Source organism: Mesorhizobium sp. P3_B5 (assembly GCF_056402815.1).
The window spans coordinates 230687-284971 of the sequence record NZ_JBFUGR010000008.1 but is presented as its reverse complement, the minus strand read 5'-3'; the positions used below and the strand labels follow the sequence as shown (position 1 = coordinate 284971).

Genomic DNA, 54285 nt, shown 5'->3' with positions numbered 1-54285 from the left:
TCTTCGGGGTTATGGACAAATTCAGCCAGATGTCGGCCATTTTCAGTCGCCTGCTCGCGGCCGAGCGCGTTGATGTCTGTATCGGCCTGCCCTTGTAGCCGGAAGTCAGCGTTCCACTGCGTCTGGCCGTGGCGCACGATGTAGACGAGCGGATACATCAGGTCTTTCGGAGATACGTCGTTCAGGCGGAGGCGGAGGGCTAGTCCTTGACGGTCGAAATATCCGGTGCGTCGACCGCCTTCATGCCGACGACATGATAGCCGGAATCGACATGATGGATCTCGCCGGTGACGCCGCGCGACAGGTCGGACAGGAAATAGACGCCGGAATCACCGACCTCCTCCTGCGTCACCGTCTGCTTCAGCGGCGAATTGTATTCGTTCCACTTCAGGATGTAACGGAAGTCGCCGATGCCGGACGCGGCAAGCGTCTTGATCGGACCGGCGGAGATGGCGTTGACGCGGATCTTCTTGCCGCCTAGGTCGACGGCGAGATAGCGCACGCTGGCCTCCAGTGCCGCCTTGGCGACGCCCATGACGTTGTAATGCGGCATCACTTTTTCGGCACCATAGTAGGTGAGCGTCAGCAGCGAGCCGCCATCGGTCATCAGCGCCTCGGCGCGCTTGGCGATGGTGGTGAAGGAATAGACGGAAATGTCCATGGTGCGCAGGAAGTTGTCGCGCGTCGTCTCGACATAGCGGCCGGTCAGCTCGTCCTTGTCGGAAAAGGCGATGGCGTGGACGAGGAAATCGAGCTTGCCCCAGTGCCTGGCGATGTCGGCGAACACCGCATCGAGGCTTGCCGGATCGGTGACGTCGCAATGGCCGGCGACATGGGCGTTAAGCTCCGCTGCCAGCGGCTCGACGCGCTTCTTGAACGCCTCGCCCTGATAGGTCAGCGCGATCTCAGCGCCATGGTCGACGCAGGCCTTGGCGATGCCATAGGCGATCGACCTGTTGTTCGCGACGCCAAGGATAAGCCCGCGTTTGCCGGCCATAATGCCCTGTCCACCCGCCATGTGAGCGCTCTCCGCAAGATTTTCTGCTTTGTGGAGAGAGCCTATCGCACAGGCACAGAGTCCCTTCAAGCGCACAAAACCGACAGTTCGGGGGAGAAAATGCCGGCTCTAGCCTTTTCGACCGCGCATCAGCGCCTCGAGTTCGCTGTCGCCGCCCTCCGGCAGCATCAGCCGCACATGGGCATAGAGATCGCCGTGACCACCGGCTTTTTCCGGCAGGCCACGGCCCTTCAGCCGCAAAACCTTGTCCGAGCTCGACCAGGCGGGAACGTTGACCGCCAGCTTGCCGGTCGGCGTCTCGACCGGCACCTTGGCGCCCAGCACGGCATCGGCCAGCGTCACCGGCAGGTCGGCATGCAGGTCGCGGCCCTCGACGCGGTAGCGCGGATGGCGGCGGATGTGGATCTTGACCAGCGCATCGCCCGGCTGCCCCGGTCCTTGCTCGCCCTGCCCCTTCAGCCGGATGGTCTGTCCTTCCTCGACATAGGTGGGCAACTTGACCGCGACCTTGCGGCCGTCCGGGAACATCGCCGTCACCTTCTCGGCGGTCGCCGCTTCCTCGATGGTGACGTCAAGCGTCACGTTGAGGTCGGCGCCGGTCGGCGCCTGGCGGCGGTCGCTCGCGCCGGCACCGCGCTGCCCGGAGAAGGCATCGCCGAAGATCTGGCTGAAGATGTCGCTGTTGCCGTCGAACGGATCGCCGCCCGGACGCCCCGAACGAAATTCGAATCGCGAGCCCCCCGCGCCACCCTGCTGGCGGCGAAAACCGGCGAAGGGATCGCCGCCGCCCGCCGCACCCTCAAAACCCTGGAAGCGCGGCTTGCCGTCGCCGTCGATCTCGCCGCGATCGAAAGCGGCGCGGTTCTTCTCGTCGCCGACGATCTCGTAAGCCTGGTTGGCAGCGGCAAACCGGTCCTTCGCCTTGGGATCATTCGGATTCTGGTCCGGATGATGCTTCTTGGCGAGTTTGCGGTACGCCGATTTTATGTCCTTGGCCGATGCGTTCTTGGCAACGCCCAGCACCTCATAGGGGTCGCGCATGATTCCTGCCTGCAAGAGGGGTGAATTTACAGTCGCCTTTTATATGCGTCTGTATAGGAAGAAATTCCAGTGCCGTGAACCTGATATCGACGTGAATATCAGAGCGCCTTGAAGTCCTGCACGCGCCAGGCACCGGCACCGGCCAGGCACACCTCGCCCTGGAACATGGTGACGCCGTCGAAGCTCTCTCGCGAGGCTTTGAAGCGGCGGCACGTCTGGCCCTTGTCCTTGAGTTCGACCAGCTCGGTGATCGAACCGCGCGACCCGGTGCCGGAATTCGCCCAGGGCACCGCCTGTCCGGCAAGTTCCTCGATGTCGGCGGAAGACACGGCGTTGCGGATGGTAGTCTGGTCGGAGGCGCGGTCCTGATCGAGCGGCGCGGTCGGGTCAGGCGCACTTGAGGTGAGGAGCGAACGGTCGACCTCGGCCTTTTCGAGGCTGAAGCCGCCTGCCCCGCAAGCGGCGAGCGGCAAAGCGGTCGCCACGATCGCAGCCCTCATGATCGCAGCTTTGGCGCTGGCCGAAGCGATAACGCTCCAGTGCCTGCTGTCAAAAGCTTGCGCGATACGCGACAACAGGCAATCTCCTCCGCCAACTGTAATTATTTGGGAAAACTATGAGCGACTCAGAGTTAACAAGCGGTGACTTTACCGAGGCCGGCGAGCCTTTCCGCCTCTTTGCCGCATGGCTGGACGATGCGACGAAAGGCGAAGTCAACGACCCCACCGGCGTGGCGCTGGCGACCGTCGATGCCGATGGCATGCCGAATGTGCGGATGGTGCTGCTCAAGGGGTTCGATGAGGAGGGGTTTGTGTTCTACACGAATTTCGAGAGCGCCAAGGGCCGCGAGATTCTTGGCAACATGAAGGCGGCGATGTGTTTCCACTGGAAATCGCTGCGCCGGCAGGTGCGCATCCGCGGGCCGGTGGAGATCGTCAGCGATTCCGATGCCGATGCCTACTATGCGACGCGACCGCGCGGCAGCCGCATCGGCGCTTGGGCCTCGAAACAGTCGCGGCCGCTGGAAAGCCGCTTCGCCCTGGAAAAGGCCGTTGCCGAATACACGGCGCGCTATCCGATCGGCGAGATTCCCAGGCCAAAGCACTGGTCCGGCTTCCGCATCGTGCCGCAGACGATCGAGTTCTGGCACGACCGGCCGTTCCGGCTCCACGACCGCGTCGTTTTTTCCCGTAACGCCAAGGGCGGTTGGGACAAGACGAGGCTTTATCCATAGGTGTTTCCTAAAAGCCATCTCGGCTGAAAGGGTGTCCCCATGAACCTGTTCCTTGCCTTTCTCGGTGTCTCGTTCTTCGTGATTGCCACGCCCGGCCCCGACACCGCCATCACCATTCGCAACACCTTGCTCGGCGGACGCATGGGCGGCGTGTTTACCGCGCTTGGCATTTCCAGTGGCCAGATAATCTGGGCTCTGGCCACCAGCGCGGGCATCGTCGCGCTGCTCGTCGCTTCAGAACCTCTGTTCCTTGCTGTCAAATATGTAGGTGCCGTCTATCTCGTCTATCTCGGCTTCAAGGCGTTGCAAGAAGCGGTTCGACCATCACATCGCCAGGGTGCCGGCGCTGTTGTCGGACCAGCACGACGGCTGACGGCGGCAAACGCCTATCGGCAGGGTTTGATCAGCGATCTCGGCAATCCCAAGATGGCTGTGTTCTTCGCCAGCCTGTTGCCACAATTCGTGCCGTCGGGCGGGGAGAGTTTTTCAGCGTTGCTCGGTCTCGGAGCGGTCTTCGCCGTCATGACGTTCACCTGGCTGGCACTCTACGCAACGCTGGTCGCCAAGGCGGGAGATTTCCTGCGCCGCCCATCGATCCACCGTTGCATCGAAGGCGTGACCGGCTTCGTGCTGATCGGGTTGGGCATCCGTATCGCGACCGAGCACCGGTAGGCTGGCCAGCTAGAGCAATTCCAGGAAAAATGTGAAACGGTTTTCCCGGGAAAAGCGCGCAGCGCTTTCCCTTGGGAATTGCGTCAAAACAAAGAGATAACGCGGTTCTGCGTTTCCGTGAAACGATGAACCGCTCTACTCGCGACTGAGCTTCAAGGTGCAAATCGGCGCTTCACCCACCCGGCCCTGCGGGCCGACCTTGATCTACCTCTTTCTGGTCATGAACGCGGTGAGCGCTGCGCGCGCCTCGTCCGACTTCAGCCGCTCGCGAAAATGCGCGCTTTCCTCACCAATGCGGGCGACGAGGTCGTCGCGCGAGCCGCGCATGAGGTCGCGGGCAATCTTCAGTGCCTGCGGCGGCTTGGCCGCGATCTGGCCGGCCGCGGCGAGAACCGAGGCTTCGAGCCCATTTTCCTCGACCACTTCGTAGATCAGTCCGGCGGCTTTCGCCCGTTCGGCCGAAAAACCCTCGCCGAGGCCAAGCAGTGCGAAGGCGCCCTGCCGTCCAAGTATTTGCGGCGCGAGCAGGCTCGACCCCGCCTCGGGCACCAGGCCAAGATCGACAAAGGGTGTGCGGAAGACCGTGCGCGGCGTGGCGAAGGTCAGGTCACAATGCAAGTTGAGGGTCGTGCCGATGCCGACAGCAATGCCGTCGACGCCGGAAACCATCGGCTTCTCCGCCTTGGCCAGCGCCAGCAGGAAGTCCCAGACCTCGGTGCCACCATCGCCGCCGGTGGCGACAACCAGGAAATCGGCGAGGTCGTTGCCTGAGGAGAAGGCGCCGGGAACACCGAGAAAAACATGCACTCGGACCGCCGGATCGGCATCGCCTTCGGTCAGCGCCGCCGACATCGTCGCGTACATGGCGCGCGTCAGCGCGTTCTTCTTGTCGGGACGGTTCATGCGGATGATCTGGATGGCGCCCTGGCGCTCGACGAGGATGTGGTCTGTCACGGTCTTTTCCTTGTAAACGTCAGGCGGAGATCAGTGTCTTGCCGGCAAGAGCAAGGCTTTCGGCGCCGTCGAGAATGCGTGCCTTCAACGCCTGTGCCTCGCCAAGCAGGTTTTCAGCGAAGAAGCGGCAAAGGGCGATGCGGCTCTGGTCGGCAAGCGCGCCGCGCGCCAGATAGGCGCCGCCAGCGGCAAGCGAGATCAGCCTGAGATAGGGCGTGGCGCCGGCCAGCGCCTCGTCGGAGCGACCGTCGGCCAGCAATTTCTGCAGGAAGCGCGTCGCTTGCGTGAGATCGTCGAGCGCCTGGTCGAGCGTATCGGCGGTGCGGCCAAAACCCTCAAGGTTGGAGGTGCGCACAGCATTGGCAACAGCGGCCAGTTCTGCAATGTAGCCATGCACGTGCTCGCCACCGCCGAGCGGCAGTTTGCGCGCCACCAGATCGATCGCCTGGATGCCGTTGGTGCCCTCATAGATCGGTGCGATGCGGGCGTCTCGATAGAGCGCTGCCGCACCCGTCTCCTCGATGAAACCCATGCCGCCATGGACCTGCAACCCAAGCGAAGCGACATCGACGCCGACATCGGTGGAAAAGGCCTTGGCCAGCGGCGTCAACAGGTTGGCGCGGTCGCGCCAATGCGTCGCCGCGTCGCCGATCGATACACGCGCGCTGTCGATGGCGTGGGCGCAGGAATAGCTGATGGCACGCGCGATCTGGGTCAGCGCCTTCATGGTCAGCAGCGTGCGCTGCACGTCCGGGTGGTGGACGATCGGCGCCATGCCGGCCCCACTGTAGCTTGCGGCCTTGCCTTGCCGGCGGTCATTGGCATAGGCGATCGCCTTTTGCGTCGCGGCTTCGGCGACGGCGACGCCCTGCATGCCGACGCAAAGCCGGGCATTGTTCATCATGGTGAACATGCAGGCGAGGCCCTTGTTCTCCTCGCCGATCAGCCAGCCGATCGCGCCGGGTACAGCACCCTCAAAGCCATCGCCATAGATCATGGTGCAGGTCGGCGAAGCATGGATGCCCAGCTTGTGCTCGAGCCCGGAGCAGAAGACATCGTTGCGGGCGCCGAGCGAACCATCGTCGCCGACCAGGAATTTCGGCACCAGGAACAGCGATATGCCGCGGGTGCCAGCGGGTGCATCGGGCAGCCGCGCCAGCACCAGATGGATAATGTTGTCGGTGAAATCGTGCTCGCCATAGGTGATGAAGATTTTCTGGCCGAAGATGCGATAGGTGCCGTCGCCGACTGGCTCGGCGCGGGCGCGCAAGGCAGCGAGGTCGGAACCCGCCTGCGGCTCGGTCAGGTTCATCGTGCCCATCCATTCGCCGGACACGAGTTTGGCCAGATACTTCGCCTTCAGCGCCTCGGAAGCATGCTTGTCCAGCGCTTCGACCGCACCCATGGTCAGCGTCGGGCCGATGCCGAAGGCCATGGCGGCGGAGTTCCACATTTCGAGCGCGGCGACGCCGAGCATGGTCGGCAGCGCCTGGCCGCCAAACTCTTCAGGCCCCGACAGCGCGTTCCAGCCGCCGTCGATCCAGTGGCGATAGAGCGCCTTCCAGCCGGGCGGCATGGTAACGGCGGCGCCCTTCAGCGCGGCACCTTGCTCGTCGCCGATCTTGTAGAGCGGCGCCACCTCTTCGCTGGCAAAGCGGCCGGCCTCGGCCAGGATGGCGTCGACAAGATCTTCGCCGAGATCGCCAAAAGTGCCGGCATCGAGCGCCGGCTTGAGCCCGGCGACGTGCTTCAGCGTGAAGGCAATATCCTCGACCGGTGCCTTGTACATGCCGCTTGCTCCTCCCTACCTTTGCGGGCCGACCCTAGGACCAGCGCGGCCGCAAAACCATCCGCCTTTGGGCGGTCTCCCATCTTCTTTTTACGTAAACGTCAAACTTTGTCACGCGGATTTTGCAAAAGAAGCCTCCCTTGAAATGTACGGTCAATCACCGTACATTCATGCCTAAGAGGTGAAATGATGCCAAACCAACAGACCCGTACTGCCCGTCTTGAAGCTCGTATTTCGCCAGATATGCTGAGTGTGGTGAAACGTGCAGCCGAAATCCAGGGCCGCAGCGTCAGCGACTTCGTGGTCTTCGCGGCACAAGAAGCTGCACAACGCACCATTGAGGAGACTGCTATCATCCGCCTGTCCATCGAGGATCAGCGCGCTCTGGTAGAGGCCATTCTCAATCCGCCCGAACCCAATGAAGCGTTGCGTAAGGCGGCCGCCGCCTACAAGCGACTTGTCGTCGAATCCCGGTGAGCCTCAAGCTGATCATCGAGCCGCTCAGCGGATCGCATGATCGCACGACTTTCAGTTGTGGTGTGTTGGCGCTCGACCGCTATCTCAGTGAACAAGCGAACCAAGACATCAAACGTCGGGTCAGCAATTGCTTCGTTGCCGTTGATGGCAACGGCAGTGCTGTTGCGGGCTACTACACCCTGGCGGCGTCAAGCGTGCCCATCGCATCGTTGCCGGAAGACTTGACGAAGCGCCTGCCCCGCTATCCCGTCCTGCCCGCGATATTGATCGGCAGACTGGCGGTCGACACCCGATACCAAGGACGGCAAGTCGGAACGGCGCTGATCGTGGACGCGTTTCGACGCAGCGTCCAGGCAGCGCCTGCGTCCTTTGCGTTGATCGTTGATGCCAAGGATGATCAGGCTGCCGCTTTCTATCGCAAGCATGGCTTCATGCCATTTGAGAGCCGCCCGCTGTCGCTGTTCCTGCCCATAGCCACAGCGTTGAAGCTCTTTGGCTAACGTCGCCGTGCTCTGAACGGCCCCCTCCTCTGCTGATCCGCCGATAAGCATTTCCTTAACCATAGCGGTTCACCATCGGTGTTTGGTCAGCGGGGACACCCTGTTTGAAAACGCCGGCGCATCTTTTTCGCCGCTCAGCGCTCGCTCTCGCGGCGATGGTGGCGCTGACATCGGCCGCACAGGCCTCGGATTTCGCCGAGCCGTGGAAGAACGCCGACCGCGCACTGGTCATCGACGCCTACGAATACAATTCCATCGACTGGGCGCAAATGGCCACCGACAAGCGCGTCGTCGGCTTCATCAACAAAGCCTCCGACGGACTGCCGCCGCCCTATTTCTGCTCCGGCGACGAGACCGAGGTGCGACTCTGCAAGACGCTGTGGAAACGCTATGCGGTGACCCGCGAACTGTTCCAGACGCGCAAGGTGGTGGCCAAGGCGCTCGGTCTGAAATGGGGCGCCTATCACCTCGCCCGCCCCGGCAATCCGGTCGATCAGGCCAACAGTTTCATCGATTTCGCCGAACCGGCGCCGGACGAGCTGATGGCCCTGGATGTCGAGGGCAACGACCCGACGCAATGGATGTCGCTCGAGGATGCCGAGGAGTTCGTGCGCCAGGTGCATCGACGCATCGGCCGCTTCCCGGTGCTCTACACCAATGGCAAGACAGCCCAGTACATCGCCGACAACCGCTACAAGTACCGGCTGCTGTCGCGGCTGCCGCTCTGGTACGCGCGCTACAAGTCCGACATCGACGTGCATTTTCCGATGGGCAACTGGCAAGGCTACGCGCTGTGGCAGTTTTCGGCGCAAGCCAATTGCGGCCGGTTGCGTTGCCCCTACCGGGTCGCCGGCACGCCCAACGATATCGATGTCAGTGTGGCGCCGATGGATGCAGCTGCACTGCGCCAACAATGGGCCTTTGGCGGCCTGATCGACGTGCCGGCGGACTACCTCGCTTCGATACCGGTGCCGGTTTCGCGCGAGGCGGGCCTGGCCGGCAATGTCACCATCACCTACGCATCGGTGGCGACACCACCGACGGTCGAGGAGATGGTCGCGGTCATCGGCGCACGCTGGTCGAGGTTCCGCGACGGCTTCCGCATGCCGGTGGTGAAGACGGTACCGCGGCGGCCGAATTTCGGTATTGTCCAATATGTCGCCTGGAAGCGGACCGAGCAGCGTTCGCCGGCACAGCTCGAGGCCGCCTTCACCGCGGCGGCCGACCCGGTCAGCACGGCTTCGACGGGACTCGACCGCACCAGTGGCAACGGCCCGTCTCGCCCATTTTAGAGCCGTGTTGAGGTTCAGCGAACCTTTTCACGCGCGATCGCCTGCCAGCCGATGTCGCGGCGGCAGAATCCATCCGGCCAGTCGATGCGGTCGAGCGCGGCATAGGCTTTTTTCTGCGCCTCGCCGACGGTCTTGCCGGTCGCGGTGATGTTGAGCACGCGGCCGCCATTGGCGACCAGCGCGCCGCTGTTGATGGCGGTGCCGGCGTGAAAGATCTCGACGCCATCGCTGGCGGCTCCGCCGAGCCCGCGGATGACCGAGCCCTTTTCCGGTGTGCCGGGATAGCCCCTGGCCGCCATCACCACGGTCAATGCCGCCTCGTCGCGCCAGCGCACCGAGGTATGGGCAAGCTGACCATCGGCGGAAGCATTGAGCAGAACCAGGAGATCGTCCTTCAACCGCATCATCAGCACCTGGCATTCCGGGTCGCCGAAGCGGGTGTTGTATTCAATCAGTTTCGGGCCCTGGTCCGATATCATCAGCCCGGCAAACAGCACGCCTGAAAACGGCGCGCCTGTTTCAGCCATGCCGCGCATGGTCGGCTCGATGATCTCGCGCATGGTGCGGTCGATCATCTCTGCGGTCATCACCGGCGCCGGCGAATAGGCGCCCATGCCGCCGGTGTTGGGGCCGGTGTCGCCGTCGCCGACGCGCTTGTGGTCCTGCGCAGTGCCGAAGGGCAAGGCCGTAACGCCGTCGCACAGGCAGAAGAAACTCGCCTCCTCGCCGGTGAGGAACTCCTCGACCACCACTTCGGCGCCGGCCTGGCCGAAGGAGCCGTCAAAACAGGCATCGAGCGCCGCCAGCGCCTCATCCAGCGTCATGGCAACGGTGACGCCCTTGCCGGCGGCGAGACCATCGGCCTTGATGACGATCGGCGCACCCATCTTTTCGACATAGGCTTTCGCCGCAGCCAGATCGCCGAAGCGGCCATAGGCAGCGGTCGGGATGTTGTATTTCGCACAAAGATCCTTGGTGAAGCCCTTCGAGCCTTCCAGCCGCGCCGCAGCCTTCGAAGGGCCGAAGACGCGGATATTTGCGGCGCGCAGGTCGTCGGCAATGCCGGCGACCAGCGGCCCTTCCGGCCCGACCACGACGAGGTCGATTTTCTTCTCCGCGCAGAAGGCTGTCACCGCCGCATGATCGTTGATGTCGAGCGTCACCAGCTCGGCTTCGCGGCCGATGCCCGGATTGCCGGGCGCGGCGTAGAGTTTGGTCAGCAGCGGCGACGCGGCAAGCTTCCAGGCCAGGGCATGTTCGCGGCCGCCGGAGCCGATCAGTAAAACGCGCATGCCAACATCCCTTGCCATTCCAAGACAAGGACTGCGCTATTGCCCGCCGGGCGATGGGTCAAGACTTTTGCGGCCCTCAAGACCAATTGCGCACGGGAACGTTGGGCATCGACGTCCCCGATGCATGGAACTCGCCAGCTTCCGTCAGCTCTGGAAGACGACTTAGCTGCTGAAGATGGTGGGGAACCAGTCCTCGCGCAGTTTCTGTCCCGGCTTCATGTCGTGGCCGGGATAGGGCGGAGAGGTGCGGCCGGGCCGCTCGACATAGCGCGCATCGTCGCCGACCCAGCGCAGCGACAGCGCCCGGCGCCGGGCCGCGGTCATGTTGCCGCGCGCGCCATGCGCGGTCCGGAAGTCGAACAAGATGGCGTCACCCGGTTCCATCTCCCATTCGAGAACCTTCAGGGAAGGATCGTTGTCGGGATCGGGCACCGGGAGATAGTCGCCCTCGCCGGCATAGAAATTGCTGTCGTCGAGCCAGCGCACCGGCAGGATCATCTTGTCCCATTTGTGCGAGCCGGCGATCACCCGCAATGTCGCCTCCTTCACCGGGTCGATGGGAATCCAGAAGCTCACGGTCTGCTTGCCATCGACAAAGTAGTAGGGAATGTCCTGATGCCAGGGCGTCGGCTTCTGCGTGCCGGGTTCCTTGACCAGCACGTGGTCGTGGAAGAATTGGGCGGAGCGCGATTGCATCACCGCCGCGGCCAGTTCGGCGGCCGGCGATTCCCGCACCACTTTTGCGAATTCGGGAATGCGCTCCCAGTTGCAATAATCGTCGAAGAAACTGCCGCGGCCATTGGCGATGTCCGACGCGGTGGCGCTTCGGTTCTGGATGTTGCGCTCGATGCCGGCGGCGATGGTGTCGACCCAGTCCTTGAAGGCGCCACGGATGCAGACCGCGCCATCGCGCTGGTAGTCGGCAATTGTCTCGGCATCGATGTGTTGGGCAGCCATCGGTTCGCTTCCTTCTCAAGGGATGGCCGACTATCGCAGCCGCTGCCCATCAGGTAAAATAATAACTTTCCATGCAACACATAGAAACAGACTATGAATTTGACCTTGATACAGCTGCGTTATCTCGTCGCCGTGGCGCGTCGCGGCAGCGTCACCGCGGCGGCGCGAACGCTCAACGTCTCGCAGCCGTCGATTTCGGTGGCCATCGACAATGTCGAAAAGAATTTCGGCCAGAAACTGTTTGTCCGCCAGCGCGGCAGCGGCATCTCGCTGACCTCGTTTGGCCGGACAGCGGTGGCGAAGGCGAAGCAGGTGCTGGCCGAGGCGGACGAGCTTGCCGGCTTGGGATCGCGCGAGGCGGCTGTCGCCGGCGAGCTGGTGCTGGGATGTTTCGAGGACCTGGCGCCCTATTTCGCGCCGGCTCTCATCCGCGCCTTCTCAGAACGCTGCCCGGGCGTCGAGATCGTCGTCCGCGACGAGACGTTCGAGACGCTGGGACGGCGGCTGAGCGACTCTGCCATCGATCTCGGCCTCAGCTATGATCTTGGCCTGCCCAGCCATTTCGCCCGCATCCTGCTGCACGAACTCAGGCCGCATGCGCTGCTGCCGGCCGGGCATGCGCTGGCCAGCCGTGCGACCGTCAGCCTGGCGAATCTCGCGGCCTATCCATTGATCACCACCGACCAGCCGCACAGCTGGCAGCATATGCTCGACCTGTTCAGCAGCCGTGGCCTGTCGCCGGTGGCTGACACCAGGACAAGCTCGTTCGAACTGCAGCGCAGCATGGTGGCCAATGGTTTTGGCGTGGCCGTCAGCTACACCAGGCCGCATGGTGACTTGAGTTATGACGGCCTGCCGCTGATCTGCAAACCGCTCTCTGACCCGCTGCCCATGCAGCGGATCATCCTGACCCACGACACGCGCCAGCGCCTGTCGAATGTCGCGCTGGCCTTCATCGATGTGGCGAAAGGCTGGTTCTCCGCCCACGATATTTTCACCTGATCAGATCGGTCTTGACGGCTTTCGCCGCTGCTGCCACTCCAGCGGGATGGAAACCGTGCAATCGAAAGCTGCGCAGGGCCGCGTCGCCGACGCCCCGAGCGGCCATTGGGTCTACCGCGTTCTGCCGCGCTGGCTATGGCCCTTTGCGCAGCTCGCCCGATGGGACCGGCCGATCGGCTGGCAGTTGCTGTTGTGGCCCTGCTGGTGGTCCGCCGCCCTTGCGGCAACCGCCTATCCCCGACCCGGCGATCCACTGCTCTCGCTGCTGCCGGCACCATGGTATCTCGTGCTGTTCCTGATCGGCGCCATTGCCATGCGCGGCGCCGGCTGCACCTACAACGACCTGGTCGACCAGGACATCGACAACCAGGTCGAGCGCACGCGCTCGCGGCCGCTGCCGTCGGGCAAGGCGACACGCCGGCAGGCCTGGATATTCCTCGTCATCCAGGCTTTGGTCGGCCTGACGGTGCTCTTGCAATTCAACGACTTCGCCATCCCGCTCGGCATTTCTTCGCTGGTCATCGTCGCCGTCTACCCGTTCATGAAGCGGTTCACCAACTGGCCGCAGCTGGTGCTTGGCCTCGCCTTTTCCTGGGGCGCGCTGATGGGATGGGCGGTGGAGTTCGGCGATCTCGATGGCCCTGCCGTCATGCTCTATATCGGCTCGATCCTGTGGGTGATCGGCTATGACACCATCTATGCGCATCAGGACAAGGAAGACGACGCCATCGTCGGCGTACGCTCGACCGCGCGTCTGTTCGGCGACAACACCAAGACCTGGCTCGTCGGGCTCTATGGCGGAGCGCTGGTCTGCTTTGCCATCGCCTTCGCCTCGGCGCAGGCGCCGGTGCCGGCGCTGGCCGGGCTGATTGCCGCCGGCGCCCATATGGCGCGGCAGATATCGAGGCTGGATATCAACAATCCGGACCAGTGCCTGCTTCTGTTCAAATCGAACAACCAGGTCGGCTGGCTGATCTTTCTCGGCCTGCTCGGCGGCGCGCTGTGGGTGACGCTGAAGCCGCTGGTGTAAGGGCCTATTCGCGCGAAATAATCTCCAGGCCGTCGACGACCAGCCTGAGGCCGAGGTCACCGGCCCTGCGGCGGGCAAGGAAGCGCGGGCGGCGCGTGGTCGAGACGCGGCCCTTGCGGCGGTCCTGCGGCGGCAGCGCCTTGATGGCGGCGCCGAGCGATTCCTCCAGCGTGCGGGCAATGCCGTCGGCTTCGATCAGCAGCATCTGCAGGCGATAGGCGTCGGCCCAGGCGCGCCAGTCGGCGGCGACATCGTCGAGATCGTCGGCGACCAGCAGCGGCACCGACAGCATCGGATCATTGTGCAGAAGTTCCAGCGTCACCGTGACATTGCCTTCCGGATCCTCCATCGCGCGGGCGGCGACGCCGCGAAACGCGTTGGCGGGCAGAGCGATGATCGCCGGCACGCCGCTCATCTCCAGCGTGCGACGGATGACGGCGCCACGCTGGTCGATGGTGAAGGTCACGTCGCCATAGTCGTCGCGGGTGGCATAGCTTACCACTTGCGGCAGGCGGAATGGGTCGAGACGCATGTTGCGCCCAGCCCAAACGGGCTTCAGTACACTGTTCATTTAACGCCTTCCTGTCTTCTCCTGAGAGCCGTTTTGCGGGTCTCTCCGGGCCGGTTTTCCCTGCCTCGTTGTGGAGAATATTAGGCCGGGCTTCTTACCGCCCGGCTTAAGAAAGTCGGTTAAATTTTGCTGATCTCAGGGGATGGTTATCGGAATGAGACCGAACACAAGATGTCGAAAGGATCAGATAACCTTACCGGGATTCATGATGCCGGCCGGGTCGAAGGCCGCCTTCACCCTGCGCATCAAATCGATCGCCATCGGCGGCGCGGTCGCGATCAATTCGTCGCGCTTCAACTGGCCGATACCGTGCTCGGCCGAGATCGAACCGTGAAAGGAGCGCACGACATCGTGCACCGCATGGTTCATGGCGTGGTAGAGGCCGAGAAAGGCCTCGTCGTCGCCGTCGATAGGCCGCGAGATGTTGTAGTGCAGATTGCCGTCGCCCATGTGGCCGAAGCAGACCACGCGCGCACCGGCGCTGACCGAAGCTACGGCGCCAGCCGCCTTTTCGATAAACCCAGGGATCGATGCCACAGGCACCGAGATGTCATGCTTGATCGAGGCCCCCTCGGGCTTCTGCGACTCGGGCAGCACCTCGCGGAAATTCCAAAAGGCGTCGCCCTGCGCCAGGCTTGCCGCAATCACCGCATCGCCGACGATGCCTTGCTCGAGGCCGGCTGACAGCATCTCCTCGATCAGCGCCTTGGCATCATCGGCCGAGCGGCCGGAGGAAACCTGCATCAGCACATACCATGGCCAATCCTCGGCCAGCGGCCTTGTAACGCCTTGCGCGTGAAGAAGTGTGAAGTCGTAGGGCCGCCTGCCGATCAACTCGAAGGCGGTGAGTGCGGCGCCGGCATGGCCCATCGCCAGGCTGAACAGGGCAAGGGCTGCTTCAGGCGACGACAGGCCGGCAAAGGCCACTTCGCGACCCTTGGGCTTGGGGAACAGCTTGAGCACGGCGGCGGTGATGACGCCAAGCGTGCCTTCGGCGCCGACAAACAGGTTCTTCAGATCGTAGCCGGTGTTGTCCTTCTTCAGCTTGCGCAGATCGTCGAACACCTCGCCGGTCGGCAGCACCACTTCGACGCCGAGGCAGAGTTCACGCGCATTGCCGTAGGCAAGCACGCCGGTGCCGCCGGCATTGGAGGAGAGATTGCCGCCGATCTGGCAGGAGCCTTGCGCGGCGAGCGACAGTGGAAACAGCCGGTCGGCGGCATCGGCCGCTTCCTGCAGCGTCTGCAGGATGACGCCGGCCTCGACGGTCACCGTGTTGGAGAGGACATCGATCTCGCGGATGCGGTTCAGCCGCGACAGCGACAGCACGATTTCGCGACCGGAGGTGTCCGGCACCTGGGCGCCGACCAGGCCGGTGTTGCCGCTCTGCGGCACGATGGGCGTTCCCGTCTCGCTCGCCAGGCGCATGATGCGGCTGACCTCGTCGACGCTGCCGGGCCTCAGCACAAGTGCTGTCCTGCCGTGCCACAGTCCGCGCCGCTCGGTGAGGTAAGGCGCGATATCCTGCTGGTCGCGCAGCGCATATTTGTCGCCGACGATGGACGCGAAGCGATCGATGAGGGCGGGGTCGAGATCTGCGAGAATTTTGGTCATGGCTGGAAGCTATGTCTCGGATGCGGAGATGTCACGCGGGGCGGCGGCGCGCGCAAGCCGGTCGTTGATCGCTTCGCCCAACCCGTCGAAAGGGATTGGCTCGACGGCAATGCTTGTCGCGCCGCTGCGGTCGAGCTCCTGAAGGTGTGCGAAGAGATTGCTGGCGGCTTCGCGCAAATCGCCTGATACAGAGAGGTTGCGCACAGCCGCCGCGCCTTGCCAGCCTTCGGCACGGCGGCCGCCAAAGGCCAACAGTGCTTCGTCCCTGGTGATTTTTTCGGCATTGAGCCGCACCGCCGCACCCGGCGCATAATGCGAGGCCAGCATGCCGGGCGCCTCAATGCCCGCTGTCGCGCCGCGCAGCAGTTTTGTCCCCGCGATCGCTTCGATCTCCTCGGCGGCGATGCCGCCCGGTCGCAGCAACCGCACTGTTGCGCCTTCGACCTTGACGATGGTCGATTCCAGCCCGACCGGCGTCGCGCCGCCATCGACCACCAGCCTGATCCTGGCACCGAGATCGGCGACCACGGCCTCAGCCGTGGTGGCGCTGATTTTTCCAGAGGAATTGGCGCTGGGCGCCGCCAGTGGGTGGCCAAGCCTGGCGATCAATTCGCCGCCAAAGCCTTTCGGCATGCGCAGTGCGATCGTGTCCAGCCCGGCGGTGACCAGCGGATGGATGCCGTTGCCGGGCCGCTGCGGCAGCACCAGCGTCAGTGGCCCGGGCCAGAAGGCCTGCGCCAGCCTTTTCGACAGGGGATCGAACAGCGCAATGCGCTCGGCCATCGCCAGATCGGCGACATGGGCAATCAGCGGATTGAAGCGCGGGCGGCCCTTGGCCTCGAAAATGCGCGCCACGCCGATGCCATTGGTCGCGTCGCCGGCCAGCCCATAGACCGTTTCGGTCGGGATGGCGACGACGTCGCCACCTTCGAGCAACGCCAGCGCCCGCTCCATCGCCTCGCCGGCGGCAACTATCTCAGCCACTGTCATCACCTCGCAGATGCCGGGTGCGTAGTACGCTGGCGCTTATGGGGCAAGTCCGGGCGTTGGCGAATTATCAATCCCTAAAATGCTATGCTTCCTCGCAAGCCGGCATCAATTCCCTAACGCTATGGTGTCGGCTTCATGGGCAAGGGGAGTATCATGGTGTCGGTGCGTATGCTTGGAGCGCTTGGTTTTACCCTGGCGGCGATGACCGGCGGGGCACAGGCCTCTTCAATTCTCGTTCTCGGCGCATCGACGTCGACGCCGTCCGTGGTCAGGCTTGGCTCGGCCGAACCGGTGAAGATCGCTGCCTACACCACGCCATCGATCGTGGCACTCGGCGACCCTGAGCCGGATGTCACCTTTGAAAAGGTCGCGGCGATCCCGGAAAAGCCCAAACACAAATCCGGCTCCACGCAACCTCCGATGATCATTCGTGGCGGCGTTGTCGGCGGCGCCTTCGCGTCGCCCGCCGCACCGGCCAAGGCCACGACAGCGGCCGCGCCGGCAACCGGCACCAAACCTGTGGCTGATACCAAGCCTGCAGGAGAAACGACCGCAACGAACGGCAAGCCACAGCCTGAAACACAATCGCAGCCTCAACCGGCAGCGACGGTTCCGCCAGCGACACCGCCGGGACCCCCTGCAGAGAAACTCATGTAGACTGTTCGGCTTGACGCCGATCCGCCGGCCGGCGCACCATCATGCCAAAGCGCCGCGCCGGGTTTCCCGGCTCAGGACACAGGGGGCTATCATGAAGGCTAGATCATTTACCGTCGCCGGCCTGTTGCTGGCATCATTGCTGGGCACGGGAGCTGCCCGCGCCGATGACATGCTGGGGTCCTATGTCGCGCGCATTTCCGATCGGGACCACCATGCCAGCGATGGCTACGAACTGGACAGTGCCGCGCAGATGGTGCGGCAGGACCGCGCCAACTGGCACAAGTTTCACCGGCGCGACGCCGATGATCAGGGTGACGACTGGTTCAGCAGCAATGACGACCGCGCGAATTTGCAGCGCATGCTGCAGCGCGGCGGCGCGATGAGTTCCTCGACCAAGCGCGCCATCGTCAATGGCGAGCCGTTGATCCAGGTCGACGTCTACGAAGACAGCGTGCACGTCAGCATTCTGGAGGATTGACTTCGTCAACCTCGGGAAGACTGACAAGGTCAGCATCCGGGACTGAAAAAACAGGGCGGCTGATGAGCCGCCCTGTTTCGTCACTGCAGTCGGTCGAGAAATCTCAGGCCGCTTCATCCTTGTCGTCGGCGGCCTCGTCGGACTCGTCCTTCTCGTCAGCGTCGTCGCCTTCGGCCTTCACGCTGTCGTCGTCCTCGTCGTCATTTTCTTCGTCGTCGTCTTCGTCCTCGTCGTCGCCTGAGAGGACGGCAGCCTTGTCGTCGTCTTCGTCGGTGTCTTCGCTGCCTTCGTCATCGCCATCCTCGTCGTCATCCGACAGATCGGCAGCTTCGATCGCAGCGGCAGCGGTTTGATCGAGGGTCGTTTCGGAAGCGGATTCAAGCGCCTCGGCGTCGCCCGAGGTTTCTTCTGTCACTTCGATTTCGTGAGCGGAATTCATGGAAGCCTCCGTGGGGTTGGAGAACATGTCCCTTTTGCCACGGAGAGATCATCGTCATATGACTGTAAGCCGGCTCGAACGCCCGGCCGGCAGATTTTTTTCAGCTGTTTTGTTTGAGCATGATCTTGTCCGAAAACCGGTTCCCACTTTTCGGGATCATGCTCTTAGCCAGCTATCTTCGAGAAATCCGCGACCTGATCGGTCGCCGCGCGGATGCGGGCGAGCAGCGCCAGGCGGTTGGCGCGCACGGTCTGGTCCTCATCATTCACGAGAACACGCTCAAAGAATGAATCAACCGGTTCACGCAACACGCTAAGCGCCAGCATGGCGGCGGAAAAGTCTTCATTCTGAATCGCTTCGCCGGCTTGCCTCTCAGCCTGATTCACCGCCGCAAACAGCGATTTCTCGGCATCCTCCCTGAAAAGAGCCGGCACAACAGTGCTTGCAATCGCCGTTTTCTTCTTCTCCTCGGCGGCAAGAATGTTGGCCGCGCGCTTGCTGCCGGCGAGCAGGTTTCTGCCATCCTCGGTGTCGAGGAAGGAGCCCAGCGCTTCGACGCGGCGCACGATCTGCAAGAGGTCGTCGGACTGCGGCGTGATCACCGCGTCGATCAGATCGTGCCGAGCGCCCTGGTCGCGGAGGTAGACTTTGAGGCGGTCGTGGAAGAAGGCGAGGAGGTCACCAATGAATGGGACCAACGAAGCTTGCAGCTCCATTATGCGCTGACCGTCGAAGAATTCTCGCTCCGGATCGGAAGCGCCAAAGGTTTTGGCAATCGCCTTCTCGAGGCCGTCCTTCACCAGCTCAGCGACAAGACCCGCTTCCGGCAAGAGACAGCTCGTGCCTCTGTAGTCGCGAATGCGAGAATCCAGCATGGCCACCACGCCACGACTTTCGGCGCCCTCACCGAGACGTTCATATGCGGCGAGCGCCGATGAAACCGTCGCCGCTATGGCAACGCCAAAGGAAAGCTTGATCCTGTTTTCGAGTACGATCCTGACCACTCCCAGCGCCGCCCTTCGCAGCGCATAGGGATCCTTTGACCCCGTCGGCTTTTCGTCGATGGCCCAGAAACCGACCAGCGTATCGAGCTTGTCGGCGAGCGCCACGGCAATCGAGACCGGATCGGTCGGCACACGGTCGGACGGACCTTGTGGTTTGTAGTGCTCCTCGATCGCCGCTGCGACGGACGCGTGCTCGCCCTGGAGCAGCGCATACTTACGGCCCATGGCGCCCTGCAGTTCCGGGAACTCGCCCACCACTTCGGTGGTGAGGTCGGCCTTCGCCAGCACCGCAGCGCGCTTGGCGAGCGCGGGAATCTCCCCCCTCGAGGGGGAGAGGTCGCCGAAGGCGACAGAGGGGGTCGGCACGACGGGGTGCGACTCCTTCTCGCGGACAGAAGATGCCGGCGCTTCACGCGCGGCAACCCCCTCTGGCCTGCCGGCCATCTCCCCCTCGAGGGGGGAGAGCGACTTCGCCACGATCGGCGCCAGTTCTTCAGCGAGCCGGGCGATCCGCTCCACCCGCTCACCCTGGGTGCCGAGCTTGGCATGGAAGGTAACGCCGAGATGGTCGAGGCGGGCCATGCGCTGGTCGAGCGGCTTTTTCAGATCGAGGGCGAATTTTGCCGCCGACGCCTGCAACTGGTCGAGATCGGGAACGTTGCCCTGGTCGGTCTTCCAGAAATACAGCGCATCGGACAGGCGGGCGCGCACCACCTTGCCGTTGCCGTGGGCGATCTCCTTGCCGCCATCCTTGGCCTCGATGTTGGCGGTCAGGATGAAGCGGTTGGAAAGGCCTTCACTGGTGCCTTGCGGGCGCGTGACAAAACACTTCTGGTTGGCGCGGATGGTCAGCCGTATCACCTCGGCCGGAATGGCGAGAAAATCCTGCTCGAACTCGCCCATCAGCACGACCGGCCATTCGACCAGGCCTGACACTTCCTCCAGCAGCCCCTCGTCCTCGACCAGGTCGAGCCCGTTGGCGAAGGCGAGGTTCCTGGCATCGGCGAGGATGATCTCCTTGCGCCGGTCGCCATCGAGCACGACCTTGGCCGCCTCCAGCTTGGACACATAGTCATCGAAGCGACGCACGGTGATGGCATTCGGCGCGTGAAAGCGATGGCCGTAGGTGACATTGCCCGCACGAATGCCGTCGATCTCGAAATCGACCACCACCGGCTCCTCGGTCTCCGGGCCGAAGGTGCACAGGATCGACTGCAGCGGCCGCACCCAGCGCAAAGAGCCGGGTTTCGCCGAGGCCGGCCCCCAGCGCATCGATGTCGGCCAGGGGAAGCTGCGGATGATAGCCGGCACCAGTTCGGCGATGATTTCTTCCGCCGCCCTGCCCGGCTTGGAGATGTGGGCGACATAGAAGTCCCCCTTCTTCGGGTCGGAATGAACATGCGCCTCGGCAATCGAAGCCAGCCCGGCCTTGCGCAGAAATCCCTGCACGGCCTGTTCCGGCGCCGTCGTCGACGGCCCCTTGATCTCCTCGTGAATGTCCTTCGAGCGCGCGGTCAGGCCCCTGATGTCGAGCGTGAGCCGCCGCGGCGTCCAGTATTCGCGCGCGGCGTCATAGGTCAGCCCGGCCTCAACCAGACCGTCGGTCAGCATCTTCCTGAGATCGCCCGCCGCCTTGCGCTGCATGCGGGCAGGGATCTCTTCCGAGCGGAGTTCTAGAAGCAGGTCAGGCATGGATAGGGCTCACGCGGCAATGGTCCGGGCGGGGCATAGCAACTCGGCTGGCCGCTGTCACCCTTTCCAGAAATTTTGACCGTGCTGTCGGGCTGCGGTCAGCCCACCCGTCCTTGGATCAAAGATTTCCATGAACCGAACGCAGCGCTGAAGCGACACACGCTCAGGCAGAGAACTATTGGCTGAACGACCATGAAGACGATATCGACATTGCTGCAGATCCTCGCACTCAGCGCCTGCTTTACCGCGCAGGTTCATGGCGCGTTCGCGATGCCGGGCGTTCGCCGCGCCTTGCAGACGATGGACGCCTTTACTCTCTCAGCAAGGAACTAGGCGGCCAGGCCACCTGCCTGCGTCAGCAAAAACGCCTCGCCGCAGGCTTTCGCCAGATTGCGCACCCGCAAGATGTAGCTCTGCCGTTCGGTGACCGAGATCACGCCGCGCGCGTCGAGCAGGTTGAAGACATGGCTGGCCTTGATGCACTGGTCGTAGGCCGGGAAGACCATCCGATGCATCGGCAGATTGTCGTTCGAGGCCGGCGCGCCGGCATCGAGCAGCGCCTTGCACTCGGCTTCGGCGTCTTCGAAATGGCGCAGCAGCATCGCCGTGTTGGCGTATTCGAAATTGTGGCGCGAATATTCCTGCTCGGCCTGCAGGAAGACGTCGCCATAGGTCACCTTGTCGGTGCCTTCGCGGCCGTTGAAGTTAAGATCGTAGACATTGTCGACGCCTTGCACATACATGGCCAGCCGCTCCAGCCCGTAGGTCAACTCGCCCGCCACCGGCGCGCATTCGATGCCGCAGACCTGCTGGAAATAGGTGAACTGCGACACTTCCATGCCGTCGCACCAGCACTCCCAGCCCAGCCCCCAGGCGCCCAGCGTCGGGCTTGCCCAGTCGTCCTCGACGAAGCGGATGTCGTGCAGGAGCGGGTCGACGCCGATGGCCGCTAGCGAGCCGAGATAGAGCTCCTGCAGATTGGGCGGATTGGGCTTCAGGATCACCTGGTACTGGTAATAATGCTGCAGCCGGTTCGGGTTCTCGCCATAGCGCCCGTCCTTGGGCCGGCGCGAGGGCTGCACATAGGCGGCGTTCCAGTGTTTTGGCCCGAGCGCGCGCAGCGTCGTCGCCGGATGAAATGTGCCGGCGCCGACTTCCATGTCGTAGGGCTGCAGGATAACGCAACCATAGTCCGCCCAGTAATTGTGCAAGGTCAGGATCAGTCCCTGGAAGGAGCGGCTGGGATGCATGTGGGCGGGAATATTGACGGTCACGGCGGCCTCGACGGAGCGGCGGAATGCGGCATTCCCTAGATGCCTGGCCGGCAAGCGTCAAGGCAAGGCCTGCCGGCATGGGATCGCTGCGACGGCGCAAAGGGCACGTTGAAAGCTTTGCGGGCGGCTGGCCCATTGCCGGCCATGGCAGCCTGCGGTCTGTTCGACGCTCGCATCGCCAGTGTCAACGACAGCAGGTCCAGCAATGTCTAGCCCAATCACCGTCCGCCCCGTCACGCGACAGGATTTCGAGCAATGGCTGCCGCTGTGGGACGGCTACAATGCCTTTTACGGCCGCTCGGGCGAGACGGCCCTGCCGCGCGAAATCACCGAGATGACATGGTCGCGCTTTTTCGATGCCTATGAGCCGGTGCATGCGCTGGTTGCCGAGAGCGGCGGGCAGTTGCTCGGCCTCGTGCACTACCTCTATCACCGCAGCACCACGGCGATTGCGCCGAACTGCTATCTGCAGGATCTTTTCACGTCAGAGGCTTCGCGTGGCAAGGGCGTCGGCAGGGCCCTCATCAATGGCGTCTACGACCTTGCCAAAGCCGCAGGTTCAGGCCGGGTCTACTGGCTGACGCATGAGACCAACCACACGGCGATGAAGCTGTACGACAAGATCGGGGATCGCTCCGGCTTCGTCGTCTATCGCAAGCTGTTCTGATCAAGAAAACGGGGCCGACATCGGCCCCGTTTGTTACGAAAAATCAGGATGGGCCGCTCAGCCTTTCGGGGCAGTCGCCGGCTCGGGCTTGACCTTCGGGGTTTCCTGCGCCGTGTTGGATACGATCGGCGGCAGGCCCTTCAAGAGCTTCTGCTGCAAGGTGGCGAGCACATCGGGGTCCGGCTTCAGGTCGCGGGCCTGGTTCCACTGGAAGGTGGCTTCCAGCTTGCGGCCGACGCGCCAGTAAGCGTCGCCGAGATGGTCGTTCAGCACCGGATCTTCCGGCTTCAGCGACACGGCCCGCTCCATTTCGCGCACGGCATCATCGAACCGGCCCATGCGGAAATAGGCCCAGCCCAGCGAATCGACGATGTAGCCATCGCTCGGTCGCAGGTCGACGGCCTTCTGGATCATCGCCAGGCCTTCCTTGAGGTTCATGTTCATGTCGACCCAGGAATAGCCGAGATAGTTCAGAACCTGCGGCTGGTCGGGCAACAGTTCCAGCGCCTTGCGGAAATTCGGCTCGGCCTTCGGCCATTCCTTCAGCCGCTCATAGGCGATGCCACGCTGGTAGTAGACGTTCCAGTTGGCCGCGCTCGGGGTCTTCAGCACCGCGACCGCCTTGTCGTAGAGGTCGGCGGCCGAGCGGAAATCGTCCTTCGAGGAATAGACGCCGCCGAGCGCCAGATAGGCGCGCATGTCGTCTGGATGGGCGGCGACGAACGCCTTCAGATGGGCGATCGCCTCGTCATGACGGTCGAGATCGGCAAGGTTGAGGCCGAGCTGCAGGTCCGAAAGCTCCTTCAGCGGCGAAGAGTCAGGGATACGGCGATAGAGCGCAATGGCGCCTTCGCCGTCCTTCAGCTGCTCGGAAACGGCGGCGAGTTGCACCAGGGCCGCGTCGCTCTCGGGCTTCAGCGCCAAAGCGTATTGCAGATAGAGGCGGACGAATGGCTCGCCGCCGCCGCGATTGAGCGCGGTGGCGAGGTCAAGCAGGATTTCCGAGGCGCCGTCCGACGGGCCGGCAACGAAAGGCTCGATCTTCTCGCCCTTGCCGATCTTGTCGCGCAGCGCCGTTATTTCCAGCTTGCCCGGCGAAAACGCCTCTGCCTGGTCGAGCACCGACAGTGCCTTGTCCTTGTCGCCCTTGCGAGCGAGGAAAGACGCGTAAGCCTGCGCATTGCGCATCCAGGTTTCGGGCGAAGCGCCACCGGCGGTGGTGTCGGCCAAGGTCGCGGCGTAGATCGCATCGGCTTTTTCGGATTGGCCCGAGGCGTCGGCGATCAGCGCGCGATGGAAGGATTTGAACAGGCCGAACCAGTCCGGACCCTGGAGCTTGTCGACGGAGGCCATCGCTTCGGTGGCGTCGCCGGCACCTTGCTGCGCCCAGCCGGACATGACACCGGAGATGAGCCGGTCGAGATCGGATTCGAGCGACAGCTTGAGCCAGTACTGGGCTTTGGTAAAATCCTTCTTGTGGAAGGAATCGACCGCCAGCGCCAGGCGCGAGAAGCGCTCGACGTCGGGAACTTCCTTGAGCTTGTCGGCATAGGCCAGGGATTCTTCGAAGCGGCCTTGCGCGATCAGCGACAGCATCAGGCTCTGCTGCAAGGAGGTGTCGCCGGGAGCGAAGGCGAGCGCCTGCTTGTAGTAGGCGATGGCATTGTCGAGGTCATTGTCGCCTTCGGCGATCCGCGCGGCCAGATAGGCTCCCGAAAACGACGTGATCTTGACCGGTTCGGTGGTCTGTTTGGCATAGGCCGGCAGACTGGAGATCGCCATGCCCGTCACAATTGCCAGCCCTGTCAGCCAGCGCGCACGTCCTTGCCGCATCGTATCCCTTTCAGCCAAACGCGAGCCCCGCGTCAGCGGGATCGCCGTAGACTCGATCTTTTCCCGACAAAGCATGGCCTTTTTGGGGTCAGGCTTCAATCCGCCTCAAATTCACAATCGGGTCATGCGATTAACAAACCATGGCGCGGAGGTCATAACCAGGCAAGATTGCGCCCCCGGAAGCCGAATTGAGAGGCGGCCTGGCGCAAGAAGCACCAGCCAGCGCTTCCTCAGTTCACCCGGCTAATGCAGAAATCGATGACGTCGATCAGCGCCGATTTCTGCGGCGTCTCTTCCAGCGGCGCCAGCGCGTCGCGGGCGATCTCGCCGAAATGACGGGCGCGGCCAATCGTGTCGGCAATGGCGCCATGGCGGGTCATCAGGCCGATGGCCTTTTCCAGCCCGGCATCGTCCGTGACATTGTCCTCGATTGCGCGCTTCCAGAAGGTGCGCTCGGCCTTGGTGCCGCGCCGGTAGGCGAGGATCACCGGCAGCGTCACCTTGCCCTCGCGGAAATCGTCGCCGACATTCTTGCCGAGATCCTTGCTGGAGCCGCCATAATCCAGCGCGTCATCGATCAGCTGGAAGGCAAGGCCGAGGTTCATGCCGTAGGAGCGCAGGGCCGCGCGATCGTTGCGCGTCGCCAAGGCGATGACCGGACCGACCTCGGCAGCGGCGGAAAACAGCGCCGCGGTCTTGGCTTTGATCACCGCAAAATGCTCATCCTCGGTGGTTTCGAGGTTCTTGGCGGCGGCAAGCTGCATCACCTCGCCCTCGGCGATGATGGAAGCCGCGCTGGACAGGATGTCGAGCGCCTCGAGCGAGCCGACATCGACCATCATGCGGAAAGCCTGGCCGAGCAGGAAATCGCCGACCAGCACGCTCGCCTGGTTGCCCCAGATCATGCGGGCGGTCTTCTTGCCACGCCGCATGCCGCTCTCGTCGACGACGTCGTCATGCAAAAGCGTCGCCGTGTGCATGAACTCGACCGATGTGGCGAGCTTGACGTGGCCCTCGCCGGAATATCCGAACATCTGGGCGGCGGCGAGCGTCAGCATCGGCCGCAACCGCTTGCCGCCAGACGAGATCAAATGGTTGGCAACCTCCGGGATCATCTCGACGTCGGAGCCGGCCTTGGACAGGATCAGCTCATTGACGCGCCCCATGTCGGCCGCCGTCAGGTCGATGAGATCCTTGATGGAGGCGGCTTCCCGCTTCCCGTTTTCGATGTTGAGAACGACACCCACTACAATCACTCCCGTCTGATAGCACGCGCGCGACGGCCCTTGTCCCTGCATGACTCTAGGGCTGCACCCACGGGCACGGCAAGAGGCGAATTGGCGCGGTTGCGGTGACGGCGTGTCAATATTCGAGAGAGAGCATGGCGTTGACCGAAAACCGCTTCACACTTTTCGGCACCATGCTCCAGCGTTTACATCGACGCCGCAAGCTGCGAGTTTCATCCGATGATAGAGCTCATCCGCACCAACGACGCCGTCATCATCTCCTTTGTCGAATCGCTGATGCGCGATGCCGGCATCGGCTGTTTCGTCGCCGACCAGAACATGAGCGTGCTCGACGGGTCGATCGGCATCCTGCCGCGGCGCATCATGGTCGACGCCGATCAGGCCGACATGGCCCGGCGCATCCTGACGGATGCCGGCATCGCCAACGAGATCCGTCAAAAATAATGGCCGCGTCACCAGCCGCCTCCGTCCCGGATACGCCGGCCCACACGGTCGACGCCTTCCACCGCGGACGCTTCTGGCTGGTGCAGCCGCGACAGGCAGGCCACCGCGCCGGGATGGACGCCATGATGCTGGCGGCTTCCGTGCCATCCGCCTTCGCCGGGCGCCTTGCCGATTTCGGCGCCGGTGCAGGTGCTGCCGGGCTCGCGGTGCTGTCGCGCTGTCCGGCAGCCGATGTGGTGCTGGTCGAACGCTCCCCTGAAATGGCGGCCTTTGCCGCAACCACGCTTGCCCACCCCGGCAATGCGCATCTCGGCAACCGCGGCTCGGTGCTGACGGCCGATGTCACGCTGTCGGGCCGGGCGCGAACGCTGGCCGGCCTTGCCGACAATTCCTTCGATTTCGTCATCATGAACCCGCCCTTCAACGCCGCCGAGGATCGCGCCACGCCCGACCGCTTGAGGAAAGAGGCGCATGTCATGGAGGACGGGCTGTTCGAGAGCTGGATCCGCAGTGCGGCGGCTGTCGCCAGGCCGCGCGGCGGGCTTGCCGTCATCGCGCGGCCGGAGCAGCTCGGCGTCCTGCTCGAAGCGATTTCAGGCCGCTTCGGCGATGCCGAGATGCTGGCAGTGCATCCTCGCCCCGAGGCGGCGGCGATCCGCATCGTCGTCAGGGCGGCGCTCGGCGCGCGCGGCAAACTGTCCATCCGCCCGCCGCTGATGCTGCATCAACAATCGGGCGATGGGCCATCGGAGCGGACCGAGATGATCAACAACGGGCTGGCGTCGCTGTTCGGCGACTGATTTTGCCCAGCCGGTGCGGCGGCATTGCCGTTGGCCGGCGAATCCCTACATGCGCTCGAGCAATTGACCGGAGATAGTGCCCTCGTGAAACGCCTTTTGAACCGCCTGCTGCCGAAATCCTGGCGCTCCACCGTCGTCACCATTCCGGTCATCCGGCTGCACGGCACCATCATGTCGGGCGGCGGCCAGTTCCGGCAGAACCTGTCGCTGGCCTCGACCGCCGGTCTCATCGAAAAGGCATTTTCCTTCGACGCGCCCGCGGTTGCCATCTCGATCAATTCGCCGGGCGGCTCGCCGGTGCAGTCGCGGCTGATTTTCAAACGCATCCGCGACCTGGCGAGCGAGAAGAACAAAAAAGTGCTGGTGTTCGTCGAGGACGTGGCGGCGTCGGGCGGCTATATGATCGCGGTCGCCGGCGACGAGATTTTTGCCGATCCGTCCTCCATCGTCGGCTCCATCGGCGTGGTGTCGGCCTCGTTCGGCTTTCCCGAACTGATGAAGAAGATCGGCGTCGAGCGGCGCGTCCATACTGCCGGCCAGAACAAGGCGGTGCTCGACCCCTTCAAACCGGAGAAGAAGGAAGATGTCGAACGGCTGAAGGCGCTGCAGCTCGAAGTTCACGACACCTTCATCGACCTGGTCAAGGACCGGCGCGGCAGCAAGCTCAAGAACGACCCGGACTTGTTCACCGGCCTGTTCTGGACCGGCAAGAAAGGGCTGGAGCTTGGCCTCGTCGATGCGCTGGGCGATATGCGCACCGTGCTCAAGACGCGTTTCGGGGCCAAGACCCAGCTCAAGCTGATCACCACGCCGCGCGGCTTCCTCAGCCGGTTCGGCCTGTTCGGCTCGAGCCAGGGCTTTTCCGCCCCCGACATCGCCGCCGCCGCCGCGACCGGCGTGGTCGACGCGGCGGAAGAACGCGCGCTGTGGGCGCGCTTCGGGCTTTGAAAAGCCGGTGAAAACGGCTAGCATGAGTGGTTGACCGACCCCACCGGCCGCGTTTGCCAGCCCTGCGAGGGAGGAGTTTTGACATGCCACAGATCATTTTCTTCGCCGCCGTCGGGGCGCTGGCCTATGTCGGATACCGCTCTTTCGTCAGGGAAGCGCAGCGCGTGACGGCCAAGATACGGCGCACCGAAAAGCAGGCGGCCAACGGCACGATGGGCACGCTGGTCAAGGATCCGAAGACCGGCGAATACCGCCTGGCCAAGGACTGACCGCCATCTCCCTCGCCGCCGAGACCGTGAATTCCGACGCCCGGACGTGGCCTGCGCATGCCAAGATCAATCTTGCGCTGCACGTCACCGGCAGGCGGCCGGATGGCTATCACCTGATCGAAAGCCTGGCCGTGTTCACCCGTTTCGGCGACAGGGTGGAGACGGCGCTTGCCGACAGTGATCAGTTTTCGGTGTCTGGCAAGTACGCAGCCGCGGTGCCGTTCGACGGCGACAATCTGGTGGTGAAAGCGCGCGACGCGCTGCGCAAGGCGGCCGGCCTGCAGCACACGCCGCCGGTGACCATCCGGCTTGAAAAGAACCTGCCGGTCGCCTCCGGCGTCGGTGGCGGCTCGAGCGACGCCGCGGCGGTGCTGCGCGGTCTGGCGCAGGCATGGCGACTGGATATCGACGACGCCGAACTGGCGCGGATCGGTCTCTCGCTTGGCGCCGACGTTCCGATGTGCCTTGCGGCAAAACCGCTGATCGCGCGCGGCGTTGGCGACGAGCTGTCGATGGTGCCTAGCTTTCCCGCCCTTGGGCTGGTTCTGGTCAATCCCGGCACCGCCGTCTCCACCGCCGAGGTGTTCGCAGCCCTTGCCCGTCGCGACAATGCGGCGCTGCCGCCGCTGCCGCGTAATTTCGATTTTCACAGCGTCCGCAACTGGCTGGAGATCACCCGCAACGATCTCGAGCCGGCGGCCAGCGCCATCCTGCCCGCCATCGGCAGGGCGCTCTCGGTGTTGAACAGAGCCGGATCGGGATTCTCGCGGATGTCGGGTTCCGGTGCAACCTGCTTCGGACTGTTCGAGACCGGCAATGTGGCCAAGCGCGCGGCTGCCGAAATCCGCAGCCGCGAACCGGACTGGTTTGTCGCCGCGACGCGCAGCATCGCATCGGAGGGAGCTGATGGCCAGAATTGACGAAAGCCGTTCCTTCATTCCAGTGCGCATCGCGGTGCTGACGGTTTCCGATACGCGCAGCCTTGCCGACGACAAATCCGGCCAGACGCTGGCCGATCGCATCGCCGAGGCCGGCCATATCCTGGCCGCCCGCGACATCGTCACCGACGACCGCGACAAGATCCGTGACACGGTATTAGGCTGGTCGCGGGACAAGGATATCGATGTGGTGATCACCACCGGCGGCACCGGCTTTACAGGCCGCGACGTGACGCCGGAAGCGCTGGAGCCGATCTTCGAAAAGCGCATGGACGGCTTTTCCGAAGTGTTTCACCGCATTTCCTACGACAAGATCGGCACCTCGACGATCCAGAGCCGGGCGACCGGCGGCGTCGTCAACGCCACCTTCGTCTTCGTGCTGCCAGGCTCGCCCGGCGCCTGCAAGGATGCCTGGGACGGCATCTTGAAGCCGCAGCTCGACTACCGGCACATGCCCTGCAACTTCGTCGAGATCATGCCGCGCCTGGACGAGCATCTGCGGCGCGGCAAGAGCGGATAAGAGCCCAGATCAGCGAATGACCGGTTCGCCATGAAAGCGCCGGCGCGAGGGCGGTGACACGCCGAAGCCGACTTCCATCATCAGCCGCGGCGTGCGCGTCGGCACGGTGCCCATGTGGAAACCGAACGGGTCCTCGACAAAGCCGAGACCTGCCTCGCCGGTCAGCGTCACCGGGCTCTCGTCGCCATAGACGCCGAGCACGTCTTGCGCCGGATGGCCGACGAGCAGCGTCAGCTGATGCTTCAGGGCGCGGCGCTTGTGGCTGCCCCTGACATAGACATGCGGACCGGTGCCGGCATCGACGGGCTTCAGATAGAAGAAGAATTTCAGCATCCGCCAGTCGTCGAGATCGAAATGGTATTTGCCGAGCGACGCCAGGTTCTTGTCGGCGTCCGAGGCAGCCCCGGTCGGAAAGCTCCACCAGACGCGCGTGGTGATCAGTTTTGCCTGGCCGCCGAGATAGTTCGCGGCAATGTCGAGAAGCAGCGGATCGCGCTGGATTGCAAGAGCTGCGTCGCAGTCCAGGATGCGCTCGAAAAAGTGGCCGCTGAGCAAGGAGCGGCCAAAACGCTTTTCAGCCTCGGCATGATCGTCGGCCAAGAACTCGAGACGGCGGTCGAAATTGCCGAAGCAAGGCGTGCGCTGCGCAAAGCTGGTGATTTCCTCATGGATCGCCTGCGGCAGGACAAACCCGGAAAACAACCCATCCGATTTCAGCGCGTTGACGACGGCGGTGCGGTCGACGCCGGTAAACATCGTATCCCCTGCCTCGCCTGCCGGCTTGGCCGCTTTGGCGCCAAGCCAGTGCAGGCGCCGCCCCGGCATGGTGCGGGCCAGCATGAACATCGGCAGCCAGGCCGGGTTCTCGCGAAGATCGGTCAGATAGGTCGGAATACGCGCTGCAATACGGCGCAGCAGGCTGCCGTTTCGCGCAATTGCCTCAAGGCTGGCGGCGCCGGATTTGTCAGGGCTTGTAAAGGTCATCGGGTCCTCGGGTATGAACGCGGCACTGACGCGCGTCGGTGCTCACCGCTCCGGCATTACCCAAACCCTGATGTCCCGCATCGATGAAATGTTAGCCTCACGTCATATTTTGTGCAATGCACAATAATGTGTGCCCTGCAAAATCTGGAGGAGGCGCAGGCCCTCACTTCGCCGGCGCCACCCAGATGTCGGCATTGAGCCGTTTGGTCGCAAGGCCGCGCGCGATGGCCTCGGCGCTGCGCGCGTTTTTCGACAAGGCGGTGGCCTGTCGCTTGCTGATCACCAGCCCTTCGGCGAGCGCCCGGTTTCCCGAAAAGAGCCGTGACAGGAACGGCGTGCGGTTGCCGCGGGCGCGTGAGAACCGCGCCGGCATGGTCTGCTTGGCCGTGTGGGCGACGACTTCGTCGATCCAGCCTTCCGCCAGCCGCGCGCCCGGTTCCAGCAACAGCAGCCACTCGCCTTTCGCCTGCCTGATGCCGGCCGCAATGCCGCCGCTGAGATAGTGGCAGCCGGCATGTTCGGCGACGCGGTGCGTCTGGTCGGTGGAACCGGTGTCGCAGACGATGACATCGCGCACCACGCCCTCGACCGCGCCGCCGATCAGCGAGGCAAGCGTGCGGGCAAGGCCCTCTTCGTCATCAAGGGTTTCGATCAGGACGGTGAGCATGGTTAGCCGCATAGCGGAAAGCTGCGTCCGGCGCCAGTTTTCGCATCGCGGCATAAAAAGTTCTTGCTTTGTTCTCATCAACAAAATAGGAATAGTTTCATGAACAGAGCGATTCGACAGCCGACCGACAGTCCCTGGGAGAGGGCAAAAATGGAACATATCGTGCGTGCGGACATTGCAGCCTTCGGAGCAGGAAGAGCCGAGATGGCCAATGCGATGATCGAGCAGAGCGGCATGCGCGTCCGCCCGGACCGCAATCGCGGGCGCTCGGCCGGCATCAATCCGTCGGGCCGCTTCGAGCCGGTCAGCCGGCATGTCTTCGATGACGGCTGGAATTCGCTGGAAGAACTGCCGCCTTTCAAGACCGAAGTGCAGGTGGAGAAGCCGCGCACCATCATCACCCGCAACGAATCGCCGGACATTTCCTTCGACCGTTCGATCAATCCCTATCGCGGCTGCGAGCATGGCTGCGTCTACTGCTTCGCGCGGCCGACGCACAGCTTCATGGGGCTGTCGCCGGGACTGGATTTCGAATCGAAGCTGTTTGCCAAGCCGGATGCGGCACGGTTGCTCGACAAGGAACTGTCGAAGGACGGCTACCAGCCGCGCACCATTGCCATCGGCACCAACACCGATCCCTACCAGCCGATCGAAAAGCAGTACCGGATCATGCGCGAGATCCTCGAAGTGCTGGAAGCGCGCGGCCATCCGGTCGGCATCGTCACCAAATCCGCCTTGGTGACGCGCGACATCGATATCCTGTCGCGCATGGCCGAACGGGGCTTGGCCAAGGTGGCGCTGTCGGTGACGACGATGGACCGCATGCTGGCCAGAACTATGGAGCCACGCGCCTCGACGCCGACCAAGCGGCTGGAGGCGATCAGGCAGCTTTCGGACGCCGGCATTCCGGCTTCGGTGATGGTGGCGCCAATCATCCCCGGCCTGACCGACCAGGAAATGGAGCGCATCCTCGATTCGGCACGCGCTGCCGGCGCACGCGAGGCCGGCTATGTCGTGCTGCGCCTGCCGCTGGAGGTCAGCCCGATCTTCAAGGACTGGCTGCTGCGCCATTATCCCGACCGCTATCGCCACGTGATGTCGCTGATCCGTTCGATGCGCGACGGCAAGGATTACGATTCGGAGTGGGGCAAGCGCATGAAAGGTGCTGGCCCCTATGCCTGGCAGATCGGCCGGCGATTTGAGATCACCGCCAAGCGGCTCGGCCTGAATGCCGAGCGGCGCACGCTACGGACCGACCAGTTCGTCGCCGCAGCCAACGCAACCGAGCAGTTGATGCTGCTTTGAAAATTATCATCTGTCTGACCCTTTCGGGCCGGCAGATGAAGAAATCCCGTCCGGCCTGTCCCCCGGCCTGCAGACGGTGCCCTCCCGGTCTTGCCCCACCTGACCCTGGAGGGACTTGCGGAGAATCGGAGCCGATGCGAACCTCGCCGCAACATGGCTCGCGCGCGTTCCGATTCTCCGCTTCTTTTCGAAATCGTCGAGAAGCCCGACTTCTCCTTCGAGACGAAGGCGATGGCCGAAGGCCTGTGGCCGGTGGCGGGGATGGACGAGGCCGGTCGCGGTCCGCTCGCCGGGCCGGTGGTCGCGGCAGCGGTGGTGCTCGATCCCGCCAACATCCCTGAGGGGCTCGACGATTCCAAACGGCTGAACCATCTGCAGCGCGAGGCGCTGTTTCTCAAAATCCTCGGTTCCGCCTTCGGCGTTTCGATGGCCTCGATCAGCGCGGAAGGTATCGACGGCAGCAATATTCTCAAGGCCAGCTTAGAGGCGATGCGCCGCGCGCTGGTCGGCCTGCCCATACAGGCGAAGCTGGCGCTGGCCGACGGCCGCGACGTGCCGCCGGGCCTGCCTTGCCTGGGCCGCGCGCTGATCAAGGGCGATCAGCGCTCGCAATCCATCGCCGCCGCCTCGATCGTTGCCAAGGTGATGCGCGACCGCATGATGTGCGGCTGCGGCAGCCACCACGACCGCTACGGATTCGAGATTCATATGGGCTATGCCACGGTCCGGCACCGCACGGCGATCGAAGCACATGGGCCGGTGGCACGGCTGCACCGCGTGTCGTTTGCGCCGTTCAGGCTGGGCGGGGTTGAGGTGATCGAAGAGGAGAGTTTTGCCGGGCTGGAATAACGCGACGGTCGCGCCAGCCAATTTCCCCCCTCGTGGGGGAGATGTCCGGCAGGACAGAGGGGGGCGCTGTCCCGCCGACATCTCAGTTGATCCACCCGACTTCCTGAGTGCTTCTGGCCTTAAGGTGATTCTGAATTGCCAGTGGGCAATCAGGGCTTGGCGATCCTTCGCGCCCCCCTCTGCCCTGCCGGGCATCTCCCCCACGAGGGGGGAGATTGGCAGCTTCGGCGCTCCGCTCCGTCCTGCAAAAAAGCCGCCAGGTTGCCCGGGCGGCTTTCGATGATCCGATTGATGCGATCGTCTAGTTCAGCTTGGACTTCACGTCCTGCAGAGAGGCCTTGAAAAGCTCCGCGCCGGCCTTGGCGTCGATCTTGCCGGCGAGCAGCGCGCGGGCGGCTTCGACGGCGATGTCGACGGCGCTGGCGCGCACTTCGGCGACGGCATCGCGCTCGGCCTGGCCGATCTTCTGCTCGGCAAGTGCTGTGCGCCTGACGACATAGTCCTCGGTTTTCTTGTGCGCCTCGGCGGCAAGCAATTCAGCTTCGCGCTTGGCGGCAGCGACGATGCTTGCTGCCTCCTGCTCGGCTTCCTTGCGCTTGCGCTGGTATTGGCCGAGCAGCTGCTGGGCCTCCTCGCGCAGCCGGCGTGCTTCCTCAAGCTCGTTGCTGATCTTGGCGGCGCGGGCATCGAGCGCCTTGGCGATCAGGCCCGGCACCTTAATGTAGACGGCAACGCCGAGGAAAATGACGAGGGCAACCGTGGCCCAAAGCGTCGCGAGAGATGTGGCGTCCATAATGCGCTCCTCACCGGGCCACGGATTTGACCGCAGCCGCGATCTCGGCCTTGCTGGTCTTGCCGCCGACAAGCGCCTCGACAATGGCCGAAGCCGTATCTTCGGCGATGCTGCCGACTTCCTTCATGGCGTTGGCCTTGATGGAAGCAATGCTGGCTTCGGCCTCACCGAGCTTCTTGTCGAGGGCTGCCTCGACCTTCTTGCGCGCGGTCTCGGCTTCCGCCTTGGCCGCATCGCTGGCCTGCTGGCCGATCGCGTTGGCCTTGGCCTTGGCTTCCGCCAGTTCCTGCTCATAGGCAGCAACGGCGGCGTCAGCCTCGCCCTTCAGCCTGGCGGCATGGTCGAGATCCTGCGAGATGCGATCGTTGCGCACGTCGATGATGCCACCAAGGCGCGGCATCACCACCTTCTTCAGGAACAGGTAGAACAGCCCGAAGGTGATCGCCAGCCACAGAAGCTGCGACGGGAACGTCGCCGGATCGAATGGCGGGAACGCGCCGTGCGCTTCGGCAGGCACGCCGGTGCCGGAATGCGTGTCGCCTTCCGTCGCGGCGGGCGCTGTCTCTTGCGCAAAGGCAGATGTCACGAACATGGACTATCCCCGAAATTCAGGCTTGGCCGCAGGGTTGCGGCCGGCCTGTCCAATCTTCTCAACGCTTGCCCGATAGGGGCTCAGCCGAACAGGGCCAGAAGCGCGATGAGAAGCGAGAAGATGCCCAGAGCTTCGGTCACGGCGAAGCCGAAAATCAGGCGACCGAACTGGCCATCGGCGGCCGACGGATTGCGCAGCGCGCCCGCCAGGTAGCTGCCGAAGATGTTGCCAAGGCCAATGCCTGCGCCACCCATGCCCAGGCAAGCGATGCCGGCGCCGATGTACTTTGCTGCTTCTGCGTCCATTTGTTCAACTCCTTTGGATCTGAAATTCCGTTGCGATTCCATCCGGCACGACTGCCGGAAACTCTTGGTCAGTGCCCCGGGTGCAGGGCGTCGTTCAGGTACATGCAGGTCAAGACGGCAAAGACGTAGGCCTGCAGGAAAGCGACCAGCAGTTCCAGCGCCGTCAGCGCCACCGCCATGGCCAACGGCAGGATCGAGCCGGCGATGCCGACGGCGCCAAGCGCGCTCAGGCTGACGACAAATCCCGAGAACACCTTCAGCGTGATGTGGCCGGCCAGCATGTTGGCGAACAGACGAACCGAGAGGCTGACCGGGCGCGAGACGAAGGAAATCACTTCGATCAGCACCACCAGCGGCAGCAGGAAGACAGGAACGCCATGCGGCACGAACAGCTTGAGGAAGCCGAGGCCGTGCTTCATGAAGCCGTAAACGACCACGGTTCCGATCACCAAAGCGGCGAGGCCGAAGGTGACGATGATGTGGCTGGTGACGGTGAAGAAGTAAGGGAAAAGCCCGAGCAGATTGGCGACCAGCACGAACATGAACAGCGAAAACACGAAGGGGAAGAACTTCAGCCCCTGGGTTCCGGCGGCATCCCTGAGCATGTTCGAGACGAACTCATAGGCCATTTCCGAGACCGACTGCAGCCGGCCGGGAACCAGGCTGCGGCTCGACGTCGAAAGGTAAAGAAAGGCGGATGCGACGGCCACGGTCGCGACCATGAACAATGCCGAATTTGTGAAGGACAGGTCATAGCCGCCGATGTTGATCGGCAGCAGTTTGATGATATGGAACTGGTGGATCGGATCGACCTTGTCAGCAGCCACTTTACATCCCCGTCAAAGCCGCGCGCGGCTTGAGTGTCTTGTTCATCGCGCCGGCAAGCAGCGCCTTCATTCTTTCGGATCGCGCGGTTTGTCGCTCTGTCCGAATTCCGCCACGACGCCCGCCGAACGCAGGACATTGAGCACACCGGCTCCAAATCCCAGCAGCAGACCCACGATCAGACCCCATGGCGATGTTCCCGCCACACGATCCAGAAACCAGCCAAGGCCCACGCCCACCACTATACCGGCGATAAACTCGCTGGACAGCTTCAGGGCCTGGCCATATCCGGCCACCGCTTTCGCGTCGTCTTTCCCCTCGCTCCGGTCCAGCCGTCTTGTCGCAAGCGTTGCTTCAAGGTCGCGCCGGCGGCGCTCAAGTTCGTCGTCGCGGATGTCGGCATCGTGCTGTTTGCCGCGGCCGGTTTCTCCGGTTCCGTCTGGCCCGTTCTTGTCGGCCATCGAACCCCCCTGCCCGGTCAGAACGTCGCCGTCCGTCCGCTTCTAAAGTCGCCGGCAACATAGTTAGAGGGTTTGCGCCCGTCAAGCCACGGGCGGAACTTCAAAGCCATGTATTTTCTGCATTGAAATCAATGGCTTGGAAAGGTGCGACATCGTGCCCGGCGCAGCAGCGGGGATGCAGGCCCCGAATCCTCTAGGCAATGGCGGTTTGACCGACCGGGCATCGGGGAAAAGATAGGGCGGTTGCCGGGCGCTCAGCTCCAGCCGCCGCCATAGGTGCGATAGAAGATGTGCAGGCCGATCTTGGTCATCTTCTGCATCGTGCGCGCCCATCCCGGATGGACATAATTGGCGTAGTAATGGGTCGACGACCCGACTTCCGGAATGAAGATCTTGCCGGCGGTGACCGCCATGGCGACTTCCTGCGCGGTCTTGTAGTTGGCGGGGCTGTCGATACGCTTCTTCCTGCCGTCGCAGGCGAAGGAGAACTGGCAACGGTTGAGCCAGTTGTCATTCTGGTAGACGACGCCGCAGATCGAATTCGGATAGGCAGGGTTGCGGACGCGGTTGAGGATGACCTGGGCAACAGCCGCCTGGCCGCGCACGGTTTCGCCGCGCGCCTCGAAATAGATGCCGTTGGCGAGGCATGTCTGCTCCTTGGCGGAGAAGACGCTCGCCGGCAGCGGGTTCTGGATCCACGAATGATCGCCCTTGGCCATCGGTGGAATGAAGCGGCCGTTGTTCGGCTCCTCGTCCTGCAGCAGGGCTTCGAAGGGCGAGGCCTTGGCATAGTCGGGCTCGGCCTGTGCATAGGCGGTCGCCAGAACGTCCGGGTGATCGTTGTTGACCAGCGCGGCAATCATCGCCGGCATGCCGGGATCGGGCTTCTTGTCCTCACGCGTATGGAACGCCTGGGCGATCTGGATTTCCTTGCCTTTGATCTGCGGCCTGGCGAAGGCCATCTTGAGGCCGCTGTCCATGCTGGGGCGTAGCAGCGAGGAGGTGCGCTGGAAGATCGAGCCGGCGTTGAAGTCCTTCGGCGGCGACACCGGCGAGACCTGGATGATGCGGCCCTTCTTGTCGGCGCGCGTGACGCGCTCCTCGTCGGGCGTCACGCCGGCGACGCTGCCCTTGCCGCGAAACGAGACGGTGCCGATGCCGGGCAAGCGCACGCCCGAGCCCGAGATCGAGCCGGTGCTGATGGAATCGACGAACGGCATTTCGGCGGCGTGCACCGAGCCGGCGACGGATTTCTCGACATAGGAGTTCCAGCGGGAATTCGGCGCCTCGAGACCGGAAACAAGGCTCGTCATATCCTGGTAGGCAATATCTGTGGGAAAGCCGACCCAGATGCCGAGCCCGATAATGAACGGAGACAGGAAGGAACGATTTTTCTCACCGGCGGCGGCGACAAGCCGCTTCAAGACACGTCGATGCACTGAACTCTCCAGAAACGCAGACCGAACCCACTGGAGAGGCACAATGATGCATTAACCTTGATGGGGCGTTAACGGATCCGATCGTGTTTTTTTCATGTTGGAGCGACCCAAGACAGGGAAAACCGACGAAGGATCAGGCCGGCCGAAGGAAGATCGGCCAGGCGATCAGCGCGCACAATGCTGCCGCCAGCCAGACGCCCGTCCATGACGCGATGGCCAACAGGCCCGGAATGGCGATCGGCACCAGAAAGAAGGCGACGAAGACGAAGCTGTTGGCGAGGCCGAGCGCCGTTCCGGCCCGGCTCACACCGGCAAGCGTTGCCATTTCGGTGTAGGCGACGCCGTGCCAGGCGGAGACCGAGATGCCGGCAGCGACCAGCAGCACAGCAATCGCCGGCATCAGCGCCGGATGCGCGCCCGGCATGGCCGCCGCCAACACCAGCAGGCCGAGAGCCGCGAAGCCGGCTGCACTCGACACGCTGCACAGGAGCAGGAACGGGCGGCGGTTGCCATGGCGGTCGGTATAACGGCCGCTCCAGACGCGCATGACCATGGCGCCGGTCTGGACAGCGGCGAGGCTGGCGCTGATCACCAGCGTGCCCATGCCGGCGAAGTCGTGCAGGAAGACGGAAGCGAAGGTGAGCACCGCCACTTGCGGAAAGCAGAGCAGGCCGATGCCGATGGCGATGCGCCAGACTTCGACATTGCGCAACGGCGCCGGATCGGTCGACATTGCCATGGCATTGCTGCCGGCAATGCTGATCTGGGGGCCGATCTCGGGCGGCTGGTGCAGCCAGCGCCAGGCGAACAGAGCCGAAACCAAGTTCGAGGCCGCCAGCAGCCCGAACACCGGCGCGAAGCCATGCACAGATGCCAGCGACGGCAGGACGAGCGCGCCGAGCCCGCCGCCGAGCGGCACCGCCGTCTGCCTTATGCTCATGGCAAAGCCACGCTCGCCCTCGCGGAACCAGGCCATGATGGCACGGCCGCTGGAGCCGTTGACACTGCCGCCGAGCAGGCCGGTGACCAGAAGGCATGCGGCCAGCATCGCTACGCCAGGCACATAAGCCGCCGACGGCACGATGAAGAATGCCATGAGCAGCAGCCAGGCCGCCGTCGCGCCGAGACCGGTCAACAGCACGCCGCGATCACCCCAGCGGTCGGTAAGCAAGCCCCAGGGCAATTCGCTCAAGGCAACGCCCAGCCCGAGAAGGCCAAGGACCAGGCCGAGATTGCCGTTGGAGAGATGATAGCCTGAACGTAGAAACACCGCTGTCGCCGGGATGCCGGCAAAGGTGGCGGAGAAACTGGCATTGGCGGCAACGCCGATACCGAGCACCTTCCAGCGATGGTTGCTGGCAAATGCCGTGACGCCGGATGGCGTGACGGTCATGGCCGGGTTGCAATCGGAATCGGAAACGACAGCTGACATGGGACAGGCTCCACAGATGGACCGGCAAGCGCCGGACCTTGACGCACTGTCTCTACCGCCATAGTTTCGTCCTGAATATCGGGAAGTTTTTGACATTAAATCCCGAAAAACAGGATCATTGCCGTGCGACGCATAACACTCGATCTCGACGTTCTCAGAAGTTTCGTCACCGGCATGGAGCTGGGCAGCTTCGCCAAGGCCGCCGAGCGGCTCGGCCGCTCGACCTCGGCGGTGAGCGCGCAGCTGAAGAAGCTGGAGGAGCAGGCAGCGACGCCGATCTTCCGCAAGTCGGGACGCGGCCTGGCTTTGACGGAAGCCGGCGAGACCATGCTCGGCTATGCGCGCCGGCTGCTCGAGCTCAACGACGAGGCGGTGTCGGCCATCCACGACGTCGAGTTGGAAGGCTGGGTGCGGCTCGGCCTGCAGGAGGATTTCGGCGAGGCGGTGCTGCCGGAGGTGCTCGGGCGCTTTGCCCGCGCGCACCCCAAGGTCAAGATCGAGGCCAGGATCGCGCGCAGCCACGAGCTTGCTGAACGGATCACTTCAGGCAGCCTCGATATCGCACTGGCCTGGCACAACGGCACGACGCTGCCTTACAGCCGGCATGTCGCCGATGTTCAGATGCGCTGGGTCGGCCCGGCAAAGCTGATTGAGACGAGCCTGAGCGATGGCGAGGCGTTGCCGCTGGTGGCGCTGGAAGCACCATGCCTGCTGCGCACGGTGGCGACCGAAGCACTCGACCGCGCCGGCCTGTCGTGGCGGATGGCCTTCTCCAGCCCGAGCCTTGGCGGCGTGTGGGCGGCGGTCGCGGCGGGGCTGGGCTTGACGATCCGCACCGATATCGGACTGCCGGCCACTGTCAGGGCGATGACGCCGGAGATTGCCGGACTGCCGGCCCTGCCCAAGATGGCGCTGGTGCTGCATCGCAAGGAGGCCGAGCTCGATCCGGTGGCGGCGCGGCTGGCGGACATATTGTTGCAGGCGGCGATAGAGGCGCTACCGGAAGGCTCTCGGGCAAATGAGAGGTTGAGAGAGGTCGCTTAGGTTCTTGGCCGTAACGCCATCTCTTCGTCATCCTGGGGCGAAGCAAGGAGCGAAGCGACGCAGCGCAGACCCCGGGATCCATGCCGCGACTTCAAAGCGCTGCTGCGGTGCAGAAATTCTGCTCCGCTGTATCCTTCGGCAAGGGTAACGGAATGGATCCTAGGGTCTCCGCGACGGAGCTTCCCTCCTGCTCCGCCCTAGGATGACGAAGCCGAGGGCCGTCGGCCAGCCGCGCAGCTCACTTGCGCTTGCTCGCCCGACCCGCGAACGGATTGTCCGAGGTGCGCAGCGCTATCCTGATCGGCACGCCGGGCATGTCGAAGGCCTCGCGTAGGCTGTTCGAGAGATAGCGGACATAGGATTGCGGCATCGCATCGGGCCGTGAGCACTGGACGACAAAGCCCGGCGGCCGCGTCTTGGCCTGCGTGACATATTTGATCTTCAGCCGGCGCCCGGCAACGGCGGGCGGCGGATGATGCGCCAGGATGCCTTCCAGCCAGCGGTTGAGCTTGCCGGTAGAAACGCGGCTGTTCCAAACCTTGTGCGTCCGGATGACGGCATCCATGAGCTTGTCGAGACCGCGCCCGGTTTCGGCCGAAACCGTTACCGCTTGCATGCCGCGGGCCTGCGGCAGCAGCCGCTCGGTCTTCTCGCGTAGTTCCGCCAAGAGTTCCTGCGGATTGTCGATCAGGTCCCATTTGTTGAAGGCGATGACCGGCGCGCGGCCCTCGCGGATGATCAGGTCGGCGATCTGCAGATCCTGCTTCTCGAAGGGGATGGTGGCGTCGAGCACGATGATGACGATCTCGGCAAAGCGGATGGCGCGCAAGCCATCCTGCACCGACATCACTTCCAGCTTTTCGTGGATCCTCGCCTTGCGGCGCATGCCGGCGGTGTCGAACAGTTTTAGCCGGCGGCCATGCCAGTCCCAGTCGACGGAGATGGAATCGCGGGTAATACCGGCTTCCGGTCCGGTCAACAGCCGCTCCTCGCCGATCAGCGCATTGATCAGCGTCGACTTGCCGGCGTTCGGGCGGCCGACGACGGCGATGCGCATCGGCTTGGTGTCGTCATAGGCGGGAACATCTTCGGCGTCCGGGTCGAGGATGTCCTCGCCGATCAGCACTTCGCCGGCGGCAACCTCTTCGTCGCCGCCCTCTTCGTCGAAGGCACGCGCCTCGCCGAGGGCCAGGATCACCGCGTCACGCAAATCGGGCATGCCCTGGCCGTGCTCGGCCGAGATCGGGATCGGCTCGCCAAGGCCAAGCTCCCACGCTTCCAGCATGCCGGCCTGGGCGCCCTTGGCCTCGGCCTTGTTGGCGACCAGCACCACCGGCTTGCCGGACTTTCGCACGATTTCGGCAAAGGTCTTGTCGTCAGGCATCAGGCCGGACTTGGCATCGACGGTGAAGAAGATCAGGTCGGCCTCGCGGATGGCGATCTCGGTCTGCGCGCGCATGCGGCCCGGCAGCGTCGAGGCGGCGGCATCCTCGAAGCCGGCGGTGTCGATGACGTCGAAATGCAGGTCGTAGAGCTTGGCGGCGTGGACGCGGCGGTCGCGGGTGACACCCGGCGTGTCGTCGACAAGCGCCAGCTTCCTTCCCACCAGCCGATTGAAAAGGGTCGATTTGCCGACGTTAGGCCGGCCGATGATGGCGACTTTGAATGTCATCCGACCCTACGATCTATCATGCATGTCGTTGTCCCAAAACCGCTGCGCACTTTTGGGCGACATGCACTACGACGCGCTGCCCGACCCGCGGATCAATTCGGACATCAAGGTCGCCCGTTCGCGCGTGTTGCGCGGGGCACCGTCATCCGAAGCGATCTGGTCGAACAGTTTGAGTGCATCCTGGGTCTTGCCTTCCTTCCAGGCGGCAAGGCCGAGTGCTTCGCGCGCCGTATGGCGCAGCGTGTTGGTGTCGGAAGTCAACGCCTCGACACGGCTGGAGACATCGGCAAAGGAGCCATGATCGACAAGCAGGAGTGCTGCCCTGAGGCGCGCCATGTCGCGAATGCCGGACGGAATGGCGGTGTCGGCGGCAACGCCGTCAAAATCCTTGACGGCGGCATCGACGTCGCCCTTGTCCGCCTTGACGGTCGCCGCGCGCATGCGGGCAAGCAGCGGATAGGCGCCGTAGCCGTCCGTTTCCAGCGCGGCGAGCGCCGTCAGCGCATCGTCGCTCTTGCCGTCATTGGCAAGCTTCAGCGCCTGCGTGAAGGCATCGCCCGAGCGGTTGGCGCGGGTCTCGTCCCAATAACGATAGCCGACGACGGCGGCGGTGCCGAGCACCACCAGGATGGCAAGGACAAGCAGAGCAGGGCCAAAACGGTCCCACAGCGCCTGCGCCTGGTCGCGCCGCATCTCTTCGTTGACTTCGCGGATAAAACTGTCGTCCGACATCGATCAAAACCATTCCTGCCCGATCCGGGCCCGTTCTTGAGCCCGCGTTTTAGCGAAATTTTGCCGGCATGGAAGGGGTTCGGCAGGAAAATCGGCTAATCGCCGCTCCGGCCGCTTTAAAGGGCAACGATGGGTGCGACCGCACCCACGCCACATTTTCACGATAGCCGGCCTTTGACCCTCCAGATGCAGATCAGATTGCCGATGCCCCGTTTGTCTCGCGTTCTTGCGTTTTCCGTTGCCGCGCTCGCCACGGCGGATGTTGCTTACGCCGATCCGCCAGCGGCGCCATCGCCGGCAAAGCCGAAGCAGATCGTCATCATCTCGTTCGACAGCGCCCGTGAGATTTCGCAATGGCAGCGCAGCCGCGCGCTGGCGCAGCGCACCGGCGCCCACTTCACCTATTTTCTGTCCTGCGTCTTCCTTTTGTCGCAGCAGACCCGCGCGGAATACACGGCGCCCGGCAAGACTGCAGGCAAATCGAACATCGGCTTTGCCGCTTCCCAACAGGAAGTGGCGGATCGGCTCGAACAGATCGGGCTTGCCGCCTCGGAAGGCCACGACATCGCCAGCCATGGCTGCGGCCATTTCGACGGCAAGGACTGGAGCAAGGCCGACTGGCTGCGCGAGTTCACCTCGTTCAAGCATATTTTCGAGAACGCCTATTCGATCAACGGCATTGAGCCGGAACCCAAAGGCTGGCGCGACTTTGCGCGGCACGCGGTGATCGGCTTTCGCGCACCCTATCTGTCGGCCAACAAGGCGCTCTACGAGGCGCTGCCGGCGGCCGGCTACCAGTTCGACGCCAGCGGCGTCTCACAAGGGCCAGCGGTGCCACCGACCCGCAAGGGTATCACGCGCTTTTCGCTGCCGGAGATTCCGGAAGGTCCTGGTTCAAGGCCGGTGATCGCGATGGACTACAATCTCTTTGTCCGCCACTCCGGTGGCTTCGAGCGGCCGAGCGGAGCGACGGAATTCGCTGAGCGGAGCTATCAAGCCTTCCGCGCCGCCTTCGATGCGCAATACCGGGGCAAGCGCGTTCCGCTGGAACTCGGCTTCCATTTCACGCAGATGAACAACGGCGCCTACTGGAACGCGCTGGAGCGTTTTGCCGGCGAGGTCTGCGTCAAGGCTGATGTCGAGTGCATCAGTTTTCGCGACTATGTTTCGCGGCAAGGCGAGAAACAGGCGCAGGTAGGCGGCTGAGCCGCCCACCATTTTCCAGCCAGCAATCAGGCCGGATCGGGTTCCTGAGCCTGGCGTTCGAGGAATCGCCGATCGATGTCGGGCAGCGGTCCGCCGTCTAGCGTTGCTTCGAAGGCGCGAAGACGCTTGTAGATGGAGATAAGCACAACGATGTCGCTCCATGAACTTACCAGATACTGGAACGACGAAGCCACTTCTGAAAATGCAGAAACAATCTGCTGAAAAATTCCCAGTGTTATCTTACCAGCGGCAATCGTCGGAATAAGAATGACGATCGCAAAAACGCTATCAGCTTGCCCGTAGAAATATCTTGCTACGTTAAAATATGAGTAGTGGAAATACAGCCTGAAATAATTCAAGCGCACATTTCTAAAAAGCTCCTTTACAGTAACTGGCTCAGCGCGATCAGCATTATCTTCACCGTATACCAATTCTTTCCGATACGCTGCTTCAACTCGTTGGTTTCGAAATTCCAAACCCGGGAGCTTGACACCCACCGTAGCGAGGAGAACTGTTCCAAAAGCTGACCAGACCAAAGCCGCGACAACAAGCGAATACGGAATCTGGCCGACTATCGGGAGCTCGGTTATGTGATGCGAGAGCCCTGCCAGCACAGGCAAGAAGGCGATCAGGGTCATGACGGAGTTGACAAGACTGACGCCAAGATCCTCCACGTTTGTCGAGAACCGCATCGTGTCTTCCTGAACGCGCTGCGATGCGCCTTCTATGTGCCGCAGCCTCGTCCAATTGCTCATGTAGAAATCGTTCATCGCCATGCGCCAGCGAAAGATGAAATGGCTGACGAAAAACCGCGTCACGACGAGCACCGCGATCCAGCAAAATGCGATCTCCATGAAGATCAATATGCCAGCGAACAGTTCGCCCGGACTGACGGAGCCCGGTGGCGGCGTAAGCGCCTTCTGCACCAGATTAAAGAAAGGTCCACGCCATTCGTTCAGCACCACGCTGACCTGGACCGAAAAATTGGTGGTGAACAAAATGAATGCCGACCCGAGGATCGCCCAGTTCTGCCAGGGATGAGGCCGATAGAGCGCCCAGAACGCATAGAAAATGAGCACGACCGCCGCGAAATAGATGTAAAACCAGAGGAATGGCTTCGACCAGAAAGCCGTCACGCCAATGATAGGCTCGGCATCCGGAAGGGCTGGTGGCAGTCCAAAGACCGCGCCCAATTGCTCGCCGCCCAAAAACCAGAACAAAACCGCGGCAAGGCTCCAGACGATCACCGAAGTGAAAAACAGCTTCGGCTGCGGAAAAAACGATACGAACACTGTGGTGAAATCCTCGGGTCGGGGGCAAATCAGCTGGGTTCGGCGGGCATAAGGTCACACATTAGTTGGAAAGAAAATGCCCGTGCCCGATGCCCGGCATCGAGCAAGACCACAATCATGGCGATTTTGGCGCAGCCGACCAGGTGATCGCGCCCGAGACGAGCAACACAGCAGCAGCTACGATCGAAGCGAGGAAGAAGTTGCCCGATGCCTGTGCCAGCAGCCCGGCGACGATCGGGCCGACGATTTGACCGAGGCCGAAGGCAGCCGTCATCACCGCGAAGATCCGGCGTGGCGCCTGCGGGACAAGCTGCCTCGCGGTCTGCAGGCCAAGCGCGGTGATGGCGATAAAAGTGCCGCCGAGCAGGAGGCCGCCGAGCAACGGGCCGACGACCCCGCCCATGGCGACGCTGGCGGTGACGCCGACCACCTCGATGAGGCAACCCACGGCGTAGGCTGCGTAGACGCCGATCCGTGCTGCAACCTTCTGCCAGAGCCAGACCGAGGGAAAGCCGGCAAGGCCGGTGACCATCCAGACCGCGGCCTCGAAGACGCGGCCGCCGCCACCCTGGCGGACGATGGCGACCAGGAACGTCGCCGTCACCACATAGCCGAAGCCGAACAGGCCGTAGGCGACGATGATCTTCAGCAGCGAACGGTCCTTTGGCAGCATCGGTTCGCGGTCGGTGACGCCATTGGCGGGCGCCGTGCTGCCGACCAGCAAGGCGACGATGGCAAAACCGCAGGCCGAAAGCAGCGCCGACCACAGCCAGCCCGCCGCCCAGCCGGCGTGTTCGGTGACGAGGAACGCCATCAGCGCCGAGGACGCCGCAATGCCGAGGCCGACGCCGCCGAAATGCAGCGCCTGCATATCGTTGCGGCTGGCCGCCAGCAGATGGCCAAAGACGATGCTGGACATGAACACCATGACGAAGGCGCTGGCCAGACCGGCAACAAAGCGGATGGCGAGAAAGGCGGCCATGTTCTCGGTCAGGCCCATCGCGCCGGCGAGGATGGCGCTGGCGGCAAGACCGCAAAACATCAGCAAACGCTCGCGCCTATGCGCCCATGCGCCGGCGGCGGCAAGTGCCCCGACGAGGTAACCAAGGTAGTTGGCCGACGCGATCCAGCCGGCATCGGCCGTCGACAGGCCGAGCTCTTCCATCATGCCGGGCAGGATTGGCGTGTAGACGAAGCGCCCGATGCCCATGGCGACGGCCATGGCAATCATACCGGCCACGGCGAGACGCAAGGGTGAAGCGGCTTTCATCGCGGCGCAGAATAGATTTGCCGGGCGCCGAAACAATGCGCTTTTGTTGGGCCAGCACGGCGCCGCGACCAGGAGCCCGCAGCTATCGCTTCAGCAATTCAACAGCAGCCGGCGCCGGCCACCTCATAGGCGGTGCGCCGGGCCGTCAACCGGAACGGCACGTCGCCGAGTTCGCGCTCCGACATGGTCTCGAGCGCGGGATGCGACAGCGGATCGGTCACCCATCTCGTGATCTCGCCTTCATGCCGCCGGGCTTCCCGTGTGTCGGCGGCGAAAAGGACCCTGAGCAACGATAAAATCTTGACCATCCTTACCTCCTCGGTCTGACTGGCCTCCATAAAATCTGCCTTTCCGGCCTGTCTTTCAATTGAGATTTCGGCCGCGTCGGTTTAGAAAAACTGTATGGCTATTTTGAATCGCGTCCACCTCAACGGCTTGCGCGCCGTCGAAACCGTCGCCCGGCTGGGGTCGCTTGCGGCAGCGGCCAGAGAGCTCAACGTTTCCGTCAGCGCCGTTAGCCAGCAGATCAACCGAACGGAAAAGCAGCTCGGCCAGGCCCTGTTCGAGCGAACGGCGAGCGGGCTGGTGCCGACCGAATTCGGCACTGTCTTCACGGCCCGGTTGGGCGCGGGTTTTCGCGAGATCGCCCAAGCGGTGGCGCTGGCCGACGAAGGGTCGGAATGCACGCTGGTGGTTTCGGTGGCGCCGGCCTTCGCCTCGAAATGGCTGTTGCCGCGGCTGTCGCGGCATTTCGCCCGGCATCCCAACGTGCTGTTGCGCATCGACGCTTCGGTGCGGCTTGCCGATCTCGACCGTTCCGACATCGACATCGCCATCAGGCTTGGCGACGGCAAGTGGCCAAGCGGGCGGGCGGAACTGTTGCTGGCGCAAGAAATCTTCCCGGTCTGTGCCCCGGTGATTGCCGAGAAGCTGAAGTCGATCGACGATCTCGCCTTGACCTGCGCCATCACCGACGAACGGGCGATGATCAATTGGGAAAGCTGGTTCGAGGCCGCCGGGGTCAAGCCGGTCACCTTCCTCAAGGGTGCGCGCATCACCGACCCGATGCTGTGCCTGGAATCGGCGATTGCCGGCCACGGCGTCATGCTCGGCTGGCAATTGCTGACCGCCGACGCGCTGGCAGACGGGCGCCTCGTCGCGCCCTTCGGTGTGCGCGCCCAGAGCGGGCTCGGCTACTGGATGGTGACTTCCGCCGCCAAGAGCGAAAGCCGCAAGGTCCGGGATTTCAAGGTCTGGGTGCGCGAGGAAATCGAGGCGACGATGGCACAGTTCAGGTCGCTTGAAAGCGCGGCGTAGTTCTGAGCCAGCGCAATCGCGGTGGAAAGGTCGGTGGTGCCGGTCTATGTAAAGTGTCGGACCCACACATCACGGCAGGCAAATTCATGACCACACATTCGCGCGGCGTTTCCGCATCGATAGACCCGGTGAAACTCGACAGGCTGGCCGAGGTCGCCATCAAGGTCGGGCTGCAGTTGCAGCCTGGACAGGATCTGGTGCTGACCTCGTCGATCGCGGCGCTGCCGTTGACGCGGCGGATCGTCGAGCATGCCTACAAGGCCGGTGCCGGCCTGGTAACGCCGATCTTCAACGACGACGAGATGACGCTGGCGCGCTACCGCTTTGGCGCCGATGCCGGCTTCGACCGCGCCGCCAGCTGGCTCTATGAGGGCATGGCGAAAGCCTTTGCCAACAATGCGGCGCGGCTTGCCGTGCGCGGCGAGGACCCGTCGCTGCTGTCGGCGCAGGACCCGTCGAAGGTGGCGCGCGCCAACAAGGCGAATTCGATGGCCTACCAGCCGGCGCTGGAAAAGATCACCGGCTTTGATATCAACTGGAACATCGTCGCCTATCCTGATCTCGCCTGGGCCAAGCAGGTTTTCCCTGATGATGCCGACGATGTCGCGGTTGCCAAACTCGCCGATGCGATCTTCGCGGCGTCGCGGGTGGATGTCGAAGACCCGATCGGCAACTGGAAAGCGCAAAATGCAGCGCTGCGCAGCCGCACCGAATGGCTGAACGGCCACAATTTCCATGCACTGCATTTCAGCGGTCCGGGCACCGACCTCACCGTCGGGCTGGCCGACGGCCATGAATGGATGGGCGGCGCCTCGACCGCCAAGAACGGCGTCACCTGCAACCCGAACATCCCGACCGAGGAAGTGTTCACCACGCCGCACGCAAGGCGCGTCGAGGGCCATGTCTCCTCGACCAAGCCGCTATCCTACCAGGGCACGCTGATCGACGAGATTTCGGTGCGCTTCGAGGGCGGCCGCATCGTCGAGGCCAAGGCTTCAAAGGGCGAGGACGTGCTGAAGAAAGTGCTCGACACCGATGAAGGCGCGCGCCGGCTCGGCGAGGTGGCGCTGGTGCCGCATTCGTCGCCGATCTCGGCCAGCGGCCTGTTGTTCTTCAACACGCTGTTCGACGAGAACGCCGCCTGCCACATCGCGCTCGGGCAGTGCTATTCGAAGTGCTTCGTCGACGGCGCCTCGCTCAGCCAGGATGAGATCGCGGCACGCGGCGGCAACAAGAGCTTTATCCACATCGACTGGATGATCGGCTCGGACAAGATCGACATCGACGGCGTGCACAAGGACGGCCGCAAGGTGCCGGTGATGCGCAAGGGCGAGTGGGCCTGAGGTTTCGGCGCAGCGCTGGCTTTTAGACGTCGGCGGGACAGCGCCCCCTCTATCCTGCCGGACATCTCCCCACATGGGAGAGATCAGCTGTTGTCGCGGCCTTCGCCAACAACATCGTAGCGAGATGAATGGAGGCGCCTGAACTGCCAATCTCCCCCCTTGAGGGGGAGATGTCCGGCAGGACAGAGGGGGGCGCGAAGGATCGCGGCGGTGAAGGCTTACTTCACCGCGGCTTCATAGACATCCGGCTTGAACCCGACCAGCATCCGATCTCCCAGCTCCAGCACCGGCCGCTTGATCATGGTCGGGTTGGCCAGCATCAGTGCCTTGGCCTTCTTCTCGTCGAGGCTCTGCTTGTCCTTGTCCGACAGTTCGCGAAACGTCGTGCTGGCCTTATTGAGCAGGATCTCCCAGCCAACCTTGCCGACCCAGCCATCCAGCCGCTTGGCGTCCAGCCCCTCTGCCCGGTAGTCGTGGAAGCGGTAAGGCACATCATGACCTTCTAGCCAGACGCGGGCCTTCTTGATCGTGTCGCAGGTGGTGATGCCGTACATCGTGGTCAAAGGCGTGCTTCCTTGGCTGACAGTCGAATCCGTTCTGCAGCCTAAAACCGCCCTTCCCGCTTTGCCAGCACCCTGGCCGACATCTCAGGATTTTGGGACTTGCCAATACTAAGGAATTTTCCTAAGTATTACCCAGCCGCTCTTTGACAATGGTTCGGGACCGACCGATGACAAGCCTCCACACCGCAAACCCGAACCCGCCGCCGATCGACGGCATCTTCCGCGCACTTGCCGATCCGACGCGACGACGCGTGGTGGAACGGCTGAACCGCAGCCCGGCCTCGGTCAGCGAACTGGCGCAGCCTTTCGAGATGGCCCTGCCTTCCTTCATCGAACACCTCAAGGTGCTGGAAGGTTGCGGGCTGGTGCGTTCTGAAAAGATCGGCCGCACAAGGACCTATCAGCTGGCGCCCGAGCCGCTGCAGCTCGCCGAAAACTGGCTGGCCGAGCAGCGTACGCTGTGGGAGCGCCGCCTCGACCAATTCGACGCCTATGTGATGACCCTCAAGGAGACAGACAAGTGAGCTATCCCTTCAAGCCCGACCCAAGACTGGACCTCGTGCTGGAGCGCGTACTCGACGCGCCGCGCGAACTGCTTTGGCGCGCCTTGACGATGCCGGAGCATGTCAAGCAGTGGTTCACGCCAAAGCCCTGGATGATCACCGACTGCGAGATCGACCTCAGGCCGGGCGGGCTGTTCCGGACGCGCATGCAGTCGCCCGACGGCAAGGAGGTCAACGACCGCCATTGCTGCTATCTCGAAATCGTGGAGAATGAGCGGCTGGTGTGGACGGATGCGCTGCTGCCGGGCTACCGGCCGTCAGGCGAGCCCTTCATCACCGCGGTGATTTCCCTCCAGCCGGACGGCAAAGGCACGCGCTATACCGCCACCGCCATTCACCGCGACGAGGCCACCCGCAACAACCATGAAGAGATGGGTTTCTTCGACGGCTGGGGCACAGTGGCCGATCAGCTTGCGCAGTATGTGAAGACGATTTGACTTTTCTCGCATGGCATCCAGAACATCGTCCCGGCCGCCATGTTCATTTTTCGCCCCTACAGCGGCAAGAGCAGGCTCCCGGAAACGAGGGGGCTTGCGGTCTCAACAATAAGATCGCTCTTCGGTGATCTTGCCGTTCTTGACCGTGTACAAGCCAACTTCGTCCATGGTGACACGCTCGCCTGTCGCCTTGGGCGTTATGTCGAACTTGAAGCGCACTGCGAACTGATCGCCATTGACATAGGGGCCTTCGACCGAGCCGCCATGGACTTCGTTGTTCTCTTGCCACCACTGGCCCTTCTGCTTGAGGGCCGCCTTGCCATGGGCGATGGCCATCGGCCCCTCCATGGCTTCATAGCTGGCGATATCATCGGCATTGTACTTTTCAGCTGCACCCTGGTGATCGCCCTGCTTGAGCAGTTCGGTGAAATCCTTGGCAATTTCCGTGATGGTCATGGGGATTCCTCCTGTTGAGACGCATTGCAATTAGGGGACGGCGCGCTGGCCTGCCATCGTCAATCCCGAGGTAGCTGACAAGGCATGTCAGGTGATGAAAATCGTGCGGACTGTGTGACGACGCCTTCTTACATGCCGGCCAGGGAATCGTCCTGGCCGGTCAATCGCCAACGGGAGAAATGTCCCGCAGGACAATGAGGGGCAGCGCAAGCGCCCGGCAAGTTTCAATTGCCGGAACCGTTCAACCGTCGATGCAGGGCCTGAACCCTAAGCCCCGTAGCCGATGATGCCCTTGACCTCGAGGAAGTCGTGGATCGCCCAATCGGCATATTCGCGGCCGTTGCCGGACTGCTTGTAGCCGCCGAAGGGGGCGAAGGTGTCCCATTCCGGATAGTTGATCGAGACCTGGCCGGCGCGCAGCTGTCCGGCAATTTTGCGCGCATGCTCGATATCCTGCGACTGCACATAGGCGGCGAGGCCGTAGACGGTATCGTTGGCGATCTTCACCGCGTCGTCATCGTCGCTGTAGGAAATGACCGACAGCACCGGGCCAAAAATTTCTTCCTTTTCGATGGTCATGCCTGGCGTGACATGGCCGAACACGGTCGGGCGGACATAGTAACCGCGGTTGAGGTGTTCGGGCCGGCCGGGGCCGCCGGTGACCAGTGTGGCGCCTTCCTTGATGCCGGCTTCGATCAGCCGCTGGATCTTGTCGTACTGGATGTTGGAGACGACCGGGCCGAGCTTGGTGTCCTCCGAGCGGGGATCGCCGACATTGTGCGCTTCGGCGGCTTTCTTGGCGATGGCGAGTGCTTCGTCATGACGGGCAGCCGGCACCAGCATGCGTGTCGGCGCATCGCAGGACTGGCCGCTGTTGCCAAAACAGGCGTTGACGCCCTTGCGCACCGCTCTCTCGAAATCGGCATCCGGCAGCACGATGTTGGCGGACTTGCCGCCAAGCTCCTGCGCCACGCGCTTGACCGTTTCGGCCGCCGTCTTGGCGACGATGATGCCGGCCCGGGTCGAGCCGGTGAAGGAAACCATGTCGACATCCGGATGGCCGGCCATGACCTGGCCGACATCGGGGCCGTTGCCGTTGATCATATTGTAGACGCCCTTCGGCACGCCGGCGGCCTGCATGACTTCCGAGAAGACGATGCCGCTGATCGGGGCGATCTCGGAGGGCTTCAAGACGATGGTGCAGCCGGCGGCGATGGCCGGCGCCACCTTGCAGACGATCTGGTTGAGCGGCCAGTTCCACGGCGTGATCAGCGCGCAGACGCCGATCGGCTCCTTGACCACCATGGTGCCGCCGCGCTTTTCTGAGAATTCATAATCCTCCAGCGCTTTGATGGTGGCTTCCATATGCGCCCTGCCCGCCCAGGCCTGCGCCTCGCGGGCCCAGGTGATTGGCGCACCCATTTCCTGGCTGACGGCCTGGGCGATATCCTCGTAGCGCTCATTGTAGACTTCGAGAATACGCTTCAGGAGCTCCAGGCGCTCGGCCTTGCTGGTCTGCGAAAACGACGGAAAGGCCGCCTTGGCCGCTGCCACCGCCTTGTCGACATCAGCCTTCGAGCCGACGGAAATCCTGGTGTAGGCCTCTTCTGTCGACGGATCGGTGACATCCAGCGTTGCCGGCACCATGGGGGCGACCCATTTGCCGTCGATAAAGAAGTTCAGATGATTGCTCACGGGGGACGCTCCGGTTTTTCTGGAAGATGAGTATCAGATTATGCTGAGAGCATAGGGCAGTTAGCGCCACGGCGCAGGCTGATATGCGCCACGTCGCCGACGCTGAATTGAAAGCCCTCGGCCTGGCGTGGTGCGTCGATCACCACTGGTGTCCCCTGCCCGAGTTCGGCATGCAGACGCAAGGTGCGGCCGTGAAAGACGATGCTGTTGACCCGCACCGGTGCCGTGCCGGTCGAGGCTTCGGTCGCCGCCAGCAGATCTTCCGGGCGCACACCGATGGTGCGCACGGCGCCTTCGGCAGGCGCATCGCCGGTTTCCGAAATGGCTTCCAGCGGCAGAGCGCCGGCGGTGAAGCGCAGCCGATCGCCATCGCGGCCGACAAAGCGCGACTGCAAAAGGTTCATCGTGCCGATGAAGCTGGCGACGAATTTGGTGGCGGGCCGGTCGTAGAGCGTCGCTGGTGCTGCGATCTGCTCGATCCGGCCCTTGTTCATGACGACGATGCGGTCGGAGATCGACAGTGCCTCGGTCTGGTCATGGGTGACCATGACGAAGGTGGTGCCGAGCCGCGACTGTAGCCGTTTCAACTCGACCTGCATCTGTTCGCGCAGATGCGCATCGAGCGCCGATAATGGCTCGTCGAGCAGCAGCACGCGTGGTTCGCAGACAATGGCACGAGCGAGCGCGACGCGCTGGCGCTGGCCGCCGGAGAGTTCGGAGACGCGGGCGCCGATCTTGTCGACGAGGCCGACCATGTCGAGGGCTTCGCCGACGCGCTTGGCTTGCTCCGTGCCGGACAGTTTTCGCAAGGACAGGCCGAAACCTACATTTTCGGCGACGTTCATATGCGGGAATAGTGCATAGTCCTGGAACACGGTGTTGACCGGCCGGTCGAAGGGTCTCAGCGCCGTGATGTCGCGGCCGTCAAGCAACACCTTGCCGCTCGACGGGCTTTCGAAGCCGGCGATGACGCGCAGGCTGGTGGTCTTGCCGCAGCCGGAGGGGCCGAGCAAGGTCAGGAACTCGCCGCTGGCGATGTCGAGGTCGACGGCATCGAGGCCGACGATGCCACCTGGAAAGACCTTGGAGACAGCCTGCAGCTGGACGAGAGGATCAAGCGCCATCGCGAACCTCTGAGGGTTTTGTCGTGTTGACCCAGAGGATCTGGCAGCGCTTGGAACCCGGATTGCGGAAGGCGTGCAAAAGCGTGCTTTTGAAGGCAAAACTGTCGCCGGTCTTCAGCCCGTAGGTGGTGGAATCGACAACCAGTTCGACCTCCCCCGACAGCACAAAGCCGAATTCATGGCCGGCATGGGCGTAGGCTTCGGCGGTGCCGCCGCCGGCATCGACGCTGACCAGCATGCCGGTGAGCGTTGCGGCCGGCGGCGACAGCAGCGCCT

60 protein-coding genes (2 of these 60 only partly in view) are annotated in these 54285 nt (G+C 63.4%); 25 read left to right on the top strand and 35 right to left on the bottom strand.

Going from position 1 to position 54285, the window contains the following annotated elements:
• The 4 genes from AC1DVW_RS21460 to AC1DVW_RS21445 form a co-directional block, all read right to left on the bottom strand.
• Positions 1-158 carry the start of a histidine phosphatase family protein gene (locus AC1DVW_RS21460; RefSeq protein WP_477325700.1) on the bottom strand. 430 nt of this gene lie to the left of the window's left edge, so the window shows 158 of its 588 coding nt (coding positions 1-158); the start codon lies at positions 156-158; its stop codon lies off the left edge, out of view.
• A gap of 41 nt (positions 159-199) precedes the next feature.
• Positions 200-1018, bottom strand: a complete 819-nt coding sequence (gene fabI, locus AC1DVW_RS21455) for an enoyl-ACP reductase FabI (RefSeq protein WP_477325698.1) — start codon at positions 1016-1018, stop codon at positions 200-202.
• Positions 1019-1126: 108 nt separating this feature from the next.
• A complete protein-coding gene (locus AC1DVW_RS21450; protein WP_477325696.1) occupies positions 1127-2059 on the bottom strand; it encodes a DnaJ C-terminal domain-containing protein in 933 nt (310 codons plus the stop codon).
• A 98-nt stretch (positions 2060-2157) separates the two neighbouring features.
• Positions 2158-2634, bottom strand: a complete 477-nt coding sequence (locus AC1DVW_RS21445) for an RT0821/Lpp0805 family surface protein (RefSeq protein WP_477325694.1) — start codon at positions 2632-2634, stop codon at positions 2158-2160.
• Positions 2635-2675: 41 nt separating this feature from the next.
• Here AC1DVW_RS21445 and pdxH point away from each other — a divergent pair, with 41 nt between their 5' ends.
• A complete protein-coding gene (gene pdxH, locus AC1DVW_RS21440; protein ID WP_477325692.1) occupies positions 2676-3293 on the top strand; it encodes a pyridoxamine 5'-phosphate oxidase in 618 nt (205 codons plus the stop codon).
• Positions 3294-3332: 39 nt separating this feature from the next.
• Positions 3333-3965: a LysE family translocator gene (locus tag AC1DVW_RS21435; RefSeq protein ID WP_477325690.1), complete on the top strand. Its 633-nt coding sequence runs from the start codon at positions 3333-3335 to the stop codon at positions 3963-3965.
• A 204-nt stretch (positions 3966-4169) separates the two neighbouring features.
• On the opposite strand, the gene AC1DVW_RS21430 is transcribed toward AC1DVW_RS21435, so the two are convergent.
• Together AC1DVW_RS21430 and AC1DVW_RS21425 are read right to left on the bottom strand one after the other, a co-directional pair.
• Positions 4170-4919 (bottom strand): crotonase/enoyl-CoA hydratase family protein, encoded by a 750-nt coding sequence (locus AC1DVW_RS21430; protein WP_477325688.1) that lies wholly within the window; start codon positions 4917-4919, stop codon positions 4170-4172.
• Between the two features lie 19 nt (positions 4920-4938).
• Complete coding sequence (locus AC1DVW_RS21425; RefSeq protein ID WP_477325686.1) at positions 4939-6708, bottom strand: acyl-CoA dehydrogenase; 1770 nt, start codon at positions 6706-6708, stop codon at positions 4939-4941.
• A 189-nt stretch (positions 6709-6897) separates the two neighbouring features.
• Between AC1DVW_RS21425 and AC1DVW_RS21420 the strand changes: the two genes are divergently transcribed.
• The 3 genes from AC1DVW_RS21420 to AC1DVW_RS21410 all read left to right on the top strand — a co-directional run bounded on the left by AC1DVW_RS21420 (position 6898) and on the right by AC1DVW_RS21410 (position 8977).
• A complete protein-coding gene (locus tag AC1DVW_RS21420) occupies positions 6898-7185 on the top strand; it encodes a type II toxin-antitoxin system TacA family antitoxin (RefSeq protein WP_477243502.1) in 288 nt (95 codons plus the stop codon).
• A complete protein-coding gene (locus tag AC1DVW_RS21415) occupies positions 7182-7685 on the top strand; it encodes a GNAT family N-acetyltransferase (RefSeq protein ID WP_477325684.1) in 504 nt (167 codons plus the stop codon). Before AC1DVW_RS21420 ends, AC1DVW_RS21415 begins: the two co-directional genes overlap by 4 nt.
• A 155-nt stretch (positions 7686-7840) precedes the next feature.
• A complete protein-coding gene (locus AC1DVW_RS21410) occupies positions 7841-8977 on the top strand; it encodes a glycoside hydrolase family 25 protein (RefSeq protein ID WP_477325725.1) in 1137 nt (378 codons plus the stop codon).
• Between the two features lie 14 nt (positions 8978-8991).
• On the opposite strand, the gene purD is transcribed toward AC1DVW_RS21410, so the two are convergent.
• Together purD and AC1DVW_RS21400 are read right to left on the bottom strand one after the other, a co-directional pair.
• The gene (gene purD / locus AC1DVW_RS21405) at positions 8992-10269 is read right to left on the bottom strand and encodes a phosphoribosylamine--glycine ligase (RefSeq protein WP_477325682.1); all 1278 of its coding nucleotides are present in this window, start codon (positions 10267-10269) and stop codon (positions 8992-8994) included.
• Positions 10270-10431: 162 nt separating this feature from the next.
• The gene (locus AC1DVW_RS21400) at positions 10432-11226 is read right to left on the bottom strand and encodes a phytanoyl-CoA dioxygenase family protein (RefSeq protein ID WP_477325680.1); all 795 of its coding nucleotides are present in this window, start codon (positions 11224-11226) and stop codon (positions 10432-10434) included.
• A 93-nt stretch (positions 11227-11319) separates the two neighbouring features.
• Between AC1DVW_RS21400 and AC1DVW_RS21395 the strand changes: the two genes are divergently transcribed.
• Positions 11320-12228, top strand: a complete 909-nt coding sequence (locus AC1DVW_RS21395; protein WP_477325678.1) for a LysR family transcriptional regulator — start codon at positions 11320-11322, stop codon at positions 12226-12228.
• A gap of 46 nt (positions 12229-12274) precedes the next feature.
• On the top strand, positions 12275-13258 hold the full coding sequence (ubiA, locus tag AC1DVW_RS21390; protein WP_477325676.1) for a 4-hydroxybenzoate octaprenyltransferase: 984 nt from the start codon (positions 12275-12277) through the stop codon (positions 13256-13258).
• A 4-nt stretch (positions 13259-13262) separates the two neighbouring features.
• On the opposite strand, the gene AC1DVW_RS21385 is transcribed toward ubiA, so the two are convergent.
• The 3 genes from AC1DVW_RS21385 to AC1DVW_RS21375 all read right to left on the bottom strand — a co-directional run bounded on the left by AC1DVW_RS21385 (position 13263) and on the right by AC1DVW_RS21375 (position 16427).
• The gene (locus tag AC1DVW_RS21385; protein ID WP_477243492.1) at positions 13263-13829 is read right to left on the bottom strand and encodes a DUF6101 family protein; all 567 of its coding nucleotides are present in this window, start codon (positions 13827-13829) and stop codon (positions 13263-13265) included.
• Positions 13830-14012: 183 nt separating this feature from the next.
• Positions 14013-15443, bottom strand: coding sequence for an FAD-binding oxidoreductase (locus tag AC1DVW_RS21380; protein WP_477325674.1), 1431 nt, complete (start codon positions 15441-15443; stop codon positions 14013-14015).
• 9 nt (positions 15444-15452) lie between these two features.
• On the bottom strand, positions 15453-16427 hold the full coding sequence (locus tag AC1DVW_RS21375) for an L-threonylcarbamoyladenylate synthase (protein WP_477243488.1): 975 nt from the start codon (positions 16425-16427) through the stop codon (positions 15453-15455).
• A 141-nt stretch (positions 16428-16568) separates the two neighbouring features.
• Here AC1DVW_RS21375 and AC1DVW_RS21370 point away from each other — a divergent pair, with 141 nt between their 5' ends.
• Both AC1DVW_RS21370 and AC1DVW_RS21365 read left to right on the top strand, forming a co-directional pair.
• Positions 16569-17090 carry a hypothetical protein gene (locus AC1DVW_RS21370; protein ID WP_477325672.1) on the top strand — a complete coding sequence of 174 codons (522 nt, stop codon included), beginning with the start codon at positions 16569-16571 and terminating at the stop codon, positions 17088-17090.
• Positions 17091-17181: 91 nt separating this feature from the next.
• Positions 17182-17568 (top strand): hypothetical protein, encoded by a 387-nt coding sequence (locus tag AC1DVW_RS21365; RefSeq protein WP_477243484.1) that lies wholly within the window; start codon positions 17182-17184, stop codon positions 17566-17568.
• A 103-nt stretch (positions 17569-17671) separates the two neighbouring features.
• Here AC1DVW_RS21365 and AC1DVW_RS21360 read toward each other — a convergent pair whose 3' ends face one another.
• A complete protein-coding gene (locus AC1DVW_RS21360) occupies positions 17672-18007 on the bottom strand; it encodes an ATPase (RefSeq protein ID WP_477243482.1) in 336 nt (111 codons plus the stop codon).
• 164 nt (positions 18008-18171) lie between these two features.
• Positions 18172-20703: a glycine--tRNA ligase subunit beta gene (gene glyS, locus AC1DVW_RS21355; RefSeq protein ID WP_477325670.1), complete on the bottom strand. Its 2532-nt coding sequence runs from the start codon at positions 20701-20703 to the stop codon at positions 18172-18174.
• Between the two features lie 192 nt (positions 20704-20895).
• Here glyS and AC1DVW_RS21350 point away from each other — a divergent pair, with 192 nt between their 5' ends.
• Entirely contained in the window at positions 20896-21036 is a 141-nt protein-coding gene (locus AC1DVW_RS21350; protein ID WP_477243479.1) for a hypothetical protein, read from the top strand.
• On the opposite strand, the gene AC1DVW_RS21345 is transcribed toward AC1DVW_RS21350, so the two are convergent.
• Positions 21033-21953: a glycine--tRNA ligase subunit alpha gene (locus AC1DVW_RS21345; protein WP_477244012.1), complete on the bottom strand. Its 921-nt coding sequence runs from the start codon at positions 21951-21953 to the stop codon at positions 21033-21035. The genes AC1DVW_RS21350 and AC1DVW_RS21345 overlap by 4 nt on opposite strands.
• 229 nt (positions 21954-22182) lie before the next feature.
• On the opposite strand from AC1DVW_RS21345, the gene AC1DVW_RS21340 reads away from it, so the two are divergent.
• Positions 22183-22644, top strand: a complete 462-nt coding sequence (locus AC1DVW_RS21340; RefSeq protein ID WP_477243478.1) for an N-acetyltransferase family protein — start codon at positions 22183-22185, stop codon at positions 22642-22644.
• Positions 22645-22701: 57 nt separating this feature from the next.
• Here AC1DVW_RS21340 and AC1DVW_RS21335 read toward each other — a convergent pair whose 3' ends face one another.
• Complete coding sequence (locus tag AC1DVW_RS21335; protein WP_477325668.1) at positions 22702-24477, bottom strand: tetratricopeptide repeat protein; 1776 nt, start codon at positions 24475-24477, stop codon at positions 22702-22704.
• A 230-nt stretch (positions 24478-24707) separates the two neighbouring features.
• Positions 24708-25724: a polyprenyl synthetase family protein gene (locus AC1DVW_RS21330; RefSeq protein WP_477325666.1), complete on the bottom strand. Its 1017-nt coding sequence runs from the start codon at positions 25722-25724 to the stop codon at positions 24708-24710.
• A gap of 219 nt (positions 25725-25943) precedes the next feature.
• On the opposite strand from AC1DVW_RS21330, the gene AC1DVW_RS21325 reads away from it, so the two are divergent.
• From AC1DVW_RS21325 to moaB, 6 genes are all read left to right on the top strand, one after another.
• Entirely contained in the window at positions 25944-26168 is a 225-nt protein-coding gene (locus tag AC1DVW_RS21325) for a putative signal transducing protein (RefSeq protein WP_477243474.1), read from the top strand.
• Positions 26168-26968, top strand: a complete 801-nt coding sequence (locus AC1DVW_RS21320; protein WP_477325664.1) for a tRNA1(Val) (adenine(37)-N6)-methyltransferase — start codon at positions 26168-26170, stop codon at positions 26966-26968. Before AC1DVW_RS21325 ends, AC1DVW_RS21320 begins: the two co-directional genes overlap by 1 nt.
• 84 nt (positions 26969-27052) lie before the next feature.
• Positions 27053-27916, top strand: a complete 864-nt coding sequence (locus tag AC1DVW_RS21315; RefSeq protein ID WP_477325662.1) for a S49 family peptidase — start codon at positions 27053-27055, stop codon at positions 27914-27916.
• Positions 27917-27999: 83 nt separating this feature from the next.
• On the top strand, positions 28000-28185 hold the full coding sequence (locus tag AC1DVW_RS21310) for a hypothetical protein (RefSeq protein WP_477243468.1): 186 nt from the start codon (positions 28000-28002) through the stop codon (positions 28183-28185).
• A 26-nt stretch (positions 28186-28211) separates the two neighbouring features.
• Entirely contained in the window at positions 28212-29105 is an 894-nt protein-coding gene (locus AC1DVW_RS21305; RefSeq protein ID WP_477243466.1) for a 4-(cytidine 5'-diphospho)-2-C-methyl-D-erythritol kinase, read from the top strand.
• Positions 29092-29643, top strand: a complete 552-nt coding sequence (gene moaB / locus AC1DVW_RS21300; RefSeq protein ID WP_477243464.1) for a molybdenum cofactor biosynthesis protein B — start codon at positions 29092-29094, stop codon at positions 29641-29643. The genes AC1DVW_RS21305 and moaB overlap by 14 nt, the downstream gene beginning before the upstream one ends.
• 9 nt (positions 29644-29652) lie before the next feature.
• On the opposite strand, the gene AC1DVW_RS21295 is transcribed toward moaB, so the two are convergent.
• Together AC1DVW_RS21295 and AC1DVW_RS21290 are read right to left on the bottom strand one after the other, a co-directional pair.
• A complete protein-coding gene (locus tag AC1DVW_RS21295) occupies positions 29653-30627 on the bottom strand; it encodes a hypothetical protein (protein WP_477243462.1) in 975 nt (324 codons plus the stop codon).
• Between the two features lie 163 nt (positions 30628-30790).
• Positions 30791-31294, bottom strand: a complete 504-nt coding sequence (locus AC1DVW_RS21290) for a glycosyltransferase (RefSeq protein WP_477325660.1) — start codon at positions 31292-31294, stop codon at positions 30791-30793.
• 150 nt (positions 31295-31444) lie between these two features.
• Here AC1DVW_RS21290 and AC1DVW_RS21285 point away from each other — a divergent pair, with 150 nt between their 5' ends.
• Together AC1DVW_RS21285 and AC1DVW_RS21280 are read left to right on the top strand one after the other, a co-directional pair.
• Positions 31445-32599 carry a PA0069 family radical SAM protein gene (locus AC1DVW_RS21285; RefSeq protein ID WP_477325658.1) on the top strand — a complete coding sequence of 385 codons (1155 nt, stop codon included), beginning with the start codon at positions 31445-31447 and terminating at the stop codon, positions 32597-32599.
• Positions 32600-32752: 153 nt separating this feature from the next.
• A complete protein-coding gene (locus tag AC1DVW_RS21280) occupies positions 32753-33448 on the top strand; it encodes a ribonuclease HII (RefSeq protein ID WP_477325656.1) in 696 nt (231 codons plus the stop codon).
• Between the two features lie 301 nt (positions 33449-33749).
• Here AC1DVW_RS21280 and AC1DVW_RS21275 read toward each other — a convergent pair whose 3' ends face one another.
• The 7 genes from AC1DVW_RS21275 to AC1DVW_RS21245 all read right to left on the bottom strand — a co-directional run bounded on the left by AC1DVW_RS21275 (position 33750) and on the right by AC1DVW_RS21245 (position 39295).
• On the bottom strand, positions 33750-34241 hold the full coding sequence (locus AC1DVW_RS21275; protein ID WP_477243455.1) for a F0F1 ATP synthase subunit B: 492 nt from the start codon (positions 34239-34241) through the stop codon (positions 33750-33752).
• A 10-nt stretch (positions 34242-34251) separates the two neighbouring features.
• Positions 34252-34833 carry a F0F1 ATP synthase subunit B gene (locus tag AC1DVW_RS21270; protein WP_477325654.1) on the bottom strand — a complete coding sequence of 194 codons (582 nt, stop codon included), beginning with the start codon at positions 34831-34833 and terminating at the stop codon, positions 34252-34254.
• 80 nt (positions 34834-34913) lie between these two features.
• On the bottom strand, positions 34914-35138 hold the full coding sequence (locus AC1DVW_RS21265) for a F0F1 ATP synthase subunit C (RefSeq protein ID WP_006206606.1): 225 nt from the start codon (positions 35136-35138) through the stop codon (positions 34914-34916).
• A gap of 68 nt (positions 35139-35206) precedes the next feature.
• Positions 35207-35965, bottom strand: a complete 759-nt coding sequence (locus tag AC1DVW_RS21260) for a F0F1 ATP synthase subunit A (protein WP_477243451.1) — start codon at positions 35963-35965, stop codon at positions 35207-35209.
• A 66-nt stretch (positions 35966-36031) separates the two neighbouring features.
• On the bottom strand, positions 36032-36424 hold the full coding sequence (locus tag AC1DVW_RS21255) for an AtpZ/AtpI family protein (protein ID WP_477325652.1): 393 nt from the start codon (positions 36422-36424) through the stop codon (positions 36032-36034).
• Between the two features lie 254 nt (positions 36425-36678).
• Entirely contained in the window at positions 36679-37863 is a 1185-nt protein-coding gene (locus AC1DVW_RS21250; protein ID WP_477325650.1) for a cell wall hydrolase, read from the bottom strand.
• 133 nt (positions 37864-37996) lie between these two features.
• The gene (locus tag AC1DVW_RS21245) at positions 37997-39295 is read right to left on the bottom strand and encodes an MFS transporter (protein ID WP_477325648.1); all 1299 of its coding nucleotides are present in this window, start codon (positions 39293-39295) and stop codon (positions 37997-37999) included.
• 123 nt (positions 39296-39418) lie between these two features.
• Here AC1DVW_RS21245 and AC1DVW_RS21240 point away from each other — a divergent pair, with 123 nt between their 5' ends.
• Positions 39419-40339 carry a LysR substrate-binding domain-containing protein gene (locus AC1DVW_RS21240; RefSeq protein ID WP_477325646.1) on the top strand — a complete coding sequence of 307 codons (921 nt, stop codon included), beginning with the start codon at positions 39419-39421 and terminating at the stop codon, positions 40337-40339.
• Positions 40340-40577: 238 nt separating this feature from the next.
• On the opposite strand, the gene der is transcribed toward AC1DVW_RS21240, so the two are convergent.
• Both der and AC1DVW_RS21230 read right to left on the bottom strand, forming a co-directional pair.
• A complete protein-coding gene (gene der, locus AC1DVW_RS21235; protein WP_477325644.1) occupies positions 40578-42011 on the bottom strand; it encodes a ribosome biogenesis GTPase Der in 1434 nt (477 codons plus the stop codon).
• Between the two features lie 66 nt (positions 42012-42077).
• Positions 42078-42743, bottom strand: a complete 666-nt coding sequence (locus tag AC1DVW_RS21230) for a tetratricopeptide repeat protein (RefSeq protein WP_477325642.1) — start codon at positions 42741-42743, stop codon at positions 42078-42080.
• A 204-nt stretch (positions 42744-42947) separates the two neighbouring features.
• On the opposite strand from AC1DVW_RS21230, the gene AC1DVW_RS21225 reads away from it, so the two are divergent.
• Positions 42948-43949: a polysaccharide deacetylase family protein gene (locus AC1DVW_RS21225; protein ID WP_477325640.1), complete on the top strand. Its 1002-nt coding sequence runs from the start codon at positions 42948-42950 to the stop codon at positions 43947-43949.
• Positions 43950-43975: 26 nt separating this feature from the next.
• Here the strand turns inward: AC1DVW_RS21225 and sbmA are convergent, their stop codons facing one another.
• From sbmA to AC1DVW_RS21210, 3 genes are all read right to left on the bottom strand, one after another.
• Entirely contained in the window at positions 43976-45241 is a 1266-nt protein-coding gene (gene sbmA / locus AC1DVW_RS21220) for a peptide antibiotic transporter SbmA (RefSeq protein WP_477243435.1), read from the bottom strand.
• 115 nt (positions 45242-45356) lie between these two features.
• On the bottom strand, positions 45357-46472 hold the full coding sequence (locus tag AC1DVW_RS21215) for a YbfB/YjiJ family MFS transporter (protein WP_477325723.1): 1116 nt from the start codon (positions 46470-46472) through the stop codon (positions 45357-45359).
• A 137-nt stretch (positions 46473-46609) separates the two neighbouring features.
• A complete protein-coding gene (locus tag AC1DVW_RS21210; protein ID WP_477325638.1) occupies positions 46610-46819 on the bottom strand; it encodes a hypothetical protein in 210 nt (69 codons plus the stop codon).
• Between the two features lie 94 nt (positions 46820-46913).
• Between AC1DVW_RS21210 and AC1DVW_RS21205 the strand changes: the two genes are divergently transcribed.
• Positions 46914-47828 (top strand): LysR substrate-binding domain-containing protein, encoded by a 915-nt coding sequence (locus tag AC1DVW_RS21205; RefSeq protein ID WP_477325636.1) that lies wholly within the window; start codon positions 46914-46916, stop codon positions 47826-47828.
• An 86-nt stretch (positions 47829-47914) separates the two neighbouring features.
• Positions 47915-49171 (top strand): aminopeptidase, encoded by a 1257-nt coding sequence (locus AC1DVW_RS21200; RefSeq protein WP_477325634.1) that lies wholly within the window; start codon positions 47915-47917, stop codon positions 49169-49171.
• A gap of 218 nt (positions 49172-49389) precedes the next feature.
• Here the strand turns inward: AC1DVW_RS21200 and AC1DVW_RS21195 are convergent, their stop codons facing one another.
• Complete coding sequence (locus AC1DVW_RS21195; protein ID WP_477325721.1) at positions 49390-49725, bottom strand: ArsC family reductase; 336 nt, start codon at positions 49723-49725, stop codon at positions 49390-49392.
• 176 nt (positions 49726-49901) lie between these two features.
• Here AC1DVW_RS21195 and AC1DVW_RS21190 point away from each other — a divergent pair, with 176 nt between their 5' ends.
• Together AC1DVW_RS21190 and AC1DVW_RS21185 are read left to right on the top strand one after the other, a co-directional pair.
• Complete coding sequence (locus tag AC1DVW_RS21190) at positions 49902-50258, top strand: ArsR/SmtB family transcription factor (protein WP_477325632.1); 357 nt, start codon at positions 49902-49904, stop codon at positions 50256-50258.
• Positions 50255-50734 carry an SRPBCC family protein gene (locus AC1DVW_RS21185; RefSeq protein ID WP_477325630.1) on the top strand — a complete coding sequence of 160 codons (480 nt, stop codon included), beginning with the start codon at positions 50255-50257 and terminating at the stop codon, positions 50732-50734. Before AC1DVW_RS21190 ends, AC1DVW_RS21185 begins: the two co-directional genes overlap by 4 nt.
• A gap of 102 nt (positions 50735-50836) precedes the next feature.
• Here AC1DVW_RS21185 and AC1DVW_RS21180 read toward each other — a convergent pair whose 3' ends face one another.
• From AC1DVW_RS21180 to AC1DVW_RS21165, 4 genes are all read right to left on the bottom strand, one after another.
• Positions 50837-51190 carry a SnoaL-like domain-containing protein gene (locus AC1DVW_RS21180; protein WP_477325628.1) on the bottom strand — a complete coding sequence of 118 codons (354 nt, stop codon included), beginning with the start codon at positions 51188-51190 and terminating at the stop codon, positions 50837-50839.
• Positions 51191-51457: 267 nt separating this feature from the next.
• The gene (locus AC1DVW_RS21175) at positions 51458-52885 is read right to left on the bottom strand and encodes an aldehyde dehydrogenase family protein (RefSeq protein ID WP_477325626.1); all 1428 of its coding nucleotides are present in this window, start codon (positions 52883-52885) and stop codon (positions 51458-51460) included.
• 38 nt (positions 52886-52923) lie between these two features.
• Complete coding sequence (locus tag AC1DVW_RS21170) at positions 52924-54009, bottom strand: ABC transporter ATP-binding protein (RefSeq protein ID WP_477243417.1); 1086 nt, start codon at positions 54007-54009, stop codon at positions 52924-52926.
• On the bottom strand, positions 53999-54285 hold the 3' portion of the coding sequence (locus AC1DVW_RS21165; protein WP_477243415.1) for a cupin domain-containing protein. The gene runs 322 nt beyond the window's last position; 287 of the gene's 609 nt are visible here — the last part of the coding sequence; the start codon falls outside the window, past its right edge — the gene reads right to left on this strand; it ends in the stop codon at positions 53999-54001. Before AC1DVW_RS21165 ends, AC1DVW_RS21170 begins: the two co-directional genes overlap by 11 nt.

Excerpts from the sequence above, each read along its gene's own strand:
- AC1DVW_RS21190 (WP_477325632.1), top strand. The coding sequence starts at position 49,902 with ATGACAAGCCTCCACACCGCAAACCCGAACCCGCCGCCGATCGACGGC.
- AC1DVW_RS21380 (WP_477325674.1), bottom strand. The coding sequence starts at position 15,443 with ATGACCAAAATTCTCGCAGATCTCGACCCCGCCCTCATCGATCGCTTC.
- AC1DVW_RS21285 (WP_477325658.1), top strand. The coding sequence starts at position 31,445 with ATGGAACATATCGTGCGTGCGGACATTGCAGCCTTCGGAGCAGGAAGA.
- AC1DVW_RS21265 (WP_006206606.1), bottom strand. The coding sequence starts at position 35,138 with ATGGACGCAGAAGCAGCAAAGTACATCGGCGCCGGCATCGCTTGCCTG.
- AC1DVW_RS21205 (WP_477325636.1), top strand. The coding sequence starts at position 46,914 with ATGGCTATTTTGAATCGCGTCCACCTCAACGGCTTGCGCGCCGTCGAA.
- AC1DVW_RS21370 (WP_477325672.1), top strand. The coding sequence starts at position 16,569 with ATGGGCAAGGGGAGTATCATGGTGTCGGTGCGTATGCTTGGAGCGCTT.
- pdxH (WP_477325692.1), top strand. The coding sequence starts at position 2,676 with ATGAGCGACTCAGAGTTAACAAGCGGTGACTTTACCGAGGCCGGCGAG.
- AC1DVW_RS21420 (WP_477243502.1), top strand. The coding sequence starts at position 6,898 with ATGCCAAACCAACAGACCCGTACTGCCCGTCTTGAAGCTCGTATTTCG.
- AC1DVW_RS21325 (WP_477243474.1), top strand. The coding sequence starts at position 25,944 with ATGATAGAGCTCATCCGCACCAACGACGCCGTCATCATCTCCTTTGTC.
- AC1DVW_RS21170 (WP_477243417.1), bottom strand. The coding sequence starts at position 54,009 with ATGGCGCTTGATCCTCTCGTCCAGCTGCAGGCTGTCTCCAAGGTCTTT.
- AC1DVW_RS21350 (WP_477243479.1), top strand. The coding sequence starts at position 20,896 with ATGAAGACGATATCGACATTGCTGCAGATCCTCGCACTCAGCGCCTGC.
- der (WP_477325644.1), bottom strand. The coding sequence starts at position 42,011 with ATGACATTCAAAGTCGCCATCATCGGCCGGCCTAACGTCGGCAAATCG.
- AC1DVW_RS21225 (WP_477325640.1), top strand. The coding sequence starts at position 42,948 with ATGCCCCGTTTGTCTCGCGTTCTTGCGTTTTCCGTTGCCGCGCTCGCC.
- AC1DVW_RS21360 (WP_477243482.1), bottom strand. The coding sequence starts at position 18,007 with ATGAATTCCGCTCACGAAATCGAAGTGACAGAAGAAACCTCGGGCGAC.
- AC1DVW_RS21340 (WP_477243478.1), top strand. The coding sequence starts at position 22,183 with ATGTCTAGCCCAATCACCGTCCGCCCCGTCACGCGACAGGATTTCGAG.
- AC1DVW_RS21425 (WP_477325686.1), bottom strand. The coding sequence starts at position 6,708 with ATGTACAAGGCACCGGTCGAGGATATTGCCTTCACGCTGAAGCACGTC.
- AC1DVW_RS21290 (WP_477325660.1), bottom strand. The coding sequence starts at position 31,294 with ATGCTCACCGTCCTGATCGAAACCCTTGATGACGAAGAGGGCCTTGCC.
- AC1DVW_RS21280 (WP_477325656.1), top strand. The coding sequence starts at position 32,753 with ATGGCTCGCGCGCGTTCCGATTCTCCGCTTCTTTTCGAAATCGTCGAG.
- AC1DVW_RS21345 (WP_477244012.1), bottom strand. The coding sequence starts at position 21,953 with ATGCATCCCAGCCGCTCCTTCCAGGGACTGATCCTGACCTTGCACAAT.
- AC1DVW_RS21255 (WP_477325652.1), bottom strand. The coding sequence starts at position 36,424 with ATGGCCGACAAGAACGGGCCAGACGGAACCGGAGAAACCGGCCGCGGC.
- AC1DVW_RS21410 (WP_477325725.1), top strand. The coding sequence starts at position 7,841 with ATGGTGGCGCTGACATCGGCCGCACAGGCCTCGGATTTCGCCGAGCCG.
- AC1DVW_RS21450 (WP_477325696.1), bottom strand. The coding sequence starts at position 2,059 with ATGCGCGACCCCTATGAGGTGCTGGGCGTTGCCAAGAACGCATCGGCC.
- AC1DVW_RS21195 (WP_477325721.1), bottom strand. The coding sequence starts at position 49,725 with ATGTACGGCATCACCACCTGCGACACGATCAAGAAGGCCCGCGTCTGG.
- AC1DVW_RS21275 (WP_477243455.1), bottom strand. The coding sequence starts at position 34,241 with ATGGACGCCACATCTCTCGCGACGCTTTGGGCCACGGTTGCCCTCGTC.
- AC1DVW_RS21210 (WP_477325638.1), bottom strand. The coding sequence starts at position 46,819 with ATGGTCAAGATTTTATCGTTGCTCAGGGTCCTTTTCGCCGCCGACACA.
- AC1DVW_RS21230 (WP_477325642.1), bottom strand. The coding sequence starts at position 42,743 with ATGTCGGACGACAGTTTTATCCGCGAAGTCAACGAAGAGATGCGGCGC.
- AC1DVW_RS21215 (WP_477325723.1), bottom strand. The coding sequence starts at position 46,472 with ATGATTGCCATGGCCGTCGCCATGGGCATCGGGCGCTTCGTCTACACG.
- moaB (WP_477243464.1), top strand. The coding sequence starts at position 29,092 with ATGGCCAGAATTGACGAAAGCCGTTCCTTCATTCCAGTGCGCATCGCG.
- AC1DVW_RS21245 (WP_477325648.1), bottom strand. The coding sequence starts at position 39,295 with ATGTCAGCTGTCGTTTCCGATTCCGATTGCAACCCGGCCATGACCGTC.
- AC1DVW_RS21180 (WP_477325628.1), bottom strand. The coding sequence starts at position 51,190 with ATGACCATCACGGAAATTGCCAAGGATTTCACCGAACTGCTCAAGCAG.
- AC1DVW_RS21270 (WP_477325654.1), bottom strand. The coding sequence starts at position 34,833 with ATGTTCGTGACATCTGCCTTTGCGCAAGAGACAGCGCCCGCCGCGACG.
- ubiA (WP_477325676.1), top strand. The coding sequence starts at position 12,275 with ATGGAAACCGTGCAATCGAAAGCTGCGCAGGGCCGCGTCGCCGACGCC.
- AC1DVW_RS21400 (WP_477325680.1), bottom strand. The coding sequence starts at position 11,226 with ATGGCTGCCCAACACATCGATGCCGAGACAATTGCCGACTACCAGCGC.
- AC1DVW_RS21435 (WP_477325690.1), top strand. The coding sequence starts at position 3,333 with ATGAACCTGTTCCTTGCCTTTCTCGGTGTCTCGTTCTTCGTGATTGCC.
- AC1DVW_RS21395 (WP_477325678.1), top strand. The coding sequence starts at position 11,320 with ATGAATTTGACCTTGATACAGCTGCGTTATCTCGTCGCCGTGGCGCGT.
- AC1DVW_RS21295 (WP_477243462.1), bottom strand. The coding sequence starts at position 30,627 with ATGACCTTTACAAGCCCTGACAAATCCGGCGCCGCCAGCCTTGAGGCA.
- glyS (WP_477325670.1), bottom strand. The coding sequence starts at position 20,703 with ATGCCTGACCTGCTTCTAGAACTCCGCTCGGAAGAGATCCCTGCCCGC.
- fabI (WP_477325698.1), bottom strand. The coding sequence starts at position 1,018 with ATGGCGGGTGGACAGGGCATTATGGCCGGCAAACGCGGGCTTATCCTT.
- AC1DVW_RS21200 (WP_477325634.1), top strand. The coding sequence starts at position 47,915 with ATGACCACACATTCGCGCGGCGTTTCCGCATCGATAGACCCGGTGAAA.
- AC1DVW_RS21310 (WP_477243468.1), top strand. The coding sequence starts at position 28,000 with ATGCCACAGATCATTTTCTTCGCCGCCGTCGGGGCGCTGGCCTATGTC.
- purD (WP_477325682.1), bottom strand. The coding sequence starts at position 10,269 with ATGCGCGTTTTACTGATCGGCTCCGGCGGCCGCGAACATGCCCTGGCC.
- AC1DVW_RS21335 (WP_477325668.1), bottom strand. The coding sequence starts at position 24,477 with ATGCGGCAAGGACGTGCGCGCTGGCTGACAGGGCTGGCAATTGTGACG.
- AC1DVW_RS21385 (WP_477243492.1), bottom strand. The coding sequence starts at position 13,829 with ATGAACAGTGTACTGAAGCCCGTTTGGGCTGGGCGCAACATGCGTCTC.
- AC1DVW_RS21320 (WP_477325664.1), top strand. The coding sequence starts at position 26,168 with ATGGCCGCGTCACCAGCCGCCTCCGTCCCGGATACGCCGGCCCACACG.
- AC1DVW_RS21365 (WP_477243484.1), top strand. The coding sequence starts at position 17,182 with ATGAAGGCTAGATCATTTACCGTCGCCGGCCTGTTGCTGGCATCATTG.